The following is a 56,204-nucleotide window of genomic DNA, read 5'->3' as shown; positions in this document are numbered from 1 at the left end:
CCGGGTGCACTGATGGATTTTTACGGGATGACCGAAGGCGGCGGCACCTGCATCCTTTCTGCACATGAATATCCGCACAAACTGCACACCGTCGGCAAGCCGGCCGAAGGGCACGACATTCGCGTGATCGACGATGAGGGCAACGAGCTGCCCCCTGGCGCTATCGGCGAGGTAGTCGGGCACTCGCCAGCGATGATGATCGGCTACCTGAACAAGCCTGAGAAAACCGCCGAAGCTGAGTGGTTCGACGCCAGCGGCAAGCGCTTCATCCGCACGGGGGACATCGGGCGCTTCGACGATGACGGCTTCCTGACCCTGCTCGATCGCAAGAAGGACATGATCATCTCCGGCGGCTTCAATTTGTATCCGAGCGATCTCGAAGCGATCCTGCGCGAACACCCTGCGATAGCGGACGCAACCGTGGTCGGGATGCCATCCACCCGCTGGGGCGAAACGCCGGTGGCCTTCGTGGTGCTGAAGCCCGGCGCGACGGAAACGCCGCAAGCGCTACTGGACGGGTTCAACAGCCGTGTTGGCAAAACCCAGCGGCTGGCCCGCCTGGAACTGACTGACGAGCTGCCACGCAGCGCCATTGGCAAGGTGCTCAAGCGCGAGCTACGTGATCGCTACCTAGCCGAGCATGGCATAGCGGACTGAGCGGACCGGCAACGCCGGCCGTACGGCCGGTGGATGACAAAACCCCGCTAATCCGGCGCGAAGCTCGGAGTGTGCTTTTGTTGGAGGCCCGCCCTCAGGGCGAAGCTCTTTAGCCGGCAGACAATCCGCTTTCGCCACGGGCCGCGCCTCCCACCGGAGCGAGCCCGTGCCAGGCTCCTCAATAGCCGCGCTGGATATCGATAACGCCGCTTATGGATTGCCCCCTCTCCAGCGCCGCGATCTTGCCGGCGATCTGCTCGATGGTCGCTTCGCGAAGGGTGCGCGCCGAGACATGCGGCGTGATGGTCACTTGCGGCATATTCCAGAATGGATGCGTTGTGGGTAGCGGTTCCTCACGGAACACGTCGAGCACGGCGCGGGCCACGCGGCCTTCTTCGATGGCGCTGCAGAGATCCTGATCCACTAGGTGCTCACCGCGACCGACGTTGATCACCACCGCATCGGGTCTGAGCCGGGCCAGTAGCGAATAGTCGATCAGATCGCGAGTGCTGTCGGTCAATGGCAGCGTGTTGACCAGCACTCGGGTCTCGGCCAGAAATCCGTCAAGCTCCGACTCACCAGCGAAACTACGCACGCCGTCTATGGCGTAGGTGGAGCGCGCCCAGCCACAAACCGGATAGTCCAGTCCCGCCAGTGTGCGGGCGACACGTTGGCCGATGTGCCCCAGCCCGAGCACGCCCACTGGCCACCCGCTGCGTTCGATTGGCCGGCGCAACTTCCATTGCCCTGCAGTCTGTTGCTCGCGGTAGGCATCCATGTCGCGGCTGATGCCGATCACGTGATAGGCAACATACTCGGCCATCTGCACGGCCATGCCGGCGTCTTCCAGGCGCACCACCGGAACATCACGCGGCAGGTTCGGCACCTGGACCAGGGCGTCTACGCCTGCGCCGAGATTGAAGATGGCCTTGAGCTGCGGCTCCTTTTCAAACAACGCGGCCGGCGGATGCCAGACGATGGCGTAGTCGGCGCCGCAGCTCGGCATGTCCGGATGCCAGACCTGAATCTTTGCATTCGGCAGATGCTGCTGGATCAAGTTGGTCCAGCGTTCGGGCTTGGGATCGGCGGCAACAAACAGGATTTTCATAGGCACTCAGCTTCCACTCTTCTGAAAGGATTTGGTCTGCACGACGGCAGACAGGTCATAGCGCCAATCGAAGCTATATCGCGTAAACGTGGCCTTTAGCCTCAAGCAGACGCAAGAGCGCCGGCCAGGTCAGCTTGGCGGCGCTGCCCAGTCCAGCCGATTGCTGGCGAGTGGTCTCGATGGCAGCGGCAGAAGGCATGTGGGTCGGCCCGCAGGACTGGGCGCGCACCTGGATCTCGCACGCCTTCATCAGGAAGTAGAGGTAAGTGAAGGCTTCGGCTACGGTTGCCCCGGCGGTAAGCACCCCATGGTTGCGCAAGATCATCATCTGCTTGCTTCCAAGATCGGCGATCAGCCGCTCACGCTCGCTGAGGTCCAGCGCTACACCCTCATATTCATGATAGGTAATGTGATCCAGACAGAGCATGGCCGTCTGGCTCAGCGGCAGCAGGCCGTCACGATGCGCCGAGACCGCCGTGCCATCGGCCGCATGCAGGTGCATGACCGCTCCGGCGTCTTCGCGTCCCATGTGAATGGCGCTGTGAATGGTGAAACCGGCTGGATTGACCCGGTGCAGGCTGCCGCTCTGGACGATTTGGCCTTCACGGTCGACCTTCACCAGCGATGAGGCGGTGATTTCCTGGAACAGCAGGCCGTACGGGTTGATCAGGAAGTGATGTTCCGGCCCCGGCACACGGGCCGACAGATGAGTGAACACCAAGTCGTCCCAGCCAAAGTGCGCCACCAGCCGATAGGCCGCGGCGAGGTCCTTGCGCACTTGCCATTCCGCGTCCCGATTGTTCCGATTCGTCGAAGTTGAATCTTGCATAGCATCCTCTCCATTGGTCTCGAAGGCGCTCAGTGGCGCATGGCCTGCAATCGGTACGCAGTCGTCAGGCCTCTTGCGCGCTGGCGGCATGCTTGCGGTTTTCCTCTTCCTGCAAGGCGCGCCACATCAGCTTGCCGGTGGATGAACGCGGCAGTGACGGGACGAACTCCACATAGACAGGCGCCTTGTAGGCGGCCATCTCCGCCTTGCACCAGTCGATGATGTCTTGCTCGGTAACCTGTCCAACCTGACCGTCACGCAGCACCACGCAGGCCTTCACCGTCTCGCCGCGCTTGGGGTCGGGACGCGAAATGACGCAGCACTCCTGGATTGCCGGGTGGCGGTACATCAGGCTCTCCACCTCAGACGGCCAGACCTTGAAACCCGAGGCGTTGATCATGCGCTTGACCCGATCGACCAGGAAGAAATAGCCCTCCTCGTCGTAGTAGCCCATGTCGCCCGTGCGGAAAAAGCGCTTGCCGTCCAGTTCGATGAAGGCGCGCTCGGTCTCCTCTGGCCGGTTCCAGTATCCGGCAAAGAGCTGTGGTCCATAGCTGATGATCTCTCCCACTTCGTTGGGGCCGAGTTCGGCCTGAGTGTTCAGGTCGATGACGCGGCTGTCGACATCGAACACCGGAATGCCGAGGCACTGCGCCTTGGGCCGCGGCACCGGATTGATATGGGTGGCCGCGATGGTTTCCGACAACCCGTAGCCCTCGATGTAGCGCAGGCCGGTGAGCCGGTGCAGCTTCTCCTCCACCGCCTTGGGCATCGCCGCGCCACCGCCGCCGACACTGACCAGACTGGACAGGTTGTAGCGCTCCAGATCCGGATCGGAGAGAAAGTCGATGGCCATCGTGGCGATGTTGACCCAGCCGGTCACCTTGTGCCGCTCGATCAGCTCTGCCGCCACCTTGCGGTCCCAGCGGGTCATGATCACTGCGGTGCCGCCGTTATAGATCGGCCCGCTCATGGCGCCCTGCATGCCGGTCACATGGAAGTACGGCAGCGTCGCGAGAATCACCGATTCACTGGTGCTGTTGGTCCAGACCACGCGGTGGATGATCGTCGCCATGGCCGAGCGATGGGTGTGCATGCAACCCTTCGGCGCGCCGGTAGTGCCGGAACTGTAGGGAAACACGCAGAGATCGTTGGGGCCGGCCGTGTGGGGGCCCGGTGTATGGCCAGCACGGATGGCCTCATTCCAGCCGATGCCGCCAGTGAAGCTCGGTGTGACCGCTGCTGCCTGGACTTCAGCCGGCAGGGCCAGGTCGGTGGATTGCCGCACGTATTCGGAATAGGCCGCGACGACCACATGGCGCAGCTGCGCCGTGCCGACCAGCGGCGCGATGAAGCCGGTCAGCTCCTGCCCGCAGAGACTCACCGTAGCGCCGGTGTCGTGCAGGTAATGCTCCAGCTCGGCGCTGTGGTTCATCGGGTTGACCGGCACCACCACCGCGTCTGCGCGAAGAATCGCGTAGTAGGCGATGGTGAACTGCGGTGAGTTCTGCATGTACAACAGCACCCGATCACCCTTGGCGACCCCCAGGTCCTGCAGATAGCCGGCCAGCGCTTCCACTTCACGCAGCAGCTCGGTGTAGGTGATCAGGGTGTCGTAATAGATGATCGCCGTCTTGTCCGGAAAACGCCGCGCGGATATTTCCAGATTGGCGAACAGACTGGTTTCCGGCACCGTCAGATGTTTCGGCAAATCATCGGGCCAGACCGCGTGATGACGAGTGAACATTAAAGAACTCCTGAATCGCTATGGACGGCCAGTTCGGCCATGGCCCGTTCTTCGCCCCACTCGAGCCAGCCCCGGGTGTCGCGCAAGGGAGTGATGGCGATGCGCTTCTCGCGCAGCGCGGTGACATCGAGTTCGGGATCGACGAGGTGCGCCGAAGAGTGCTCGAAACCGAGCCACCAGTAAGGTAAGCCTCGACCGTCCCGGCCCGCCTGCAGCCGTGGGCGGGCGATCGAGCCGCGTGATTGCTTGGTCATCCGCAAGTGGCTGACCGCATCAGCCGGGCAGGCCGGAAAGTTGAGGTTCCAGCAGCAACCGCCCTCCTCCCGACGCGCCCAGAGCGCACGGATCGTGGTTTCAGCATAAGTTTCGACACAGGACCAGTCGATACTGGTGCGGTCGAGAAAGGCCTGGCTCAGCCCGATGGCGGGTAGCCCCAGCAGGTCGGCACTGAGCACCGCACCCAAGGTCCCGGAATACGGCACCGAGTCGCCGATATTCGCCCCGCTGTTGATGCCGGACAGGACCAGCTCCGGCGGTGAATTCTGCAGCCATTCAGCCATCGCGAACATGACGCAGTCAGACGGTGTACCGGAGACGGCGAAGCGCCTTTCCCCATGGTGATACACCCGCAACGGCGAATGCACTGAGATGCCCTGGCCAGTGCCGCTCTGGTCGTGCTCGGGCGCCACAACCCAGACTTCTTCGGCCAGTTGCGCAGCGATCCGCTCGAGCAGTGCGAGCCCCGGTGCGGCGATGCCGTCATCGTTGGTCAGCAGCACGCGCCGCAGCAATGGACCGGTCATGACAGTGCTCCCTTGTCACCGCTCTGGGCGATGCGCCAGCCGGCTTCTGCAAGCAAACCGGCGCGCTGGCCGACCTGCAGCGCATCGGCATTGCTGGCATTGCCCTGCAACGCACGGGCGTAAACGCCTTGCAGAATCGCCGCGAGCCGGAATAGCGAAAAGGCCACGAAGACATGCCACTGCGCAACATCAGCGCGCCCGCTCTGCCGACAGTAGCGCTCAAGAACCTCCTGCTCAGATGGGATGCCCTGCGCGTGCAAGTCGGTGCCAACCAATCCACGCAGGCCATCGACACCGGCTGGCAGGTGATAAGGCAGGCAGAAATAAGCGAGATCGGCCAGCGGATGGCCCACGGTGGACAGCTCCCAGTCGAGAATTGCCGCTACCTTCGCCTGCCCCGGCTCGAAGATCAGATTACCGAGGCGGTAATCGCCATGAGCGATAGCGCACTCATCGTGCTGCGGCACTTGCTCAGGCAACCACTGCATCAGCCGTTCCATTTCAGGCATGTCGCCTGTGCGGGACGCCTGATACTGGCCGGACCACCGCTTTACCTGCCGGGCGAAATAACCCTGCGCCTTGCCGAAATCGGCAAGCCCGACCGCTTCTACATCCACCTGATGCAGCTCGGCCAGCGTATCGACAGCGGCGAGATGGATCGGCTGTCGTTCCTCGACGCTCATGCCCTCCAACGCCGGGTGGCTGAAAATCCGGCCTGTCACATGATCCATCAGGTAGAAAGCGGTGCCGATGATGCTGTCGTCCTCGCACAGCAGATGCACGCGCGGCACCGGCACGCGGGTGTGCTCGGACAGCGCGCGGATCACCTTGTATTCGCGCTCGACCATGTGCGCGGAAGGCAGCACCTTGCCTGGCGGCTTTTTGCGCAGCACATAACGGCGCCCGGCGCTCTCTAATAGATAGGTAGGGTTGGACTGACCACCCTGGAACTGAAGAATGCTCAGTTCTTCACCCATCTCCGGCACGTGCAAGCGCAGATACCGAGCCAGCGCGACCTCATCGAAGCGATGTGCCGGCAGGACCTCAATCAGTTCCGGTTCGCTCATTACCGGCCCCTCAGCATGCGGTTTCGCCGCCATCGGCGACGATTACCTGGCCGGTGATATAGGCACTGGCCGGCGCTGCAAGGAACACCGCCAAACCGGCGATATCCACCGGCTCGCCGATACGTCGTAGTGGCGTCTTTTCGGCGGCGCGGCGTACCCGCTCCGGATCATCGAGCAGTGCCTTTGCAAAATCGGTACGCACCAGCCCCGGCGCGATGGCGTTGACGCGAATGCCCTTGGGGCCCCACTCGGCAGCCAGATTGCGTGCCAGCGCCGCTTCGGCTGCCTTGGACACACCGTAGGTGCCGATCACGGTATTGCCTCGCAGGCCGGCAATACTGGAAAGCATGATCACCGCACCCTCACCGCGCTCGGCCATCTGCGGCAGGACCATGTTGGACAGCCAGAAGGTGCCCTTGACGTTGGTGTCCATGATCTTGTCCCAGGCGTCGTCGGTCAGCTCGCTGGTTGGACCATAGACAGGGTTGGTGGCCGCGTTGCAGACCAGTACGTCGATGCGCCCCCAAGTTTGCAGGGTGGTGTCGACCAACCGCTGCAGGTCTTCCTTGCGGCCTACGTGGCAAGGTACCGAGATGGCCTCGTAGCCGGCAGCGTTGAGTTCGCCCGCCACCGCCTCGCAGGCATCGGCCTTGCGGCTGGAAATGACGACGCGGGCGCCGCACCGGGCCATCTCTTCGGCGATGGAGCGGCCAATACCGCGAGTGGAACCGGTGATCAGCGCCACCTTTCCGGTCAGATCAAATAGCGGATTATTCATGACTGCATCCTTCTTATAGGTTTTGTCGGAGGCTCAGCGCTTTTTGGAGTAGTTCTGCAGCTCCAGCTTGGCGATGGTGTCCAGATGCACCTCATCCGGGCCGTCCGCCAACCGCAGGGTCCGCTGATGAGCCCAGGCCGCCGCCAGGAAGCTGTCCTGGCAGACGCCCTTGGCGCCGTGAACCTGAATGGCGCGATCAAGCACCCGCAACGCCATGCTCGGTGCGGCGGCCTTGATCATGGCAATTTCCTGCCGCGCCACTTTGTTGCCGACCGTGTCCATCATGCGCGCCGCTTTGAGCGTTAATAGGCGGGTCTGCTCGATTTCGATACGCGAACGGGCGATGTCCTTGCGGATCGAATCGAAATCCGCCAGCGGCTTGCCGAACGCCACGCGGGAATGAACGCGCTCGCACATGGCTTGCAGCGCGCGCTCGGCCACACCGATGGTGCGCATGCAGTGGTGGATGCGGCCTGGGCCGAGACGACCCTGAGCAATCTCGAAACCACGGCCCTCGCCCAGCAACATATTGCTCGCCGGGACGCGGACATTGTTGTAGTGAATCTCGGCATGACCGTGAGGCGCGTGGTCGTAACCAAATACGTGGAGCGCGCGGGTGATTTCCACGCCGGGCGTATCCAGCGGCACGAGGATCATCGACTGCTGCCGATGGCGCTCGGCCGTGGGATCGGTCTTACCCATGACAATGGCGATCTTGCAGGAGGTTGCCATCGCGCCGGACGACCACCACTTGTGCCCGTTGATCACATACTCGTCACCTTCGCGGCGGATCTCGCAGGCGATATTGGTGGCGTCGGACGAGGCCACGTCAGGTTCCGTCATGGAAAAGCAGGAGCGGATCTCGCCATCGAGCAAAGGCTTGAGCCACTGCTCCTGCTGTTCCGGCGTGCCATAGCGCGTCAACACCTCCATGTTGCCGGTGTCCGGCGCCGAGCAGTTGAAGACCTCAGCAGCGCCGTGGGAGCGCCCCATGATTTCGCAAAGATGGGCGTATTCGAAATTGGTCAGCCCGGCGCCAAACTCACTCTCTGGCAGGAACAGGTTCCATAGCCCCTGCGCCTTGGCTTTGTGCTTGAGCTCTTCGAGGATCGGCGGCGGCGCCCAGCGATCCGCTGCGGTGGCGACCTGTTCATGAAAGAGATGTTCGTTGGGATAGACATGCTCTTCCATGAAAGCCGTCAGCTGTTCATGAATCTGGAGCGCTTTACCAGTCAATTCATACATCGCCGTTCTCCTTCTTGTTGTTTTGCGAGGGCAACGAAAATGGCACCCCTTGCGGATGCTCGCTGCCGGAGCGCAGGCGGAAAGTCGCTTCGCCGATCGCCAGCAGACGATCATCCTGGTCGCGTACTTCGCCGGAACTGTTGAAAATTCGGTTGCCACCGGCACGCCGCTTACCGATGGCGCGGATGACGCCGCCTGAACACTGGCCGGTAAAAGTCGTGTTGAGTACCAACGTCATGGCCTTGCGCACGCGCCCTGGGTAAGGACAGTAGGTGCCTGCCTCGGCCAGTACCACATCAAGTAGCGATGTCAGCACCCCGCCATGGAGCACACCTGCCATGTTCAGATGGCAAGCCTGCACATCCAACTCAATAACCGCCTCGTTTTCAGACCAAGACACCTGACGATAGCCAAGCACCTGATGAAAGCCCGGCAAATCCTTGCCTCCGCTAATCGGCTGGTGATCGCTCGGGGCCTCGCTCGTCAGCTGATCCACGTCCACTCCGTTCATCGGGCAGGTTTCGGGCGTAAGGTCGTGGTGGGCGTCCAGGCATGCCTCAATTCCTTCCCGATAGTTCTGATGTCGAGCCGCATAGCGTGTCCTCTGGATTGTTTTTATGACGAATCCGCTTCCTTTTGAAGCTGGCATGCCTGAAACGATGCGTCAATTCGAAATCCAGTTCCATCAGGCAGAATTATGACGACCCACAAACAGAACCGTCTAAGCTCAATGTCGAAGTGCCATAGCGCCATTCAGCCAAGCGGTTGGACATATTGGGAAAGATATGAAAGATGACGATAGCGCTCTGCTGGTGGTTGAAAAAGCTGCACGCTATGTTAGCTTTCGGATAACTATGCAGAAATTAGTTTTGCTGTGCGAAACAGAGAGCGATGCAAGTGCAAGAAAGTGGCCGTCAGCCAGACAATTACAACAAGAGGACGCGTTATGAAATCCATGCTCAAGAAGTTACTCGTACCCGCTAGCCTGGTCGCGCTGGCGATCGGTGCGGTTGCACCGCAGATGGCCGCCGCGCAGGACGTCGCCAAATGGCGTGTCCAGTCCCATTGGCCGAGCGCCAGCAGCTCCTATAAAGACAGTCTGGTTCGCCTGAAGACTGAGCTCGAACGACGTACCGAAGGCCGCCTGCAATTGCAGCTGTTCGAGGCCGGCGCTCTGTTCAAAGATACGGAAACCTTCAACGCGGTCAGCCGCGGTATCTTGCAGATGGGCACGATCTCCCCCGGTTACGCCCAGGACAAAATAATCTTGGCCGGTATCGCCTCCGGTCTGCCCTTCGCCTTCCGCAACGTCTGGGAAGCCGCGTATTTCCACAAGCACATGGGCTTCGAAGACATGCTTCGCGAGGAAGCGGCCAAGCACAACGTGTACTGGTCGACTGACAAGGTTTACCCCACCGAGATGGTTGTGAAGAAGCCAATCAACAGCTGGGAAGACTTCACCAAGCTGAAGATCCGCTCCTCGGGCGCGCTGCAGAAATTCCTCAGTGAAGCCGGTGCTTCAACCACCTTCCTGCCGGGTAGCGAACTCTATCCTGCGCTGGACACCGGCGTGGTCGACGCTGCGCATTGGGGCGCCGCCCAGGGTGCGGCGAGCATGAGCTTCTATGAAGTGACCAAGTACCACGTCAAACCGGCACTAAACATTGCCGGTACCGATGTGATCATTGTCAGCCAGAAGGCGCTCGACGCGCTGTCCGAGGAAGATCAGAAAGTCGTCAAGCAGGTCCTGGACGAGCAGTTCTGGTTCCGTACCAACGAGTACCTGTATCAGGAGCAGATTGCCCTCTCCAACGCCATCAAGGAACACGGTGTTGAGGTCAACACGCTACCCGATGACGTTCAGAAGCGCCTGACCGAAGTCGCGCAGAAGACTTGGGACGCCGAAGGCAAGCGCAGCGAAAACGCGGCCAAGGCGCTACAGATGCTCAAGACCATGCTTGGCGATCTCGGCTACCTCTGACCTGACAAGCTCACCAGCGCACCCGGCATTCGTGATGGCGCCACTCAATCCTGCCATCACGGGCGCCCGGTGCGGGTTCGCTCCCGATTCTCCGTGCTGTCCTGGAGTTAGCGATGCGCTTAATTCATGCGTACATAAACGGCATTACGCGGCTGAACAATGTGATCGGTCGCTGGGCGGCGTATCTGATCTTCGTCATTTTTCTATTGCTGATTGGCGAAGTGTTCATGCGATACCTATTTGCCTCGCCGACCTCATGGACTAACGAGCTCGGGCAAATGCTGTTCGGCCTCTACATCGTCCTGTCCGGTGGTTACGTCCTGGCCCATCGCGGCCATGTCAGTGTCGATCTGCTCTATAGCGCACTGTCGCGGCGCACCCAGGCCTGGCTGGATATCTTCACCTCTGTAATGTTTTTCCTCTTCGTGGCGGCCCTGCTGTATTTCGGTAGTTCTATGGCCTGGGAGTCGATTCAAAGCATGGAAACCTCCTACTCGGCTTGGAATCCTCCGATCTGGCCGATAAAAGCGGCCATCCCAATCGCAGTCGGACTGCTACTTCTGCAAGGTGTGGCAAAGCTGCTTGAAGACATACTCGTCGCGCTGAATCTCGAGCCTGGTCTTGATCTGCCTGAATCATCCAAGGAGGGGCAAGAATGAGCATCGAGATCACCACCCTGCTGTTCTTCTTATCGCTTATTTTTTTCCTGATTCTTGGTTTGCCGCTGGCCTTCGTACTCGGCGGAGTTTCGGTCCTGTTTCTGTATTTCACCTGGGGCGTCGACGCCTTCTACATGGTGGCCTCGCAAATGTGGGGCACCATGGGCAGCTTCACGCTGGTGGCCATCCCGCTGTTTGTCTTCATGGCGATGCTGCTCGAACGCACCGGCGTCGCCCGCGACCTCTATCGCATGATGCATCTGTGGTGCGGCGGCATGCGTGGCGGCCTGGCGGTTGGCACGCTCGGCATCTGTGCGGTCTTCGGCGCGATGGTCGGCATCAGCGGTGCAGCGGTAGTGGCCATGGGCACCATCGCGTTGCCGGCCATGCTCGAGCGCGGCTATGACAAGCGCATGGTGCTTGGCTGCATCAACACTGGCGGTGGTTGGGGCATTCTGATTCCGCCGAGCATCATGATGATCCTCTACGCGATGATCAGTGGTGTCTCGGTAGGCAAGATGTTCGCCGCGGGTGTGCTACCAGGCATCCTGCTGGTGGCTCTGACCGTTATCTATGTACTGGGTCGCTGCTTTTTCCAGCCGCATCTGGCACCAGCGCTACCGAAAGAGGAACGCGGAAGCTGGAGCGACAAGCTACATGCCGTCCGCGCGGTAATCCTGCCCATCGGCATCGTGGTGATGGTGCTTGGCTCGATCATCGGCGGCATGACCACACCTACCGAGGCCGCCGCCATGGGCGTGCTCGGCGCACTGATCTCCGCTGCGGTTTACCGCAAGCTCAACTGGGAAATCGTTCAGGAAGCTGCCATCCGCACCTTCAAGCTGACCGGGATGATCGCCTGGATTCTGTTCGCAGCCCATGCGTTCAGCTCGGCTTATCAGGGAATGGGCGCGCAGTCGCTGATCGAAGGCTTGATGATGGATCTGCCAGGCGGACGCTGGGGCATCATCATCACCATGATGGCCGTGGTGTTCCTGATGGGGATGCTGCTCGACCCGGTGGGCATCATGCTGATCACCCTCCCGGTGTTCTTGCCGATCGTGGCATCGCTGGGCTTCGACCCGATCTGGTTCGGCATCCTCTTTGTGATCAACATGGAGATCGGCTATATGACGCCGCCGTTCGGGTTCAACTTGTTCTACCTGAAGGGCATCGTGCCGCCGGGCATTACCATGCGCGACATCTACTGGTCGGTAATACCTTTCGTGATCGTCAACATCATTGGGCTAGGCATCATCATGGTCTTCCCAGAGATTGCCACGTATCTGCCAAACCTGCTGTTCTGATTGCCTGCACTGAGAACGAAAAAGCCGGGGCAGATGCTCCGGCTTTTTCTTGCGTATCGATTAGATGATGTTGGCGTAGTCAGCCTCGATGCGGTCCAGGCTGAGATGATTGAGGAAGTTGGAGAAACACATCCAGGCTGAAAGCGCGTTCAGGTCTTGGAATTGCTGTGGCAGGTATTTGGGCGGAACCACCATTCCCTCCTCCACCAGTTGGCGCAGCGTGCGCATGTCTTCCAAAGTGGTCTTGCCGCAGAACAGCAGCGGGATTTGCTCCAGCTTGCCCTTGCGCACCGCTAGCTGGATGTAGTTGTAGATCATGATGAAACCCTTCAGGTAGGACAGGTCCTTGGTGAAGGGCAAACCATTCGGGAGCGAGCCGCGAAATACCCGGCTGGCGTTGCTGTAGCACTCGTCCTCGGCGTAGCCCTGGTCGCGGAAGAAGGCGAACACATCGAGGAAATCCGCGCCCTCTTCGGCCATGTGGATGGCGCGGGTGCGGTTGGTGAGCTTGCGCAGCCGCGTCGGATAGGACGCGAAGGCGATCACTTCCATCAGGATCGCCAGGCCTTCCTGAGTCACGGTGGACGACGGCGGTCCCTTGGCGAGGAAAGTACAGATCGGCTGGTTCTGTCCATTGAGCGTGGTGCCGACGTGCACCAGCCCTTCGTGAACTTCCAGCGCACGTACGTCGCGCTCGTTGAACATCGCATCGCTGCGAATCTTGATGTAATCGGCGCCGGCTGCGGCGTCGGCCAGAATGCCATCGGACTCGAACACGCGGATCACGCCCTCGCCTTCGCCGAACACCAGGTCCAAGCGCCGCTGCAACATCTCCACCGCCTGCGGGGCGGTCAGTACCTTGGCTTCGTCCTTGAGATCACCCCGGTCGGCGATGTTGTTCAAGTAGTCCGACAGCATCAGGCCGAGGTCGGACAAGGTCGGGTCGCCGGCATGGAAGGCATCCGAAGCGGCGCCGTAAAGCTCCTGAGAAATCAGACCGAAGTCAGCGGTTCCACGCGCTTCGAGCATGCGGATCACCATGCGATATTCCTTGCACATCCGACGCATGATCTGCCCGACCGGGTTGAACTGCCCCAGCTGACGGGTAATGTCACGCTCGATGTTTTGGAACTCTTCCTTCTTAGCGCTGGAGTCGAAGGCCAGCGGACGACCTTCGTAATAAGCGCGGTCGACCTTGGGCAGCTCGCGCCCGTTTGCTGCGAAAAAGCCTTGGCGGACATGCTCGTCCCACTTCACAGCATCGAGCACCCGCACTGGAGTTTGCGCTTCCACGATGCGGTCGGACAGCGCACGAACGGTGCTTTGGTACTCATCGAGATTGTTACGGGTATTCATCCGTACCTCGTCAGTGATCCGTAGCCTTCAACTTATACATCAGCGGACCCTCGCGATCCGTGTCCGGTTCGCGAACAGCCGCGCCGGCGGTATAAAGTTGTCGGCAGCCGGTGACCGATCTGAAGCCATCGAGCCGGTGGTGATAGGTGCAGGCACCATGCGGCAACTGCAGTGATGCGGAGGTTGGCGTTCGGTGCGGTGCAGCTCCGGTTCCAGCGCGACTGCCAGATGCACGCAGCGGGAACGGCTACCCGCTCGGCAAGTCTCGCCGAGCGGGAACAGCCGAGGTCAGACCTCGGGACGCATATGCGGGAACAGAATCACGTCGCGGATTGACGGCGAGTTGGTCAGCAGCATCACCAGGCGGTCGATGCCAATGCCCTCGCCCGCTGTCGGTGGCATGCCGTACTCAAGTGCGCGTACGAAGTCGGCATCGAAATGCATGGCTTCGTCGTCACCGGCATCCTTGTCACGCACCTGCGCGTGGAAGCGCTCAGCCTGGTCTTCAGCGTCGTTAAGCTCGGAATAGGCATTGGCGATCTCGCGACCACCGATGAACAGCTCGAAGCGGTCTGTAACGCTTGGGTCGTCGTTGCTGCGACGGGCCAGCGGGGACACTTCGAACGGATAACGGGTGATGAACGTCGGCTGCTCCAGTTTGTGCTCGACCAGTTCCTCGAAAATCATCACCTGCAGCTTGCCCAGGCCTTCGAAGCCGAGCACCTTGGCTCCCGCTTTCTTGGCGATAGCTCGAGCGGTATCGACGTCCTGCAGGTCAGCGGCGCTGATCTCGGGGTTGAATTTCAGGATCGCATCGAATACTGACAGACGCGCAAACGGCTCGCCGAAATGGAACACTTTGTCGCCGTACGGCACGTCAGTACTGCCCAGAACGAGCTGCGCCAACTCGCGGAACAGCTCCTCGGTCAGGTCCATGTTGTCTTCGTAATCGGCGTAGGCCTGGTAGAACTCGAGCATGGTGAACTCGGGATTGTGCCGGGTCGAAACGCCTTCGTTACGGAAGTTGCGATTGATCTCGAAGACGCGCTCGAAGCCACCGACTACCAACCGCTTGAGGTACAGCTCCGGCGCGATGCGCAGGAACATCGGCAGATCCAACGCGTTGTGATGCGTTTCGAACGGCTTCGCAGCTGCGCCGCCCGGAATGGTCTGCAGCATCGGCGTTTCGACTTCGAGGAAGTCGCGCTCGTTGAGAAACTTACGGATGTGGCCGATTACTTGGGAACGCACACGGAAGGTGTGGCGGGTTTCCTCGTTGACGATCAGGTCGACGTAGCGCTGGCGGTAGCGCTGCTCGGTATCTGTCAGGCCGTGATGCTTGTCCGGCAGCGGACGCAGCGACTTGGTCAGCAACCGCACATCGGTCATCTCGACGTAGAGGTCGCCCTTGCCCGAACGCGCCAATGTGCCCTCGGCGGCAATGATGTCGCCCAGATCCCAGGTCTTCACCGCGTCAAGAGTTTCGGCCGGCAAGGTCTTGCGGTTGACGTAGACCTGGATGCGCCCGGTCATGTCCTGGATCACCATGAAGGCGCCGCGGTTGAGCATGATGCGCCCGGCCACCTTCACAGGGATCGCCGCTTCTGCCAGCTCTTCCTTGGTCTTGTCCGCGTATTTCTGCTGCAAGTCATTGCAGTAGTTATCGCGACGGAAGTCGTTGGGGAAAACATCGCCCTTGGCGCGCTCGGCGGCCAGTTTTTCCTTGCGCTGAAGGATCAGGCTGTTTTCTTCCTCTTGGATGGCGTGCTGGTTCAGCGGTTGTTCGCTCATGGTTTCAAGTGCCTAGCGGGTGGTGCGGTGTGTTGTTTGTAGGAGCGAGCTTGCTCGCGAATCAGGCTGCCTGCGCCGGACGACTCGGGCAGTGCCTATCGAGCGCCCATTCGCGAGCAAGCTCGCTCCTACACGTTAAGTGGCGACGTCAAAACAACGGGCCGGGTCAAAGGCCTTGTTTCAAGCTCGCTTCGAGATACTCGTCGATATCCCCATCAAGCACTTTGTCGCAATCGCTGCGCTCGACACCGGTGCGCAAATCCTTGATGCGTGACTGGTCGAGCACGTAAGAACGGATCTGGTGGCCCCAGCCGATATCCGACTTGGTGTCTTCCAGCGCTTGGGACGCCGCGTTGCGCTTCTGCATCTCCTGCTCGTACAACTTGGCCCGCAACATTTTCATGGCGGTGTCCTTGTTGGCGTGCTGGGAACGTTCGTTCTGGCAGCTGACCACAGTGTTGGTCGGTACGTGGGTAATCCGCACGGCCGAGTCAGTGGTGTTTACGTGCTGACCACCGGCACCGGAAGAACGGTAGGTGTCGATGCGCAGGTCGGCCGGGTTGATCTCGATCTCGATGTTGTCGTCGATTTCCGGCGAGACGAATACTGCGGTAAACGAGGTGTGGCGACGATTGCCGGAGTCGAACGGGCTCTTGCGCACCAGGCGATGCACACCAATCTCGGTGCGCAGCCAGCCGAAGGCGTATTCGCCCTTGATGTGCAAAGTGGCGCCCTTGATGCCGGCGACTTCGCCCTCGGACAGCTCCATGATGGTCGCGTCGAAGCCGTGTTTGTCGGCCCAGCGCAGGTACATGCGCAGCAGCATGTTGGCCCAATCCTGAGCCTCGGTGCCGCCGGAGCCGGCTTGGATATCAAGGTAGGCGTTATTGGGGTCCATGTCGCCGCTGAACATGCGGCGGAATTCAAGCCCTTCGAGAATACCGCGCAGTCGCTCAAGCTCGGCGGCTACGTCGTCCACGGCACTCTGGTCGTCTTCTTCGACGGCCATGTCGAGCAGGTCGCGCGAGTCGGCCAGGCCGCCCTCAAGGTCATCGATGGTCTCGACGATCTGGGCCAGCGTGGCGCGCTCACGGCCCAGATTCTGGGCATATTCGGGGTTGTTCCAGACGCTGGGGTCTTCGAGTTCGCGGTTTACTTCGACGAGGCGATCATGCTTTTGATCGTAGTCAAAGATACCCCCGAATTGACTGGGTGCGGTCGGACAGGTCCTTGATGCTGTTAAGGATCGGGTTGATTTCCATAGATAGGCAGCTCTCAAGCGGACGTTTTGAAAAGCCGACGATTATAGCGCAGCAGACTGCGGCTGACAGCCCGTGCGGGATCGCTGGCGCGATGAATGTCAAGCTCGGTTAAAAAGCCAGAATGGCGGGGGCTATGATCAAGCCCCCTGACCGGCATCAGGCCGAGACGCCGCGCACCTGGCTTTCCAGTTCGGCTTTCAACCCTGCGTCGAGCTTGAGCTGACGGGCCAGCTCGTCCAGGTAGGCACGTTCCATGAAATGCTCTTCGTCGACCATCAGCACACTGGCCAGATACATTTCCGAGGCCATTTCCGGCGTGGTGGCGGCAGCGGCGACCTCGACCGGATCCAGCGGTTTGTTCAGCTCCGTTTCCAGCCAGCGTTGCAGCTCGGGGTCGCCGGTCATCTGTGCGAACTCGGCCTCGATCATCTTGCGTTCCTGATCGTCAACATGACCATCAGCCTTGGCCGCGGCGACCAGCGCCCGGAGAATGCCGCGGCTGTGCTCTTCCACCTGTTCTGGCGGCAGCCGATCGACCGTCTTCGGCTCGGCCTGCGCGGTGCTCGTTCGCGCCGCGCCAGCCTGCTGCGCCTGCCAGTTGCCATAGGCCTTGTAGGCCAGCATGCCGAGCGCGGCCAAGCCGCCGTAAGTGACTGCCTTACCGCCCAGGCGGCGCCCGCTCTTGCTTCCCAGCAACATCCCAAGTGCTCCGGCCGCCATCGCGCCACGCCCGCCACTGCCGCCACTGCCGCCACTGCCGCCACTGCCGCCACTGCGGCCACCTAGAATGCCACCGAGGGAACCACCCGCTCCCGAGAGAATGCCACCGAGCGAACCGCTGCCCCCGGGATTCGATTGCCGCGAAATCGATCCCTGCTGCTTCTGCAGCAGGTCCTGACCGGACTTAAGCAACTGATCGAGCAAACCGCTGGTTTTCATGAGTGTCTCCTGCAAAAAAGAATGAACCGGATTCAATCGAGCGAATCGGGAACCTGCCGAATCGGCGTATTTCGATGGGCGGCGCGCACGTATTGCGCAGGCCACGGCACTGAGTTGTCACGCAGATCTTCGGCGGCATGCAGCGGCCAGTAGGGATCGCGCAACAACTCGCGGGCCAGCAGGATCAAATCGGCCTGCCCGGTGCGCAGAATGTGCTCGGCCTGGACCGCTTCGGTGATCATGCCGACCGTTCCGGTGGCGATACCCGCCTCGCGTCGGACCTGTTCGGCGAACTGCGTCTGGTAACCGGGTCCAACTGGAATCTCGGCATTGACGGCGGTGCCGCCAGAAGACACGTCGATCAGATCCACGCCTACGGCTTTCAGGCGGCGGGCCAGTTCGACGGTTTCTTCGGGATTCCAGCCGTCCTGAACCCAGTCGGTGGCGGACAGGCGAACGAACAACGGCAACTCTTCCGGCCACACGCTTCTCACCGCCTGAGTCACTTCCAGCAGCAGTCGAATGCGGTTGTCGAACGAGCCGCCGTAGCCATCCTGGCGCTGGTTGGACAAAGGCGACAGGAACTGATGCAGCAGATAGCCGTGGGCGGCGTGCACTTCGGCGACCTTGAAACCCGCCGCCAGTGCGCGTTCAGCGGCGCGCACGAAGGCCTGAATGACGCCTTTGATTCCCACCTCGTCCAGCGCAGTAGGCACAGCATGCTCCGGATCGAAGGCGATGGTGGACGGGCCGACCGGCGTCCAGCCGCCAGCAGCGATCGGAACGCTGCCGTGCCGCCCAAGCCAAGGCTGCCAGGTGCTCGCCTTGCGTCCGGCATGGGCCAGCTGAATCCCGGCAACCGAGCCTTGAGCATGGATGAAGCGCGTGATTCGGCGCAGCGGCTCGATATGGTCGTCAGACCAGATGCCAAGATCTTCCGGCGAAATACGCCCGTCGGCGATAACGGCGGTCGCCTCGATGATGACCAGGCCCGCACCGCCTACCGCGCGGCTACCCAGATGCACCAGGTGCCAGTCGTTGGCCATACCGGCCTTGGCCGAATATTGGCACATGGGCGAAACAGCAATGCGGTTGGGCAACGTCAACTGGCGCAGAGTAAGTGGTTGGAAAAGCTGTGTCATGGAAACCTCGACTGCGTTGGATGCGGGTTGGACATCCCTCAGTACAGACTGTTTCGACGATCTTGCCTGGTCACGGCTGCGCTTGGTGTATGAATGGGTGACGGCGTGTTGCGAGGTTGATGGTGGGCTGGACGTAGCTGTGGGCTAGTAGCACACGCGTGTTAGTGCGAGCTCCGTGTAGTGGTTTGCCGCGCCCCCACACCCCAGCCCTCTCCACGGAGGGCGGGAGCTAGATTGATGCTGTTTCGAGCGGCTGCGTGTTTAGCCTGACTATGCTGGAGCCGTCGTTTCGCGTGAGAACAATTTGTGCGGCTGCTTACTGTCTCGGTTCGGTCCATCGCTATAGGCCATGCGAACTCGGTCCAGTCCCCTCTCCCTGAGGAAGAGGGCCAGGGTGAGAGGAAAAGGTCGTCACGACACCCAGGCGGCGGATGCCCCACGCATCAAAAAAGCAACACTCAACGCGCCGCGATATGCGCGACCAACAACTGAACGCTTTCGCGACCGCGAAATTCGTTGACGTCCAGCTTGTAGGCCAGATCGGCCCAACGCACATTTGGGTTGGGCCAGACGTCCCGGTCGATATTAAAGGCGATGCCATCTAGGGTCAGAGAGCCGCATTCGCTCTTGAGCACCAACTTCAGGTGCTTTTCGCCGACCAGGCGCTGTTGCACCAACTGAAACACGCCATGGAATACCGGCTCGGGGAAATGCTGCCCCCAGGGCCCCGCATTACGTAGCGCCTTGGCCAGCTCCAGATGAAATTCTTCGATGCTGAGCTGACCATCGGTCAGCAATCGACCAGTGAGATCGTCCGCGCACAACTGGCGCCGGACCTCGGCATCGAACGCCGCCGCAAAGGTATCGAAATTGGCTTGCGGCAACGACAGACCGGCCGCCATCGCATGGCCGCCAAACTTGCTGATCAGACCGGGGTGGCGCGCTGCGACTGCATCCAGCGCATCGCGAATATGGAAGCCCGGCACCGAGCGCGCCGAGCCTTTCAGAATCCCTTCTCCTGCATCGGCGAAGGCGATGGTGGGCCGGTGATAGCGTTCTTTCAGCCGCGAAGCGAGGATGCCGATGACACCCTGGTGCCAATCTGGCTCGAACAGGCAAAGGCCGAACGGCATATCGTCGTGCGGCAAATCCTTGAGCTGCGCCAGCGCCTCGCGCTGCATGCCCTGCTCGATGCCCTTGCGGTCCTGATTGAGCTGGTCGAGCTGCACGGCCATGTCGCGCGCCAGTGCTTCGTCTTCACAAAGCAGACATTCGATGCCCAGCGCCATGTCGTCCAGGCGCCCCGCCGCGTTCAACCGTGGGCCGAGGATGAAACCAAGATCGGTTGAAGTGATGCGCTTGTGGTCACGTCCGGCGACTTCAAGAATCGCACGCAAGCCGGGGCGCGCCCGCCCCGCGCGGATCCGCGCCAAACCTTGATGTACCAGGATGCGGTTGTTGGCATCCAGCGGCACGACGTCAGCGACACTGCCCAGCGCTACCAAATCAAGCAGCTCGGCCAGGTTCGGCTCGGCCCAACCATTGCGGTTGAACCAACCCTTTTCCCGCAGCGCCGCGCGTAGAGCCAACAGCACGTAGAAGATCACCCCGACGCCCGCGATGCACTTGCTGGGGAACGCGCACTCCGGCTGGTTGGGATTGACGATGGCATCGGCCGTCGGTAGCTCGTGCCCCGGCAGGTGATGGTCGGTCACTAGCACCTTGAGCCCTGCCGCCTTGGCGGCAGCCACGCCGTCCACGCTGGAAATGCCGTTATCCACCGTCACCAGCAGATCGGGCTGACGCTTGAGCGCCACGGCAACGATTTCAGGCGTCAGGCCGTAGCCATATTCGAAGCGATTGGGGACGAGATAATCCACGTGGGCGGCGCCGAGCTGACGCAAGCCGAGCACGCCAACCGTGCTGGCGGTGGCACCGTCGGCATCGAAATCGCCGACGAACAGAATACGCTGACGCTGCTCAAGCGCCTCGACCAATAGCGACACGGCCCCATCGATGCCCTTCAATTGGCTGTAGGGAATCAGCTGCGCCAGACCCTTGTCCAGTTCGGCCACCGACTGTACGCCGCGCGCCGCATACAGGCGCGTCAGCAGAGGCGGCAGGTCGCCCAGGTCAGGCAGGGTCGCAGGCAAAGATCGGTGTTCTATACGCATTTTCGGTCAACAACTCGAAGGGACAGAAAAACTCAACGCTCGCCGAGCAGCCATTGCAGGGAAACTTCGAACTGGCCGCGCTCGTCGGTGATGAACAGGGTGCCGTCACTGATCATCACGCCCCACTGGAGGCTGCGCGGCAGGTCCTTGACCAGCTCGGCGAGACTGTCCGACTCGATGGCAGCGATGGACAGGTTCTTCAACCCCTTCACCGCATCGACCACCTTGCCCTGCCAGACCCGCAGGTTGCCGTAGGCCACCAGGCTGACACGCTCGGCACGCCGGGAGCACCAGGTCAGGCGTTCGGCATCCGGTTGGCCGACTTCAATCCAGTGCAACACGCGGCCATCCAGGCTCTTCTCCCACAGCGCCGGCTCGTCCACATCGGAAAGCCCTCGGCCGAACGCCAGCTGCTCGCTGTACCACAGCGCATAGGCGATCAACCGGATACCCAGGCGCTCCTCGGTTTCGGACGGATGACGCGCCACGGTGAAGCGCAGGTTTTCGTAAACGCCGCGATCAAGATCGGTCAGGTTGAGTTCGACCTTATAGGGAGTCGCTTGCAGGGCCATGGGAGCGTCACCTGGAAAAAGGGGCGCAGTCTAGCAAACCGCGGCGGCAGGCTGCTGGCTTAACAGGCTGTTGGAAAACGTAGGCGAGGCAGGCAAGACAAGCGCAACGACCAACGGAGTAACAGCCGCAGTGGCCCGAAGGGTGAGCGTAGCGAATCACGCGGAGTTTAGTGGTCTAAATGAGCAGTACTCACTTCGTTCGCCCTCCGGGCCGCGCTGAAGCGCGTTAGCCGCGAGCGGCTTGCCGAGTATGTTTTTAACGCAGTATTGCCAACGCAGGTAGTTTTCCAGCGGCCTGTTAAATGGCCACCCGGACACAATTACGCCCCGCCGCCTTGGCCTCATAAAGGGCCCGATCTGCCTCGCCCATCAGGCGGTCGAGGCTGTAGCCGGCACGCGTCGTATCACTCACACCAATGCTGACACTGAGGATGCCGGACTGACTGAATGGCAAGTTGGCGAACTCGCTGCGGATACGCTCGGCCACGTCGCGGGCGACCCGGGCATTGGCATCCGCCAACAGGCAGGCAAACTCTTCACCGCCTATTCGTCCGAAGACATCCTGCCGGCGCATGCGCGACTTCATTACCTGACAAAAGCTGATCAGCGCATGGTCGCCGACCTTGTGGCCAAAGGTGTCATTGAGGCGCTTGAACTGGTCCAGGTCGCAGAGCAGCAGCGTCACCTGCTGTCCGGCGTCGCGACAACGCAGCAACAGCCGCTCGCCATGCTCGACGAAGGCCCGCCGATTGCCGATTCCAGTCAACGGATCGCTGAGCGACGCCTGGCGATGCTCCAACTCGGCCCGCTCGCGCACCATCGCCAGCGTCACGAAGGCGATGCCCACTGCGTAGAGCATGGTTTCGAAGATCACCAGAGCGAAGAAATTGAACTGCCCGGACGCCTCGAAGGGACGGCCATGATCGAATGGGATACGCAAGGTATAGACCGCAATATGTACCGCCATCAGCACCAGGGCCGGATGCAGGGACACCTGAATCACCTTCCGGCTACGCCACAGTTCCGCCATGGCCAGGCCTATATAAATGATGGTGAACAGCGACAGCGTAGCGATCCGCAACCGCAGCGCATCCGCTTCGAAGAAGGCCGGAAAAAGACAGAGACCCGCCCAGATCAGCGGAGCAGCAACGATCCCTTGCCAGTGTGGCTGGCGACCGGCGAACACGCGCATCGCCGTCCAATTGAAGGCCAGCGCCAGCACCAGCAGCGAGTTACCCAAGACGATGGGCACCCAGTCGATGCCCATATTGCGCAGCGCACCCAGCGCCGTGGAGACGACGCCGAGAAAAAGCGTCAGGCAGAGATAACCGAGCGTCGGCTCGCGACGGCCGCTACGCCAGGCCAGGAACATCAGGAGCGCCACCAGTAGCATCACATAGATGTCGGCGACGATGAGGGTTGGGACGCTTAACTGCATGGTGGCACCGGCCTAGCGCCCACCCGGTCGATCGACCCAGATTCTAAAGCGCGAAGAACTTCGCAATTTTAGCGACTCGCCATGGCAATGTCCTGCAATCGGGAAGGCAAAAGCTAACCGTCTGGGAAAAACCGCTCGGCCGAGATGCTTTGACAATCATTCTCATTCTGTTTAGCATCGCCGACATCAAACAGGCTCAACGGGTAGCTCTTATGTACGTCTGTCTTTGCCAGGGTGTAACCGACGGTCAGATCCGTGACGCCATTTACGATGGCTGCTGCAGCTATCGTGAAGTGCGTGAAGCCACGGGCGTAGCGACTCAATGCGGAAAATGCGCCTGCGTCGCCAAGCAGGTTGTTCGCGAGACCTTGAGCGATATCCAGAGCGCCAACGCCTCCCTCGCCTATCCGGCCGGCTTCGCACCCGCCTGATACAAATTAATTTCCCCGAGCCGGGCACATGCCCGGCTTTTTTATGCCTGCAAATCAAGATGTTGCTATCGAGTCGCGGAACAGACTTATTCTTATTCCGCTTTACCCTTTAACATTCAATGACTTAGGTTTGACAGGACCTATGTTCGTGGCCAGACTGCGCGCAATACGCACATGATTCGACGCAGGACACCGACATGAAAGGCGACAAGCTAGTCATCCAGCACCTGAACAAAATTCTCGGCAACGAACTGGTCGCTATCAACCAGTACTTTTTGCATGCCCGCATGTACGAAGACTGGGGGCTGGGCAAGCTCGGCAAGCACGAGTACGAAGAGTCCATCGACGAGATGAAGCATGCGGACAAGCTGATCAAGCGCATCCTCTTTCTCGAAGGCCTGCCCAACCTGCAGGACCTGGGCAAGCTGCTGATCGGCGAAAACACCCGTGAAATGCTCGATTGCGACCTCAAGCTGGAACAGGGCGGCGTGCAGGATCTCAAGGTCGCCATCGCCTACTGCGAAAGCGTCGGCGACTACGGTAGCCGCGAATTGCTTGAAGACATTCTTGAGTCAGAGGAAGAGCACATCGACTGGCTAGAAACCCAGCTGAGTCTGATCGACAAGGTCGGTATGGAGAATTACCTGCAGTCCCAGATGGACGAGTAACCCATCCTTATGCTGTAAAAAACGGGAGCCATCGGCTCTCGTTTTCGTTTTGGCGCAGGCCCCCAAGACTTGTCCGGTGGCGATACCGAAGCTTCCAGCGCCTCGAAATACAGAGTTGCAGCCACAAAAAACCCGCCGTTTGGCGGGTTTGACAACGCATCGCGATCAGGCGCCGGCTTTTTCCACAGCCTGCTTGATCAGCGGCTGCAGCTCGCCCTTCTCGAACATCTCGAGGATGATGTCGCTACCCCCGACCAGCTCGCCATCGACCCACAGCTGGGGGAAGGTCGGCCAGTTGGCGTACTTCGGCAAGTTGGCGCGAATCTCTGGATTCTGCAGGATGTCGACGTAAGCGAACTTCTCGCCGCAGCCCATAACGGCCTGTGTCGCGCGGGCGGAAAAGCCGCACTGCGGCGCGTTGGGCGAGCCTTTCATGTACAGCAGCACCGGGTTCTTTTCGATCTGCTCTTTGATGGTTTCGATGATATCCATGGGGCACCTCGGCTAGTCACGGTTGGCGCGCATTGTACAGAACAGCGCCATAAAAGCCGAGTCGCGGGCTCGGCTTTTATCCCCAATCGCTTGCGAACGTTCGCTTGTAGCCCGTATTTCTGGCGCGCCCAGGCCGATTTGCGCCCGCGAAGGCTTTCTGGATAAGATCGCGCCTTTCCCGTTTCGTCGCTTCCCGTGCGACCCCTGTCGTAGGCCTTCTCTTTTCCGTAGAAAACTCTCCGGCCTCGACTGCGGCAATAAAGGTAGTTGATATGAGCGCAAGACACTTTCTCTCACTGATGGATTGCACGTCCCAGGAGCTACTCGGCCTGGTCCGTCGCGGCATCGAGCTGAAGGATCTGCGCCAGCGCGGCATTCTGTTCGAGCCGCTGAAAAACCGCGTCTTGGGGATGATCTTCGAGAAGGCCTCGACACGGACCCGTTTGTCCTTCGAGGCCGGCATGATTCAACTCGGCGGCCAGGCGATCTTTCTTTCGCCCCGCGATACCCAACTGGGCCGCGGCGAGCCGGTCAGTGATTCGGCCATCGTCATGTCCAGCATGCTCGATGCGGTCATGATCCGCACCTTTGCCCATGCCACGCTCACTGAGTTCGCCGCTCATTCAACGGTACCAGTCATCAACGGGCTGTCCGACGATTTGCATCCTTGTCAGTTGCTGGCCGACATGCAGACTTTCCACGAACACCGCGGCAGCATCGCCGGCAAGACGGTAGCCTGGATCGGCGATGGCAATAATATGTGCAATTCCTATATGGAAGCGGCCATTCAGTTCGACTTTCAGCTGCGTATCGCCTGCCCGGAGGGCTACGAGCCCGAAGCCGAATTGCTGACGCAGGCCGGTGATCGCGTCCAGCTCGTCCGCGATCCGCGCGAAGCCGCCGCTGGCGCTCATCTAATCAGCACCGATGTCTGGGCGTCGATGGGACAGGAGGATGAAGTGGCCGCACGTATCGCCACCTTCCGCCCTTATCAGGTCGACCGTGCCTTGCTCGACGTCGCCGCCGAAGACGTACTGTTCATGCACTGCCTGCCCGCCCATCGCGGTGAAGAGATCAGTCATGACCTGCTCGACGATCCTCGCTCGGTAGCCTGGAACCAAGCCGAGAACCGCTTGCACGCCCAGAAGGCATTGCTTGAATTCCTTGTCGAGCCGGCCTATCACCACGCATGAGTTCTCCACCGCTTCTGCACCTTCGCAATCTGGACTGCGGCTATGGCGGCCAAAGCGTCGTGCAGAACCTCAACCTGCACCTCAAGCGCGGTGATATTGGCTGCCTGCTAGGGCCATCCGGCTGCGGCAAAACCACCACGCTACGAGCTATCGCCGGCTTCGAACATGTCAACGAAGGCGAGATCCAACTGGGCGACGCCGTCATTTCGCGACAAGGCTTCACGCTCGCGCCGGAGAAGCGCCGGATCGGCATGGTTTTCCAGGACTACGCCCTGTTCCCGCACCTGACCGTTGCCGAGAACATCGCGTTCGGCATCCGCAAGCATCCGCACCACGCCCGTATCGTTCGTGAAATGCTCGACCTTGTGCATCTGGCACCGCTCGGCAAGCGCTATCCGCATGAACTATCCGGTGGCCAGCAGCAGCGTGTCGCCCTCGCCCGCGCACTCGCACCCGAGCCGGAGCTTTTGCTACTCGACGAACCCTTCTCCAACCTCGACGGCGACCTGCGGCGTCGCCTGAGTCATGAGGTGCGAGAGATCCTCAAAGCTCGCGGCACCAGTGCCATCCTCGTCACGCACGACCAGGAAGAAGCCTTCGCGGTCAGCGATCAGGTCGGGGTATTCAAAGATGGTCGCCTGGAACAGTGGGACACGCCGTACAACCTTTATCACGAGCCGCTGACGCCCTTCGTCGCGAGCTTCATTGGTCAGGGTTATTTCATCCGCGGTCAGTTGATCGACCCCGAAACGGTACAGACCGAACTCGGCGTCATTCGCGGCAACCGTGCCTACACCATGCCGGCCGGCAGCTCCGTGGATGTCCTGCTGCGCCCGGATGACATCGTTTACTCGCCGCAAAGTGCGCTCAAGGGACTCATCGTCGGTAAGACCTTCCTCGGCGCCTCGACCCTGTATCGCCTGCAATTGCCGACCGGCAATCAACTCGAAGGCATTTTTCCCAGCCATGCCGATTACCCGACCGGGCAGGAAGTCGGTATCGGCATCGCTGCCGATCACTTGGTGGTGTTTCCCGCGCAGGGCAGTATCGCTGCTCATGAAAAGCTGCCGGAAGCAGGCGTGCGCCGTTACAGCAGCGGCATTTGACCTTCAGGCGCGCCGATTAGCCGTCCAGCGACTTCACAGCCTCGCCACCACGCGTCTTGCGGCGCATCCGGAAGAAGTCGCTCAGCGTCTCACTGCACTGCTCCGCCATCACGCCACCTTCGACCAGCACCCGATGGTTGAGAAAATCCTGAGAAAAGAACTGGCCGCGACTGATCGCGACGCCCGCCTTGGGCTCCGTAGCGCCGTACACTACGCGCTGAATGCGCGAGTGCACGATCAGTCCCGCGCACATGCTGCAGGGCTCCAGCGTCACGTATAGCGTACTGCCTGGCAGACGGTAATTCTGCACGCGTGATGACGCGTCGCGGATCGCCACCATTTCAGCGTGAGCACTAGGGTCGTGCCGGGATATCGGACAGTTGAAGCCCCGCCCAATGATCTGACCGTCCTGCACCAGCACTGCGCCCACCGGCACCTCGCCCAGAGCAACGCCCTGTGCTGCCAGTGCAAGCGCCTCGCGCATGAAATACTCGTCGCGCGAGCGGTCGATGATTTGTGGTTTTTTCATGATTCGGTTTTAAGAGCTGAGAGCTGGCTAGAGTCTACAGCCTGCTTAGACTTCAAACTGCAAGAACGTCTATACCACCTCGATCGCCGCCATCAGCCCGGTCTCCATGTGGTCGATCACATGGCAGTGAAACATCCAAACGCCCGGGTTATCGGCCACCAGCGCGACGCGGGCGGTTTCGTTCTTGCCCAGCAGATAGGTGTCGGTGAACCAGGGTTCGATCTTCTTACGATTGGATGAGATGACCTTGAAAGTCATACCGTGTAGATGAACCGGGTGCTGATACTGGCTGAGATTACGTAATTCGAGGATGTAATGGCCGTTGCGTTTCAAGGTCGCGATGGGCCGATCGGCGCACGTCTTGTCGTTGATGTCCCAAGCCTGACCGTTGACCTGCCAGAAGGTGAACGAATCGCCCTGTCCTGCATCGCTGGATAGCGTACCGGCCCACTCGAAATTGAAGCGCAGGGTTTCTGCCTGCTGCAGGTCCGGCTCGGCAATCGGGTTGGGCGGAAGCGGAGCGGGCCACTCTCCTTCGGCCTCTCCAGTGCTGACCGAAGCAAGAGTCGCCAGCCGCAGAGGCCCGTTGCGCAGCGACAGCTGCTCCCCTACAGGCGGCACCTTCAACGCCAGGTCCACGCGCATACCTGGCCCCAGCCAGTAATCCTTACCGAACGGACGCGGCTTGATCGGATTGCCATCGAGCGCATAGATACGTGCTTCGCCAGCGGAGAGATTCAGTCGATAGGTCAGGGTGTTATCGAGGTTGAGAATGCGCAAGCGCACCACCTGACCGGCGGGTAATTCAAGCGTCGGCGCATGCTCGCCATTGACGCTCGAGAGGACGCCCGGTGTGCCGCCGCGGGCGGCCTCGCGCGGTACGCTGAAATCAGTGAAGGCGCCTTGCTTGTCCACATGCCAGCTCTTCAGGCTCAGGGTGCGCTCATGGCGGAAACCACTCGGTTCGCGCTCCTCGACGATCAGCGGCCCAACCAGCCCGCGTCCCAGCTGCTCGGCGCTGGTGGTGTGCGGGTGGTACCAAAAGCTGCCTGCATCATGCACCTGAAATAGATAGTCGAACGACTCACCCGGCAGAACGGGCAACTGCGACACATAGGGGACCCCGTCCATGTTCAACGGCAGACGGATGCCGTGCCAATGGATGGTGGTCGGCTCCGGCAGTTGGTTGATGAAGCGCACTCGCAACCAATCACCCTGTCGGGCGCGCAACTCAAGGCCAGGTGCTTGCCCACCATAGCACCAGGCGGGCGTCCGATACCCGGAAACCAGCTCCACATCCAGTGGAGCGGCAATCAGTTCGTAGTCGTGGGTGGCCGGATCGGCCGGGCGCCCAAGCCAATAGCGTGCACCGCCACCGACGACACCCAGCGCACCCAAACCAGCTAGGCCCACCAGTATCTTTCTTCGGGTATAGGTCATCGTGAATCCCATAAAAACAGCTACGAGCTAACCTAGCTTTACAGCAAAAAATAGATAACTCGCATTTGCGTCATGCTACAGCTTCCCGGCACCTCGAACATCTGACGCCATCGCAACCAGCCGTCCGTACGTCGAAGCGAACCCTATCGCTCGGGCCTCGTCTACTTATCTAACAATCATCAGAAGTTGACAGGAGGCTCCATGCAGAGCACCGCAGCCCATGCCAAAGACGAAGTCAGCACAGGCATCGTCTGGCTCGCCCGCAGCGGTTACGCCGCACGAGGTGTCGTCTACACCATTATCGGCGCCTTTGCCTTCATGGCCGGCCTCGGCAGCGGTGATACCGTGGGAACCAAGGGCGCGGTCCAGCAATTGTTGGGGCAACCCTTTGGCGAGGTCTTGCTCTGGATCATGGTTGTAGGGCTCCTGGCCTATGCCGCATGGCGTTTGACTCAGGCAATCACTGATCCGGAGGGCCACGGCACCGATGCCAAAGGGCTGTTGATTCGAGCAGGGCTGATCGGTAGCGCCGTGGCTTATACCCTCCTGACGCTGTTCACTCTTGGCCTGCTCGGCAGCTCCATTGGCGAATCCGCCAATGGCGGTGGAGGAAGCTCCGGTAGTGACTTTCTCTCTAGCCTGCTCGGCTGGAAACATTCCAACTATCTGGTCTATGCCGTTGCATTGGTTCCGCTTGGCGTGGGTATCGCGCACATCATCAAAGGCTGGAAAGCCAAGTTCGAAAAGTATTTCTATGCCTCCGAAGAGATCATGCGCTGGGTTCGCCCGATCTCACGCGCGGGGCTGATCGCCCGTGGTGTCGCTTTCCTGATCACTGCCGGCATGCTTTTCAGCGGCGGAGCACGCTACGAACCAACTGACCCACCTGGCCTGGACGATGCGCTGAACGCGCTGCAGAGCCTGCCATTCGGCACCTTCTGGTTATCCCTGATCGGACTCGGGCTGGTGGCCTTCGCCGTATACAGCTTCTCAGAAGCGATCTGGCGACGTATCGACATGCCAGCAGTCATCCATTAACCGCCCCCAGCAAGACGAAGCCCCGGTATGGTTGGGGCTTCGTCTTTGATCAATCGGCTAGCCGATCACTCCCACTCAATCGTCGCCGGCGGCTTGCTCGACACGTCGTAGGTGACGCGGGAGATGCCTTCGATTTCGTTGATGATGCGGTTGGAGACCTTCTCGAGCAGCTCGTAGGGCAGGTGTGCCCAGCGCGCTGTCATGAAGTCGATGGTTTCCACCGCGCGCAGCGCGACGACCCAGGCGTAGCGACGGCCATCGCCGACCACACCTACCGATTTCACCGGCTGGAACACCACGAAGGCCTGGCTGGTCTTGTGGTACCAGTCGAAGTTGCGCAGCTCTTCGATGAAGATATGGTCGGCGCGGCGCAGCAGGTCGGCGTATTCCTTCTTCACCTCGCCGAGGATGCGCACTCCCAGGCCCGGGCCCGGGAATGGGTGGCGATAGACCATGTCATAGGGCAGGCCAAGCTCGAGGCCGATCTTGCGGACTTCATCCTTGAACAGTTCACGCAACGGCTCGACCAGCTTGAGGTTCATCTCCTCCGGCAGGCCACCGACGTTGTGGTGCGACTTGATCACGTGGGCCTTGCCGCTCTTGGCGCCGGCCGACTCGATCACGTCCGGGTAGATGGTGCCCTGGGCGAGGAACTGGATGTTTTCGAGCTTGCTGGCCTGGGCATCGAAGACATCGATGAAGGTGCGGCCGATGATTTTGCGCTTCTTTTCCGGGTCGGCTTCGCCGGCAAGATTCTCCAGGAACTGCGCTTCGGCATCGGCACGGATCACCTTGACGCCCATGTTCTGGGCGAACATGGCCATCACTTGGTCGCCTTCATGCAGGCGCAGCAGGCCGTTGTCGACGAAGACACAGGTCAGCTGTTCGCCGATGGCCTTGTGCAGCAGTGCGGCGACTACCGAGGAATCGACGCCGCCGGACAGGCCCAGCAGTACGTTGGCGCTGCCCACTTGGGCGCGGACCTGCTCAACCAAATCTTCGACAATGTTCGAAGGTGTCCACAGGGCTTCACAGCCGCAGATTTCCAACAAGAAGCGCGACAGGATGCGCCCGCCCTGCTTGGTATGGGTCACTTCCGGGTGGAACTGCACACCGTAATAGCGGCGGGCCTCGTCACCGATCGCCGCGATAGGGCAGCTCGGCGTGCTGGCGATGATGTGGAAGCCTTCCGGGATATCGGTGACCTTGTCGCCGTGGCTCATCCAGACGTCGAGGCCGAATACGCCGTCGTCGTCCATGTGGTCCTCGATGCCGTCGAACAGCTTCGACTTGCCGACCAGGTCGACCCTCGCATAGCCGAACTCACGCACATCCGAACCCTGCACCTTGCCGCCCAGCTGCTCGGATATGGTCTGCATGCCATAGCAGATGCCAAACAGCGGCACGCCCAGATCGAACACCGCCTGCCGCGCACGAGGACTGCCCTCCTCATGCACCGACTCGGGACCACCGGCAAGAATGATCCCGCGCGGGGCGAAGGCACGGATGTCCTCGTCGCTCATGTCCCAGGGATGCAGTTCGCAATAGACCCCGAGCTCGCGCACACGGCGGGCGATCAATTGGGTGTACTGCGAACCGAAGTCGAGGATCAGGATGCGGTGGGCGTGAATGTCGGGATGGGACATGGGGCTTTCCTTCGGAAAAAGCTTGAAGCTGAAAGCCAGAAGCTGGAAGCAGAGGCCCGAAGTCGTGACTTCCAGCTTCCAGCTTCCAGCTCCCAGCGCCTGTTAATCGAGGCTGGATCAACCGACCCGGTAGTTGGGCGCCTCTTTCGTGATCTGCACGTCATGCACATGGGACTCGGCCATGCCGGCGCCGGTGATGCGCACAAACTGCGGCCGCGAACGCATCTCGTCGACGGTGGCGCTGCCGGTGTAGCCCATGGAGGCACGCAGGCCGCCCATCAGTTGATGAATGATTGCCGACAGCGAGCCTTTGTACGGCACGCGGCCTTCGATGCCTTCGGGCACCAGCTTCTCGGCACCGGCAGAGGAATCCTGGAAGTAGCGGTCAGAGGAGCCCTGGGCCTGGGACATGGCGCCCAGCGAGCCCATGCCGCGGTAGGCCTTGTAGGATCGGCCCTGGAACAGTTCGATCTCGCCCGGCGCCTCTTCGGTACCGGCGAACATCGAGCCCATCATCACCGCGTTGGCGCCGGCGACGATGGCCTTGGACAGGTCCCCTGAGAAGCGGATGCCACCGTCGGCGATCATCGGCACGCCAGTGCCTTCCAGCGCAGCGGAAACATTAGCGATGGCGGAAATCTGCGGCACGCCGACACCGGCGACGATGCGCGTGGTGCAGATCGAGCCCGGGCCGATGCCGACCTTGACTGCATCGGCGCCGGCCTTGACCAGATCCAGCGCGGCTTCGGCAGTGGCGATATTGCCGCCGATCACCTGCACCTGTGGGAAGTTGTCCTTGACCCAGCGCACGCGGTCGAGCACACCGCGCGAATGGCCGTGAGCGGTATCCACGACGATGACATCGACACCGGCTGCAGCTAGCGCTTCGACACGTTCGGCAGTGTCGGCGCCGGTACCAACCGCGGCACCTACACGCAGGCGGCCCTGGTCATCCTTGGAGGCCAGCGGGTAGGTCTTGGCCTTCTCGATATCGCGGAAGGTGACCAGGCCGCGCAAATGGAAATTGCCGTCCACCACCAGCATTTTTTCGATGCGGTGTTCGTAGAGTTTGGTTTTGATTTCTTCCAGGCCGGTGCCTTCCTGAACGGTGACCAGCTCCGCCTTGGGCGTCATGATCGCGGCGACCGAGTCACCTGCGTTCGGCGTAAAGCGCAGGTCACGACCGGTAACGATGCCAACCAGTTCCTTGCCCGACACCACGGGGAAGCCGGAGAAGCCCAACTCGCGGGCCTTGCGTAACAGCTCGCTGATCTTGGTCTCAGGCGTGACGGTAACCGGATCGTGAACGATCGCCGTTTCGTGACGCTTGACCTTGCGCACTTCGGCAGCCTGCTGCTCGACGTTCATGTTCTTGTGGATGATGCCGATGCCGCCTTCCTGGGCCATGGCGATGGCCAGGCGCGCTTCGGTGACGGTGTCCATGGCTGCGGAAACCAGTGGAATATTCAGCTCGATTTCGCGGGTCAGGCGGGTCTTCAGGCTGACATCCTTCGGCAGAACCTCGGAATAACCCGGGATCAGGAGAACATCATCGAATGTCAGGGCTTCTTGGCTGATACGCAGCATGGCGGGGGCTCCCAGGCGGGAAAAAGGAAGCGCGGCATTATACCCATCCCCTCCGCCCGGCTCAATGAGGACGCCGCACGGACGGTGTCAGTCGTCCACCTCAACCAGCGCACAGGGGAAGCCCAGGCGCTCGGCGAACGCATCGAGGAAATCTTCGCGCAGTCCGGCAGCGCCCCAACCATTGAAGATGAAGCCCAGGTTGGAAAAGGCGCAGGCAGGGATGAAAAGAAAACCGTTGATGTCGTCCTCGAAGCCGCACTGAGGGCAGGTGAAGTTGTCGGTCTGGCCGGGCATCCAGTCTTCCAGGCTCTCGAACAATGCCTCGCCGATTTCCTGGCGACATTCCGGACAGCCGGCCTCCTCGGCAAAATCGCGTGTCGGCGTATAGATGCAGCGCTTGGTCACGATTTCCAGCCCATTGATCGGCTGACCGAACGGCAACCGCTCCGGATGCCGGACCACGGCGCGTGCGCCCGACGCAATCGCATAGGCCATGCCGCCGACGCCTCGACCGCAGGTGGTCGGCAGCGCCTCGACGATGCGCCGCTCAACAAGCCAGCGCAGGATCTTTCGCGCCCTGGCTTCATGCCCAGGAAAGGTGGAAATGCGTGGCACGACGATGGCTTGGCTGTGGTTCATGACATGGACGAAGGCGCAGATAAGGAAGCCGCGCAGCTTAATGCGCTGGCCGCTCAGGTCAATCGCGCCCGGTCGGAGCCGGAGCCACGCCCTCCGCCCAACCTTTTGGCCTTCAGCACTCTTTGCGGCCTTTTCCCGTATCATCGCCGCCATGCTCAAAGATCCCTTCCAGCGTCTGAATCTCGACCGCGAGGTCCTCACCGTCAGCCAGCTCAACGGCCGTGCCCGGCTGTTGCTGGAAGACGTGTTCGCCCAGGTCTGGGTCGAAGGTGAGATTTCCAATCTTGCCCGGCCCGCCTCCGGCCACATCTATTTCACCCTCAAGGACAAGAACGCCCAGGTGCGCTGCGCGCTGTTCCGCCAGAACGCCCTGCGGGTGCGCCAGGCGCTGCGCGACGGCCTAGCGGTCAAGGTGCGCGGCAAGGTGTCGCTGTTCGAAGGCCGTGGCGATTATCAGCTGATTCTCGACTCGCTGGAGCCGGCCGGCGATGGCGCCCTGCGCCTGGCCTTCGAGGCGCTGAAGGAGAAACTGGCCGCCGAAGGGCTGTTCGACGCTGGCAGCAAACGCGCCCTCCCCGCCCATCCGCAGCGCATCGGCATCGTCAGCTCGCCGACTGGCGCGGTGATTCGCGACATCATTTCGGTGTTTCGCCGCCGCGCACCTCATGTGGCGCTGACGCTGGTGCCGACTGCCGTTCAGGGTCGCGAGGCGACGCCGCAAATCGTGCGCGCCCTAGAGCTGGCCGATCGCGGCGGTTTCGATGCGCTGATTCTGGCCCGCGGTGGCGGCTCGCTGGAAGATCTCTGGTGCTTCAACGAAGAAGTCATCGCCCGCGCCGTGGCCGCCTGTCAGACGCCGATCGTCAGCGCCGTCGGCCACGAGACCGACGTCTCCATCGCCGACTTCGTCGCCGATGTGCGCGCACCGACGCCTTCTGCCGCGGCCGAATTGCTGGCGCCCAGCAGCACGGATATTTCCCAGCGCCTGACAAGCCTGCGCCAGCGCCTGTTGCTGCGCATGCAGGACCGGCTTCACCGCGACAGTTCACGGCTCGAGAACCTGACCAAGCGTTTGCGCCATCCCGGCGAACGCCTGCAACAGCAAGCCCAGCGCATCGACGACCTCGAACAGCGCTTGCTGCGCGGCATCGACCGTCGTCTCTGCGCGGGTCAGGAGCGTCTGGCTCGGCTCGACACGCGCCTGGCCGCACAGCATCCGGGACGCACGTTAGAGCTGTTGCGCCAGCGTCTGGCGCATCTGTCCGAGCGCATGCCCCGCGCCATGCAGGAATCGCTAAGAAACCAACGCCAGCAGCTGAAAAGTCTGGCGCAGACACTCAATATCGTCAGCCCGCTGGCAACCCTGTCGCGCGGCTACAGCATTCTGCTGGACGAACACGGCCATGCCGTCCGCCGCGCTGACCAGACACAGCCCGGTCAGCGCCTCAAGGCCCGACTGGGTGAAGGCGAGCTGGATGTACGAGTGGAAGACAACCACCTCGAACCGGTTACGCTGCCCCTGCTTTGAACGAGCGTCTAGCAGCTGAGCCATGAGCAGCCACTGGGCTTTCCCTCGTCAGGTGTTTACGCGAGGATGAGCCATTCTTTTCAAGCGGAACCGCTCATGCCTCGCGTCGTTGCCCTACTGCTTTCACTCGCCCTGACACTTCCCGCCCACGCCGAGGGCTTCATCACCCGCCTGTTGAACAAGCCCGTGCCAGGCGGTGTGGCTGTAATCGCACTGGGCGACACCCCCACTGTGCCGCAGGTGCGCTACCAGGACAAACCGGCATTGGTGATCAGGGAGGACGGCCAGCGTTGGATTGCCATTCTCGGCATCCCGCTCACGATCAAACCCGGAACGCAGCAAGTGGAAGTCAATGGCAGCCCGAGCAGCTTTAAGGTCGAGCACCGCGAATACCGCGCCCAGCACATCACTCTAAAGAACCAGCGCCAGGTCAATCCGAACCCCGAGGACCTCAAGCGCATCGAGCGGGAACTGGCCGAGCAGACCGAGGCTTACCGCCAGTTCAGCCCCAACCAGCCCAGCAACCTATTGTTCGACAAGCCCGTCGATGGCCCGTTGTCGTCGCCGTTCGGCCTGCGCCGCTTCTTCAATGGCGAGGAGCGCAACCCGCATTCCGGGCTGGATTTCGCAGCCAGAACCGGTACGCCGATCAAGGCACCGGCGGCCGGCAAAGTGATCCTCACTGGTGACTATTTTTTCAATGGCAAGACGGTCTTCGTCGATCATGGCCAGGGGCTGATCAGCATGTTCTGCCACCTGTCCGAGATCGGGGTGAAGGTCGGCGACCCGCTCGGTCGCGGCGAAATACTGGGCAAGGTCGGCGCCACCGGCCGGGCCACCGGGCCGCATTTGCACTGGAACGTCAGCCTAAACGACACACGTGTCGATCCGTCGATTTTCATCGGCGCATTCAAACCCTGAACCACAATAAAAGGATCTACCGACATGCGTATCAAAGCCACGGAATCCACCCTGCTGATCATCGACATCCAGGAGCGCCTGCTGCCGGCCATCCTCGACAGCGCCGCCATGATCGAGAACACCGCCTGGCTGCAGCAGATCGCGCGGCGGGTCGGCGTGCCCGCTCTGATCACCGAGCAGTACAGCAAGGGGCTGGGGCCGACCGCAGCCGTACTTCGCGAAGGCGTGGACGCCGACTCCATTCTGGAAAAGATGGAATTCTCCTCGGCTGCCGACGGCGAACTGTTCAAGCGTCCCGGCGGGGATCGCAAGCAGTTCGTGATCTGCGGCTGCGAAACCCATGTCTGCGTCATGCAGACCGTGCTCGACCTGTTGGAACACGGCTGCCAGGTGTTCGTGGTCGAGGAAGCGGTCAGCTCGCGCCGCGCCTCCGACAAGGAGCTGGCGTTGCAGCGCATGCGCCAGGCCGGTGCGCAGATTGTCTCGCGTGAGATGGTTGCCTTCGAATGGATGGAGCGCGCCGGCACCGACCTGTTCAAGTCCATCAGCCGTGAATTCATTCGCTGAGCCGAACGGCAGTTCGTACCCATCCACTGCCGGGACTGCACTGGCGGATTTTGTTAAGGTCCGCCTCCTTGCAGCACGTCCCGCTGTATCAAGTACCGATGGAGTATTGAATGACTGACGAGTTTGCCGGCTGGCTGGACTGGCGCAGAGCCCACCCCGAACTGCAAACGCTGGTCGCCTGTGCCGCGCTGATCTTTGCCGCCTGGCTGTCCAACTGGATCGTCAAGCGCATCCTGGTGCGTGGGCTCTATGGTCTGCTGCGCCATGCGCGCGATGCCGAATTGCAGGATTTCGGCATCATCAAACGGCTGTCCAATATCGTCCCGGCACTGGTGCTGTCGGTCGGTATCAATGCCGTGCCGGGGCTTCCGGAAGCCGCAGTGACCGTGGTGCGCAACGTCTGTGGCGGTTTTATCGTGCTGACCATCGCCCTCGCTCTGGGCGCGGTGATGGACATCATCAACCTGCTCTACCAGCGCCGCTCCGACGCCCATCTGCACCCGATCAAGGGCTACTTGCAAGTGGTCAAGATCGTGCTCTACGCCATCGCCACCATCCTGATCATCGCCACCCTGATCGATCGCTCGCCGCTGATCCTGCTGTCCGGTCTCGGTGCCATGGCGGCGGTGCTGATGTTGATCTTCCAGGACACCCTGCTGTCTCTGGTGGCCAGCGTGCAGATCACCTCCAACGACCTGATCCGCGTCGGCGACTGGATCGAAATGCCGCAGCTGAACGCCGATGGCGACGTGATCGACATTGCCCTGCACACGGTCAAGGTGCAGAACTGGGACAAGACCATCACGAGCATCCCGACCAAGCGCTTCATTTCCGATTCATTCAAGAACTGGCGCGGCATGCAGGAAAGTGGCGGCCGCCGGATCAAACGCAGCCTCTTCCTTGACCAGCAAAGCGTGCACTTTCTCAGCGAAAAGGAATGCAAACACCTGCATCGTTTCAGCTTGCTGGAAGATTATCTGGCCGAGAAGCAGCGCGATATCGATGCCTGGAATACCAAACTGGCCGAGCGTGGGCAGGAGCCGGTGAATACCCGGCGCATCACTAACATCGGCACCTTCCGCGCCTACGTCGAACGTTATGTACGCAGCCACCCCGGCATTCATCAGAACATGACATTCATCGTGCGTCAGATGTCACCCACGGCCGATGGGTTACCGCTAGAGATCTACTGCTTCACCAACACCGTGAGCTGGGTGCCTTACGAGGCGATTCAGTCGGACATTTTCGACCACTTGCTATCGATCCTGCCGGAATTCGGCCTGCGGGTGTTCCAGCATCCGAGCGGAGCGGACATGCGGGGATGGAGCGAGTCGTTGACGCAGCGTGGCGCACCGGCGCTGCAGCAGCCGGAAGAGCCTCCGGCCGAAGTGACAAGTTAATTGTAGGTTAGCGCTGAGTCACGAAGCACATGGGTGGCCTTTGGCATGGTCCATTGCTTCACCCTGATGCCAGCGCCGCGGGCTGCCCTGTATCGCGCACCTCAGTGCGAACCTACGTCCGGAGCGAGGTACCCCTCGCCCCTGCTACCGCAGTTTTTTATTAGAAGCTCATATCGACCCGCGCCCAATAAGTGCGGCCGGGCTCGTTGATGCGCTCGTCGGCAGGGAAACCAAAACCGGCATCGCCGGCCAAGTTGAGATGCTCGGTGTAGTTCTTGTCGAACAGATTGTCGACACCGGAACTGAGCTTGACCTGTTTGGTTACCTGATAGGCACCGTTGAGCGAGAACACGCCAAACCCGGCACTATCGTTCAGATCCTGCCCCACCACATTGCCGCGGCCTTCGGCGATGCGGCTCTGGTCATCGACCAGGCGCCATAACGCACCCATACTCCAGTCGTCACGTTGATAGGACAGGCCCAGTCTGGCTTCCAGCGGCGGCATCTGTGGCAGAGCTTCACCATCGGAGCTGTTCTTGCCCCACGCATAGGCCAGGCTGGCATCCGTCTTCCAATTACCGGTGAGAGCATAGGTCATGCCCAACTCCCCGCCCATGATGCGTGCATCAATGTTATCGGCACGAGTGCCCATGCCACGGTAGTCGAACAGCATGTAATCGCGGATCTGGCCGGCATAGGCTGAAGCCCATGCCTGCAGGGCTTCGCCCTGGTATTGGATACCGATATCGAGCTGCGTGGTCTTCTCCGGCTTGATGCCGTCGAATGCGTTTTCCGAACCCGCAGGACCGTTGAGGCCGGCAGAGAACAGTTCCCAGTAGTCGGGGAAACGCTGGACATGGCCGATACCGGCATAAAAGGTGGTCGGCGAGCCATCGAGATCATGCTCGTATCGCACGAAGCCGCTGGGCAACGTATCGGCGCGGGTCTCGCCGGCGGTCGGATTGGGGATCGGCATGCCCATGCCCATCATGCTGCTGAAGCTTGGCCGGAAATCCTTGGCCGAGGAGCGATCGAGACGTGCGCCGGAGATGAGCCGATCACGTTCGGCCAGGCCCCAGGTGGCTTCGGCAAATACACCGTAATTGTGCATCACCGCATCCTTATCCCACGGATACTGATCGGCGTCGGTGTAATCCCCCATCATGCTCAGCGTGGAGCTGCGCTGGCGGTGTTCGCTGCGCTGGGCATCGATACCCGTGATCAGCTCGACGCTGTCCCACTTCCAAGTGGCGGCCACTCGAGTGCCGAGGGTACGGCGGTCGACCTGTGCAGCCATCGGGCCACTCATCATGCTGGTTGGGTCTGGTACGCGTAGGCGGAAGTTGTCCATGATGTGGTCGGCGTAGTTGTAGTAGACCTTGGCCTCAATCTTGTCGAGCACCTCGCCGAGATTGCTGCGTTCGACGCGCAGCCCCAGGCTTTCACGCTTGAACTGCGAACCATCCATACCGCGGCCGCCATAACGAGCCTCACCATCACCCCGACCGGCAGTTAGTTCGATCAAGGTGTCAGCATCCGGCGTCCAGCCCAGCGCCACATCACTGTTCCATTTGTCCCAGCGCGAGGGAATGGTCAGGCCGTTACCGTTTTCGTAATCGTCCGAACGCGAGCTATTGCCGGTTACCCGCAGGTAGCCCTGCTCACCGCCGACGGCACCGTCGAGCAGCCGGTCAAAACGACCATTCGAACCAACCAGTACGCTGGCCTGCAGACGCGCCCCAAGCTCACCGAAACTCTCGGGCTCGCGATCGAAGCGCACCACCCCGGCCGACGCACCCGGCCCCCAGATTACCGTTTGCGGGCCTTTGGTCACGGTCAGCAGATCATAAGTTTCCGGAGAAATGTAAGAGCTTGGGGCGTCCATCCGCGCAGGGCAGGCTCCGATCATCTGACCACCGTCGGTTAGCAGCAGCAGGCGAGAACCAAATAGCCCCCTTAGCACCGGATCGCCGTTACTGCCCCCGCTGCGAATGGCAGAGAACCCCGGGATGGTCTTGAGGTAATCGGCCGCATCGCTGGCCGGCACCGGCTGGCGCGGTATCTTCGGATCGGTGACCACCGTCAGCGGCGACTGCTGGGCGACGCCAGTGATGACCATCGGCGTAAGTTCGACGGAACCATGGTGATGAGCATGATCACCCTGCTCGGCCGCGAGCGCGCCGCTGGCCAGCACGCCCAGCAGAGCGGCATGGGCAGCCTGCCAACGCAGGCGAGATGATCGGATAGAAAAGCTATAGGACAGGCAGGCGCGGGCCTGACGGCCATGAGTATTACGGGTCATGTGAATTTCCACTTCATGTTTGGATACAGCCGTGCAACACGGCTCCAGGCATCAGCTGTGGAAATACGGAGGAGCGCGAGCGTAGCCGCTGCTGCGACGCAGCGCCGGGATCAGCGGCGCGTCGGGAAGGGAGAGAAAATGCTCAGGCTCATGCCGAGGCAAGGCCAGATCGAGGGCAAGCGTCAGCGGCGGGTTGAGCGTCAGCAGTTCGCAATAACCGCAGAGCTCCAGCGCCGCCAACCAGGCGGGTTCAGTGCCCGATGCCTGCCGGTGATGACCGTGTGCCGGCGTGGACTCATGGCCGGCATGCTGATGGTGCTCGCCGATCGGCGCAGCGGTGGTTTGCGCCGCCTGTACTGCCGAGTACAACGGGCCGACATGGATCATCAGCATGGCGAACAGGCCAAGCCAGATACTCGATGTCGAAAGCCGTTTGCGTGTCACCGGCAAATCCTTGTTAACAGTGCCCTGGCTCTGCTGAACCGGTGCCTGATGATCGCACGCTCGGTTTGCCAAAGCGGCTGCGACATGAAGCCGCAAAAGTTTCGAGCAAGCAAGCGCAAGCAAGAACGAAATTACCAGCAGTAAATCTCGACAAACTTATTCATCAAAGCAGTTCATACCAATTTTTTTTCAACTGTTGCACGACTCCACCAGAAAGGACTAAGTTTTCACCATAACCAGCCGGCAAAACCGGTCCCGACTGCTGTCGCCACGAGCGAGCCCCAAGGAAACGCCATGACCATGCTCAAAGATCCGTCGAAAAAATATCGCGCCTTTACCCCCATTGATATCCCTGACCGCACCTGGCCATCGAAGACCATCACCCAGGCGCCGATCTGGCTCAGCTCCGACCTGCGTGACGGTAATCAGTCGCTGATCGAGCCGATGGACGCGGCGAAGAAGATGCGGTTCTTCAAGACGCTGGTCGCGGTGGGCGTAAAGGAAATCGAAGTGGGCTTCCCCTCGGCCTCGCAGACCGATTTTGACTTCGTCCGCGAGCTGATCGAGGGCGGGCACATTCCCGATGACGTCACCATCCAGGTGCTGACCCAGGCGCGCGAGGATCTGATCACCCGTACCTTCGAATCGCTCAAAGGTGCCAAGCAGGCCATTGTCCACTACTACAACGCCACAGCGCCGAGCTTCCGCCGCATTGTCTTCAATCAGGACAAGGCCGGTGTGGTCAACATCGCGGTCAGTGCGGCGCAAGTCATCAAGCGTTTAGCCGCTGCGGCGCCGGAAACGAACTGGCGCTTCGAATACTCGCCCGAAGTGTTCAGCTCCACCGAGACCGATTTCGCCGTCGAGGTGTGTAACGCAGTTATCGAGGTGTTCCAGCCGACGCCGGCGCAGAAGCTGATCCTCAACCTGCCGGCCACCATCGAGGCGGCCACTCCGAATATCTATGCCGATCAGATCGAATATTTCGGTCGCCGCATTGCCAAGCGCGACAGCGTGCTGATCAGCCTGCACACCCACAACGACCGTGGCACCGGCGTGGCCGCCACCGAGCTGGGCCTGATGGCCGGCGCCGATCGCGTCGAAGGCTGCCTGTTCGGCAATGGCGAGCGCACCGGCAACGTCGATCTGGTGACAGTGGCGCTGAACATGTACACCCAGGGTGTCGATCCGCAGCTGGATTTCTCCGACATCGACGCCGTGCGCAAGGTGGTCGAGGAATGCAACCAGTTGCCGGTGCACCCGCGCCATCCCTACGTCGGCGATCTGGTACACACCGCCTTCTCCGGCTCGCATCAGGATGCGATCCGCAAGGGCTTCGCCGTGCAGAAGGCCGACGAGCTGTGGGAAGTGCCCTACCTGCCGATCGACCCGGCCGATATCGGCCGCAGCTACGAAGCGGTGATCCGCGTCAACAGCCAGTCCGGTAAGGGCGGCATCACTTATCTGCTCGAGCAGGAATACGGCATCAGCCTGCCGCGGCGCATGCAGATCGAGTTCAGCCAGGTGGTACAGAAGGAAACCGACCGCCTCGGCCTGGAGATGAGCGCCGCGCAGATCTATGCACTGCTGGAAGCCGAATACCTGCAAGCCGTCACGCCCTACGCGCTCAAGGGCCATCGTTTGCAAGAGGAGAACGGCACCAGCGCGCTGGAAGTGGAGGTCATCAACGAAGGCACAACCCTGAACCTGCGCGGCATCGGCAAGGGCCCGCTGGAGGCACTGGTCGCGGCACTGCCGGTCAAGCTGGAGATCATGGACTACCACGAGCACGCCATCGGTGCCGGCAGCCATGCTAGGGCCGCGGCCTATATTGAGGTGCGCCTGGACGGCGAGCGCCCGCTGCACGGCATTGGTATCGACGAAAACATCACCACGGCCAGCATCCGTGCCCTGTTCAGCGCATTGAACCGTGCGGTGCGAGAGGCCGAGGCGAAGGCAGCCTGATCCTGCCCGGCGAGCCCCGACGGGCTCGCCGCTTTCCACTCCGGAGGATGTGCACTCCCGAGCTATGGATGTGCATCGACACACCCAGAGTGGCTCCGCTTCAGCCCACCAAAGTCCGCTCCAGCCGGTGGGCTAAAGCCCACCCTACTTTCGACCACGGACCGTACCTGTGAAGCAACCCGCTTCCGGTATTCGGCCCACCTACGAATGGGCGATTATGGAGTGTCAAGCGTCGCCTCATGGTCTAGCACCGTAGGGTGGGCTTCAGCCCACCAAAACCTGCCCCTGCCGGCGGGTTAAAGCCCACCCTACTTTCGAAACTGTAAAGCACCCCTTCCGGCATCCAGCCCTCTTGCGCAAAGCGTCGCGTCAATAGTCTTAGCGGTGGCAACCAAGTGAACCAACCCCCGGCCAATGCCTCCCAATAGCGCCGAGCATCCGAGACACCCCATCTCAGCATTACTTTCCAAATCCTTTCGACAGTAATCTGTCATTCATCGCGAGAATCGTGCAAACGACGTCGCCGCCATCGGTATAAGCTTGGCCTCCAGCCCGGACATGCAAACACAGGAGCCGCCATGAGCAACGCCATCGGTTACGCCGCCCTCGACCCGAGCACACCGCTCGCCCCTCATTCGTTTTCGCGCCGCGCAGTCGGGCCGAACGACGTACAGATCGACATCCTTTACTGCGGTGTCTGCCACTCCGACCTGCACACCGCACGCAACGAATGGAACAACACCCTTTATCCATCCGTACCAGGCCACGAGATCGTTGGCCGCGTTACCGCGGTCGGCTCGGCCGTATCGCGCTTCAAAGCCGGTGATCTGGCCGGCGTCGGCTGCCTGGTCGACAGCTGCCGCAGCTGTTCGTCGTGCGGCGAAGGCCTTGAGCAGTACTGCGAGAACGGTTTCATCGGCACCTACAACGGCTCGGCGTTCGGCGGCAGCGAGAACACACTCGGCGGCTACTCGGACAGCATCGTGGTGGACGAGAAGTACATGCTGCGCATTAGCCACACCGCCAACTTGGCCGCCGTCGCGCCCCTGCTCTGTGCCGGCATCACCACTTATTCACCGCTGCGCCAGTGGAAAGTCGGCCCCGGCCAGAAAGTGGGTGTGGTCGGCCTCGGCGGCCTTGGCCACATGGCGGTGAAAATCGCCAACGCGATGGGCGCGAAGGTCGTGCTATTCACCACATCGCCGGACAAGCGGAAAGACGCCCTGCGCCTGGGTGCGTCGGAAGTCGTGGTATCGAAGAACAAAGACGAGATGGCTGCACATCTGAACAGCTTCGACTTCATCCTCAACACCGTGGCCGCACCGCACAACCTCGATGCCTTCATGGCGTTGCTCAAGCGCGATGCCACCATGACCCTGGTGGGCGCACCGGCATCGCCCCACCCGTCGCCAAACGTCTTCGGGCTGATCTTCAAGCGCCGCCGGCTGGCCGGCTCGTTGATCGGCGGTATCGCCGAGACTCAGGAGATGCTGGATTTCTGCGCAGAGCACAGCATCGTTTCGGACATCGAGATGATCCGCATGCAAGACATCAACGAAGCCTACGAGCGCATGCTCAAGAGCGATGTGAAATACCGCTTCGTCATCGACATGGCCTCGCTCAAGTCCGCCTGAGCCTACGCTGGCGCGCCGGGCCCGAGCGCGCCAGCCACCGAACGCACGCTGGGTCTTCCCTCTTTGCAGCCGAGCCGCTAAGGTCGCCGGCCTTCTGCTGAGGAGCCGGCATGCTTTACCTGATCTTCGTAACCCTGCTCTGGGCGTTTTCTTTCAACCTGATCGGCGCTTACCTGGCCGGCCAAGTGGACAGTTATTTCGCGGTGCTTACCCGCGTGGTTATCGCCGGACTCGTGTTTCTCCCGCTCACCCGTTGGCGCGGCGTTGCGCCGGGCTTCATCGCAGGCGTAACGCTGGTCGGTGCGCTGCAGTTCGGCGTGACCTACCTGTGCCTGTATCTGAGCTTCAACGTCCTGACGGTGGCCGAGGTTTTGCTGTTCACGGTCCTCACACCGCTGCATGTCACGCTGATCGATGACGCGCTCAATCGACGCTTCAATCCTTGGGCGCTGCTGGCCGCGGCGGTCGCGGTACTCGGTGCGGGCCTGATCCGCTATGACGGGATTTCCAGCGATTTTCTCGGCGGTTTCCTATTGATGCAATTGGCCAATTTCACCTTTGCCGCCGGGCAGGTTGGCTATAAGCACCTGGCGCAACGCTATCCATCTGATGTCCCGCTCTATCGGCGCTTTGGCTATTTCTTCCTCGGTGCATTGGTAATCGTGCTGCCGGCCTGGCTGCTGTTCGGCGATGCCGAAAAAATGCCTGGAACGGCAAGCCAATGGGGAGTACTGGTATGGATGGGTGTACTGGCCACGGCGTTAGGTCAATTCTGCTGGAACAAGGGCGCTACGCTGGTGGACGCCGGCACATTGGCAGTGATGAACAATCTGGCGGTACCGGTGGGGCTGGTTCTGAATCTGTTGATCTGGGGTACGGAGACAAATCTGCTGCTACTTGCCGTCGGCGGGCTGATCATCCTCGCCTCTCTCTGGATCAATCGGCTGGGTCGACGCAGGCTTAGTGTCACTATGTAACTTATTGTTCTATATGGATTTTTTATGAATTTCAGGTAACATAACGCGCCCCGCATGGATGCGACTCTCAGCCAGTCGTCGAGATTCCCATGCGTCGTTACACCCTGCTTCTGCTTGCCCTTCTTTTATCCACTGTCGTTCATGCCGAAGCGCCGCGAACCTTCTACGCGGCGAAGAAGATCGCCTGGACCATCTATGCTGAGCGACCGGTGGATTTCTATTGCCGCTGCGCCTTCAAAGGCAAGCAGATCGACCTGGCGAGCTGTGGCTACATTCCACGCAAGCAGCCCAAGCGCGCCGCACGCGTCGAATGGGAACACATCGTTCCCGCTTGGGTGATCGGCCATCAACGTCAATGCTGGCAGCAAGGCGGACGCAAGCGCTGCACATCGACCGATCCGACTTTCAGCAAGGCCGAGGCCGATTTGCACAATCTGGTTCCGGTGGTCGGCGAGGTCAACGGAGACCGCAGCAACTACGGCTTCGGCATGCTCAGCGAGAAGCCGAGCCAGTACGGCGCTTGCCGGTTCGTAGTTAATTTCAAGCAACGCACCGCGATGCCGCCGGACTATAGCCGTGGCACCATCGCCAGAACCTATCTCTATATGAGTGAGCGCTACGGTCTGCGCCTGTCGAAACAGGACCGGCGCCTCTTCGACATATGGAATCGCCAGTACCCGGTGAGCGAGTGGGAGCGATGGCGTAACAACAGCGTCGCGTGTGTACAGGGCAATGCTAATCGCTATGTCGGTTCCGTCGACCTACGTCGCTGCGCGAAGTCGATTTCTCGCTCGGCAACGGTAGGCGGCAAACGAGGCTAGATCAGCGCGGCGTGCGTTAGCCGGAAGCTCGGTTAGCTCGGTTAGCTCGGTAGCAAGCGTTATGCTTCGCTGGAGCAAACAGCACGCATATTGCGCGCCGCCACGCGGGCACCGCATTCTCTAGCCTTGTTCGATCGGCTCGGCTCGGTGCGCTGCTGCCGGTTCCGTGCACGGCGGCTCTACAACACAATCAGACTGCGTGCCTCAAAATTCCGGAAAACGGCTGGATAAACGTCATGCTTTATCGACTCGGCGCCGATGCAGTGTTGCTTCTGCACCTGGGTTTCATCATCTTCGTGTTGTTGGGAGGCCTACTGGTCGCCTGGAAGCGCGGCTTCCTGGTGCTGCATTTTCCGGCCGTAGCGTGGGGCATTTTCGTAGAGCTGACGGGCGGCCACTGCCCTTTGACCCATTGGGAGAATCTGCTGCGGCGGCTAGCGGGCAGTGCCGGGTATGAGGCGAGCTTCGTAGAGCATTATTTGCTGCCGTTGATCTACCCGGATTGGTTGAGCGTACCCGTGCAATACCTACTGGCTTCCGTGGTGGTGCTGGCCAATGTGCTGATCTATGGCTGGTTGATGGCGCGCTGGCGGCGCAGCACCACGAAGACGCCGGGCCCGCGCTGCTAGAACTTCAATTCGAACACGTCGCCGTCGTGATACGCAGGGAATTTCTCTCGGAACACCGCCAGATCTCGTGCGCGCAATGTCGTACGGAATACGCCTTCGGAGTCACCCGCCTCCAGCACCGGATCGCCTAGATAATCCAACACCTGGCTGTCGCCGCTGTACGGATAGCCATTGCCGTCTTTTCCAACACGATTCACCGCCGCGACGTAGCAAAGATTTTCGATGGCACGAGCCGGAAGCAGCCGATTCCAGGCATTGCGGCGCGCAGCGGGCCAGTTGGCCGTATACAGCAGCAAATCGGTGTCGTGAGGATCACGGCTCCACACGGGGAAGCGCAGGTCGTAGCAGATCAACGGTCGCACACGCCAACCATTGAGCTCGAATAGCGCCTGCTGGTCGCCAGCGGTGTAGTGCTTGTGCTCGCCAGCCATGCGGAACAGATGGCGTTTGTCGTAATGCGATATCTCGCCGTTCGGTCGCGCCCAGAGTAGGCGATTGCGGTGACTGCCGTCCGCGGCCTCGATGATGACACTGCCGGTGATCACCGCGTCCATACGTGCCGCCTGCTCTCGCAGCCAGGTGTATGTCGGCCCTTCCTCCGGCTCGGCCAGCTCCGATGAATTCATCGAAAAGGCCGTGGTGAACATTTCCGGCAATACGATCAGATCGGCACCGCGCGCCTGCTCCAGCAACTCATCGAAACGCGCCCGATTGGCGCTGGCGTCCTGCCAGACGAGTGTGGTCTGGATCAGCGCCAGTTCGAGATTGGGCAAGTCGTTCAGATCGCGCATAGTCGTTCGGCTGCCTGGCGCAGCGTCTCCTCTCGTTTGGCGAAGCAGAAGCGGACCAGCCGCGATTGGGCTGGAGGCGTCTGATAAAAAACCGAAATCGGGATGCTCGCCACGCCGTGTTCACGCGTGAGCCACTCGGCCATGGCGACGTCGTCTAGATCCGGACGAATCGCCGAATAGTCGACCAGCTGGAAATAAGTGCCCGCCGCGCGAGTGAAGCTGAACCGCGACCCAGCCAGCAGATCGCAGAACAGATCCCGCTTTGCCTGGTAGAAGGCTGGCAGCTCACTCAGGTGATCAGGATGCGCGGCCATGAAGTCGGCCAGCGCCCATTGCAGCGGCGTGACGCCGGTAAAGCTGACGTATTGATGCACCTTGCGTAGTTCGGCGCTCAACGCGGCTGGCGCCACTACATAGCCAGTCTTCCAGCCAGTGACGTGGTAGGTCTTGCCGAAGGAACTGACGACGAACGCGCGCTGATACAGCTCTTCGTGACGCAACACACTGGCGTGTTCGCGGCCATCGAATACCAGATGCTCATAGACCTCATCGCTGAGCAGATAGATATCCCTGTCGCGCATCAACTCGGCCAGACGGTCCAGATCTGCGGCTTCGATCAGCGCGCCGCTCGGATTGTGCGGCGTATTCAGCACGATCATGCGGGTGCGTGGCGTGATCGTTTCGGCCAACTTCTGCCAATCGATGGTGAACTTCGGCAGGCTCAGCGGCTGATGAATGCAGATGCCACCGGCCAGTTCCACTGCCGGCTCGTAGCTGTCGTAGCAGGGATCGAAAACGATGACTTCGTCCCCCGGGCGCACCACCGCGTGAATAGCGCAGAAGATCGCCTGGGTCGCGCCCGGCGTAATGGTGACTTCGCTATCGGCGCTCACCTGCCGTCCATACAGACGTGCGACTTTCAACGCCACCTGCTCGCGTAATGCCGGCAAACCGGTCATCGGTGCGTACTGGTTATGTCCGGCCATGACGTGACGAGCCACCGCTTCGCGCAGTGCATCGGGCCCATCGAAATCCGGGAAACCTTGAGACAGATTCAGCGCACCGGTCTGAGCCGCAAGCTGCGACATGGTGGTGAAGATGGTGGTGCCGACGTTGGGCAATTTACTGATGAGCATGACGGGCTTCCAACAGGCCTGCCGTACGGGGCTTCGACAGGGGGAAACAGCATAGCCGATCAAGGCCGCTCGAGACGAGGGTGTCCAGAACGACAACCTCGGCTGTACAGTTGGTGCGACCGCGCGCAACGCCAGTCCCACAGCGCCCGTTGCCTGCTGATACTCACCAAGGAGTCCGCTATGCCTATCCAACCTGCCAGCCATTCCTGGAACGACCTGCGCGACCAGGCCGAACAGGCGCTTAGGAAGGAGCCGATCCTGGAAAGCATTGTTCAGCAGGTCGTGCTCGATCATCCGGATTTCGGCTGCGCACTCGCCTATCGCGTCAGCCGCACACTGGCAGATACGTCGGAACAAGCGAATGCGCTGTTCGACCGCTTCGCCAGCGAGCATCGAATGGCTCCGCTGCTGGGCGAAATGGCCTGGCGCGACCTGCAGGCGATCGTCAGTCGTGATCCTGCTTTCGACACCGCGCTGGAAGTGCTCCTGTTTTCCAAGGGATTCCTTTCCCTACAGGCATACCGTATCGGGCATCGGCTGCATCAACAGGATGAGCGAATGCTGGCGATGCTCATCCAGGCACGCTGCAATGAACGTCTGGGCATCGACATCAATCCGGCCAGCCGGCTGGGCAGCGGAATCATGCTCGACCACGGTACGGGAATCGTCATCGGCGAAACGGCCGAGGTGGGCGACGACGTTTCAATCCTGCAAGGCGTGACGCTGGGCGGAACCGGCAAGGAAAGCGGCGACCGTCATCCGAAGGTGCGCAGCGGAGTGCTGATCGGCGCGGGCGCGAAAGTCCTGGGCAATATTGAAATTGGCGAAGGCGCCAAAATCGGCGCGGGCAGCATCGTACTGCATCCCGTTGCGCCCCACACAACCGTGGTGGGCAACCCGGCTCGCCAGGTTGGCAAGCCGAGGCACGCACGACCAGCCCTGAATATGGACCAGTCATTCGACGAGGGCTAGGTCTGTTGCCAGTTCGTGGGCGGCCGCGCCGGAGCCTGTTTTTGTGCGAGGCAAGGCCGCGCCCGCTCCCGGCGGGCTTGCGGCATTCACTCCATCATGGAGATCGCACGAGAAGCGACGTTTAGTCGTTCCTAATGAGCGTCAAGAAACGCCGCATCGCGCAAAAACAGGCCCGGCCCGAAGGGTCGCGCGGCAAATCTCGCCAGGCGGCGTTGCGGGACTTGGCTCGGCCGCCGGCCCAGCGCATTACCTGCGTCCCACGCCTTGCGTAGCGCCGCCCGGCCTGGCGAGATTTGGCGCAGCAACGCGGCTCGCGACGAAACGGCAACCGACCCTATGGACTCAGCGCTTTTTGTCCCGGCGCTTCTTCTCGGCCTTCTTGTGGTGCGACATGAGACGGCGCTTCTTGTTTACCTGACGATCGGTAAGAGTGTTTTTCTTGCCCTCGAACGGGTTTTCACCGCCCTTGTACTCGATGCGGATCGGTGTGCCGACCAGCTTCAGAACACGCCGATAGGTATTTTCCAGATAGCGCGTATAGGACTTGGGAATCGCGTCGACCTGGTTGCCGTGAATCACGATCAGCGGCGGGTTGGCGCCCCCGAGGTGGGCATAGCGCAGCTTGATTCGACGGCCAGCGACCATCGGCGGCGCATGCTCGCGCACGGCATCTTCAAGGATCTGGGTCAGGTGGCTGGTGGGCCAACGCGTAACGGCAGAAGTGAACGAGGCCTGCACCGACTTGTACAGATTGCCAACGCCGGTACCGTGCTTGGCGGAAATGAAATGGATGTCGGCGAACTCGACGAAGAACAGCCGGCGCTCCAGTTCCTTCTTCACGTAATCCTTCTCGCCGGGCTCCATGCCGTCCCACTTGTTCAGCGCGATGACCAGCGCCCGACCGCTGTCCAGCACGAAGCCGAGCAGGTTGAGGTCATGCTCGACCACGCCTTCGCGCGCATCCATGACGAAGATCACCACGTTGGCGTCCTGGATCGCCTGCAGTGTCTTGACCACGGAGAATTTCTCCACCGCCTCGAAGATCTTGCCGCGACGCCGCACGCCTGCGGTGTCGATCAGGGTGTACTTCTCCTCGCCACGCTCGAAGGGAATATAGATGCTGTCGCGGGTGGTGCCGGCCTGGTCATACACGATGACTCGCTCTTCACCAAGCATGCGGTTGACCAGCGTCGATTTGCCGACATTGGGGCGACCGATGATGGCGATCTTGATGCCATCCTTTTCGCTCGGCCCGGGTATACGCTTGAGCTCCTCACCCTCGGCAACCGTCTCGCCCTCACCCTCGTCGCCTTCGGTTTCTTCTGCGTTGTCCTTCGGAAACGCGCCGAGCGCCTGTTCCAGCATATGGCTGATACCGCGGCCATGGGCGGCTGCGATCGGCAGCGCATCGCCGAGGCCCAACGGGCTGAATTCGGCCCGTGCGATGTCCGGATCGATGCTGTCGACCTTGTTCACCACCAGGAAGTGGCGCTTATTCATCCTGCGCAGATGCTCGGCGATCATCTGATCACCCGGTGTCATGCCGGCGCGCGCGTCGACCATGAACATCACCGCATCGGCTTCCTCCATGGCTTGCAGCGACTGTTCGGCCATCTTGGCATCGATACCTTCTTCATCCCCGGTCAGACCACCGGTATCGATAACGATATAGGTGCGGCCCTGCCATTTGGCCTCACCGTACTGGCGATCTCGGGTCAGACCGGCGTACTCCGCGACGATGGCGTCACGGCTTTTGGTCAGGCGATTGAAAAGGGTGGATTTACCGACGTTCGGGCGGCCCACCAGGGCGATTACGGGAACCATACGGCTCTCCACTGCGATATTTCAGAAAACACGAAGGCCGCTGCAAGGCAGCGGCCGGATATTAAGCGTTCCGCCCAAGCGGAACAGCAGACGAATGACCCGGGCGGTCAATCCGCCTGGCGAATAGTCAACGCGACCAGCTTCCCGCCATTGCCGTAGGCATACAGCCAGTCACCCTCGACCACAGGCCGCGCACGCACGCCATTGCTATCGATGCGAGTGCGTGCCACGAAGCGACCATCGACCTGACTCAGGAAATGCAGATAACCTTCCTTGTCGCCGACCACCACATAGCTGGAAAACACGGTTGGCGCCGATAGCTGGCGGCGAGCGAGCTCGTCGTTCGTCCAAAGCACCGTAGTCGAACGTTCATCGATTCCGATAACCGAGCCATCAGCCTGACTGAGATAGACGCTACCGTAGCCCATCGCCACACCGGACGAGGTGGAGGCATCGCGCTGCCAGAGAATACGGCCGCTTTGTAGATCCAGCGCAGCGACGCGTCCCTGGAAGGAGGCGACATACAAGGTTTCGCCGGAAAGCAGCAGACCGCCATCGATATCGACGACGCGCTCGAGTTCGGAGCGGCCTTGCGGAATAGCGACACGCTGCTCCCAGACAGGCAGACCACGACGAGTGTCCAGCGCCACGACTTTGCCGCTGGAAAGCCCGGCAATGGCCAGTTCATTGGTCAGTAGCGGAGCGCCGGTACCACGAAGAGTAAGCACCGCCGGGGAGCTTTCGTAACTCCAACGCTGCTCACCGGTGTCGATATCCAACGCGATGACACGGTCATCCTGAGTCTGAACGACCACCACGTCACCATTGACGGCGGGTGCGGCGAGAATCTCGCTGCTAACCCGACTGCGCCAACGCTCTTCTCCGGTCGAGACATCGAGCGCCAGGACTTCGCCACGCAGGGTGCCAACCAGCACCAAGCCGTAACCGGCACCCACCGCGCCGGATATCGGCATCTCCAGATCACTTTTCCAGTTGACCTTGCCGGTCATGCGATCCATCGCTACGACGAGCCCTTCGACGTCAGCGGCGAATATCTCATCACCGTAGACGACAGGTGTTAGCAGATTGTAGGTCTCACCCTGGCCTTCACCGATCGAACGATTCCATTGCTTGCTCAGCTCGATCTCGGCATCGAACTTGACCAACTCGGCGGGTTCGGGTTCTTTCTTGTCATTGCTGCTGCAACCGGCAGTCAGGACGGCCAGGGTCAGCAGTGCGGCAGTCTTCCAACGCATCAATTCATGCCTCTCCACGAGCCAGGTCGTCCAGTTTCAGCTGCAGACCGCCGATTGCGGCGTCTTGTGACAGCACTTCTTTGGCCTTGGTATAGGCAGCGTGGGCTTCGTCATACCGCCCCAGCCTGACCAGCAGATCGCCTCGCAACTCTTCACGACTGGCAGCGAATGCTTCGAGAGCCTCACCTTGCAGCAATGCGAGTCCCTCTTCAGCCTTATCCTGCGCGGCCAGAATGCGAGCGAGGCGCTGGCGGGCCAGTTCTTCGAGCGTCTTGTCAGCGGGCTTGTCCAGCACGCTCCGCAACTCTGTTGCGGCTTCATCGAGACGGCCGGACTCCACCGCCACTTTGGCTACGAAGAGGCTGCCGTACTGCGCGTACTGCGTGCCGGCAAATTCTTTCTGCAGCAGATTGCCCAGGCGCGACACTTCGGCGTTATCCACCGCACCCTCATTCAGCGCGGCATTGAGCAACTGTTGATAGACGGCCGAGGCGTTATGTGCCTGATTGAGTTGATGCTTTTGCCAGAACTGCCAACCAAACACCAGCACCAGCGCGAGTATGCCCCCCAACAGCAAAGGCTTGCCGTTACGCTGCCACCAGTCCTTGATCTGCGCCAGCTGTTCTTCTTCGGTACCCGAGGTCACACCGTCACTCCTTTCAATCGCTGAATTCAGACCTGTCCGATCAATCGAGACAGGCAGCCAGACGCTCGGGTAGAGCATCCCAGGCAATGCTTTGTTGTTCGCTGTCGTCGCGCAGCGGCTTGCAACCTACCACGCGCGCGGCCAGTTCGTCGTCACCCAGAATCAGCGCGAAACGTGCCCCGCTCTTGTCAGCCTTCTTGAACTGACTTTTGAAGCTGCCGCCGCCGGCGTTGACCAGCAGACGAAGACCAGGCAAAGCGTCACGAAGGCGTTCGGCCAGGGCCAGTGCCGCAAGCTCCGCCGGCCCGCCGAACGCACAGATGAATGCGTGCGCCGGCTGGTTGAGCTCTTCCGGGACCAGCTCAAGCGTTTCCAGCAGCAGCACCAGGCGCTCGATACCCATTGCAAAGCCCACGCCCGGCGTTGGCTTACCGCCAAACTGGCTGACCAGGCCGTCGTAGCGGCCACCCGCACACACCGTGCCTTGCGACCCCAGTTTATCGGTCACCCACTCGAATACGGTGCGGCCGTAGTAATCCAGGCCACGGACAAGCTTCGGATTGATCTCATAGGCGATTCCTGCCGCTTCGAGGCGGGCCTTGAGCCCTTCGAAATGAATACGCGACTCGTCGTCCAGGTAGTCATGCAATGTCGGCGCATCAGCCAGCAAAGCCTGAGTCTGAGCGTTCTTGCTATCCAGAATGCGCAAGGGATTACTGGTCAAACGGCGCTGGCTGTCTTCGTCTAGCTGTTCGAAATGCTGCTGCAGATAAGCGACAAGGGCATCTCGATAGGTTGCGCGCGCCTCGCTGGAGCCCAGGCTGTTCAGCTGCAGCGTGACCGCATCGGACATGCCGAGCTTCTTCCACAGTCGGGCCGTGAGTACGATCAATTCGGCATCGACGTCGGGGCCGGGCTGATTGAACACCTCCACGCCAATCTGGTGGAACTGACGATAGCGGCCCTTCTGCGGCTTCTCATAACGGAACATCGGACCGGCATACCAGAGTTTCTGTACCTGACCGCCACCGGTCATGCCATGTTCGAGCACGGCGCGGACGCAGCCGGCCGTGCCCTCGGGGCGCAGGGTCAGCGACTCTTCGTTACGATCGAGGAAGGTGTACATCTCCTTATCGACCACATCGGTTCCCTCGCCGATGCCGCGGGCGAACAGGTCGGTGAACTCGAGGATGGGCAGGCGGATCTCGCTGTAACCATAGCTGTCGAGCAGACGCGCAAAGGTCGATTCCAGATAGCGCCACACCGGCGTCTGCGCCGGCAGAATATCGTTCATGCCACGAATGGCTTGCAGGGACTTGCTCAATTCGGTTCCTTAATCAGCCACGCACAATCAGAGCGGCGTCGGCCTCGGCCTTCTCGCTGGCCTTGCGACGAATCAGCTGTTCCAACTCGTCGACCAGATTTTCGTTGTTCAGCTTCTGCGCCGGCTTGCCGTCGATATAGATGAGGTTGTTGGGCGTGCCGCCGGTCAGACCGATATGCGCTTCCTTGGCTTCTCCGGGACCGTTCACGACGCAACCAATCACCGCCACGTCCATCGGCACCAGCAAATCGTCCAACCGCCCTTCGAGTTCGTTCATGGTCTTGACCACATCGAAGTTCTGCCGCGAGCAGCTCGGGCAGGCGATGAAGTTGATGCCACGCGAACGCAGACGCAGCGATTTGAGGATATCGAAACCGACCTTGATTTCTTCCACCGGGTCGGCCGCAAGCGAAATACGGATGGTGTCGCCGATGCCTTCGGCCAGCAGCATGCCCAGCCCTACCGCAGACTTCACCGTCCCGGAGCGCAAGCCACCTGCTTCAGTGATGCCCAGGTGCAACGGCTGCTCGATCTTGTCTGCCAGCAGCCGGTACGCGGCAACGGCCATGAACACATCGGAAGCCTTTACGCTGACCTTGAAGTCTGGGAAGTTCAGCCGGTCGAGATGCTCGACATGGCGCAAAGCCGATTCCACCAATGCCTCGGGTGTCGGCTCGCCGTATTTTTTCTGCAGGTCTTTTTCCAGCGACCCGGCATTAACGCCAATGCGGATCGGGATTCCGCGGTCGCGTGCGGCTTCGACCACGGCCCGCACACGATCTTCCCGACCGATGTTGCCGGGGTTGATGCGCAGGCAGTCGACGCCAAGCTCAGCGACCCGCAGGGCAATCTGATAGTCGAAATGGATGTCTGCCACCAGCGGCAAACCGACGCGCTGCTTGATCTTGCCGAACGCCTCAGCCGCATCCATCGAGGGCACGGAGACCCGAACGATGTCCGCACCCGCATCCTGCAGCCGCTGGATCTGTGCGACAGTCGCGTCGACGTCGCAGGTTTCGGTATTGGTCATACTCTGCACGGCGATAGGCGCGTCGCCACCGACCGGTACGCCGCCAACCCAAATCTTTCGGGTGTGGCGGCGCTTGATGGGGGATTCACTGTGCATAATTACGGTCCGAGCTTGAGGCGCGCGGTCTCGCCACGCGTTTTGCCAGAAAGATTGACGGCTTCCCCGTTGAAGCTGACTTGCACACCGGAGGCAAAGCCCAGGTGCAGGTCCAGCGGGGTCTCGCCAACCAAAGTGCGACTGCTGCCAGCCTTTTCCAACCCGCTGTAAAGTACCTTGCCGTTCGCATCGGTTACTCGGGTCCAGCAGTCAGCGGTGTACTCAAGCGTCAGGCGGCCTTCTCCCGGCACGATCGACTCCGCTTCGGCCACTGGAGCCACTGCAACATCGGCTGATTGGGCAGGCGCCGCGGATAC

51 protein-coding genes (1 of these 51 cut by a window edge) are annotated in these 56,204 nt (G+C 60.9%); 19 read left to right on the top strand and 32 right to left on the bottom strand.

The window, feature by feature from the left end:
- A partial coding sequence (locus NA647_RS10270; RefSeq protein ID WP_256057591.1) for a class I adenylate-forming enzyme family protein occupies positions 1 to 657 on the top strand: 657 nt, incomplete at its 5' end.
- 178 nt (positions 658 to 835) lie between these two features.
- Here NA647_RS10270 and NA647_RS10265 read toward each other — a convergent pair.
- The 8 genes from NA647_RS10265 to NA647_RS10230 all read right to left on the bottom strand — a co-directional run bounded on the left by NA647_RS10265 (position 836) and on the right by NA647_RS10230 (position 8,745).
- Positions 836 to 1,765 carry a 2-hydroxyacid dehydrogenase gene (locus tag NA647_RS10265; RefSeq protein ID WP_256057589.1) on the bottom strand — a complete coding sequence of 310 codons (930 nt, stop codon included), beginning with the start codon at positions 1,763 to 1,765 and terminating at the stop codon, positions 836 to 838.
- 73 nt (positions 1,766 to 1,838) lie between these two features.
- Positions 1,839 to 2,594 carry a class II aldolase/adducin family protein gene (locus tag NA647_RS10260; RefSeq protein WP_256057588.1) on the bottom strand — a complete coding sequence of 252 codons (756 nt, stop codon included), beginning with the start codon at positions 2,592 to 2,594 and terminating at the stop codon, positions 1,839 to 1,841.
- A 64-nt stretch (positions 2,595 to 2,658) separates the two neighbouring features.
- Positions 2,659 to 4,341, bottom strand: a complete 1,683-nt coding sequence (locus NA647_RS10255) for a long-chain fatty acid--CoA ligase (protein ID WP_256057587.1) — start codon at positions 4,339 to 4,341, stop codon at positions 2,659 to 2,661.
- Positions 4,341 to 5,144: a 5'/3'-nucleotidase SurE gene (gene surE / locus NA647_RS10250; RefSeq protein WP_256057586.1), complete on the bottom strand. Its 804-nt coding sequence runs from the start codon at positions 5,142 to 5,144 to the stop codon at positions 4,341 to 4,343. Before surE ends, NA647_RS10255 begins: the two co-directional genes overlap by 1 nt.
- Positions 5,141 to 6,211 carry a phosphotransferase gene (locus NA647_RS10245; protein WP_256057585.1) on the bottom strand — a complete coding sequence of 357 codons (1,071 nt, stop codon included), beginning with the start codon at positions 6,209 to 6,211 and terminating at the stop codon, positions 5,141 to 5,143. Before NA647_RS10245 ends, surE begins: the two co-directional genes overlap by 4 nt.
- A gap of 10 nt (positions 6,212 to 6,221) precedes the next feature.
- Positions 6,222 to 6,989 carry an SDR family NAD(P)-dependent oxidoreductase gene (locus NA647_RS10240; protein WP_256057584.1) on the bottom strand — a complete coding sequence of 256 codons (768 nt, stop codon included), beginning with the start codon at positions 6,987 to 6,989 and terminating at the stop codon, positions 6,222 to 6,224.
- A gap of 33 nt (positions 6,990 to 7,022) precedes the next feature.
- Positions 7,023 to 8,234, bottom strand: coding sequence for an acyl-CoA dehydrogenase family protein (locus NA647_RS10235; protein WP_256057583.1), 1,212 nt, complete (start codon positions 8,232 to 8,234; stop codon positions 7,023 to 7,025).
- Positions 8,227 to 8,745: a PaaI family thioesterase gene (locus NA647_RS10230; RefSeq protein ID WP_256057599.1), complete on the bottom strand. Its 519-nt coding sequence runs from the start codon at positions 8,743 to 8,745 to the stop codon at positions 8,227 to 8,229. The genes NA647_RS10235 and NA647_RS10230 overlap by 8 nt, the downstream gene beginning before the upstream one ends.
- 435 nt (positions 8,746 to 9,180) lie before the next feature.
- On the opposite strand from NA647_RS10230, the gene dctP reads away from it, so the two are divergent.
- From dctP to NA647_RS10215, 3 genes are all read left to right on the top strand, one after another.
- The gene (gene dctP, locus NA647_RS10225) at positions 9,181 to 10,215 is read left to right on the top strand and encodes a TRAP transporter substrate-binding protein DctP (RefSeq protein ID WP_256057582.1); all 1,035 of its coding nucleotides are present in this window, start codon (positions 9,181 to 9,183) and stop codon (positions 10,213 to 10,215) included.
- A gap of 113 nt (positions 10,216 to 10,328) precedes the next feature.
- The gene (locus tag NA647_RS10220) at positions 10,329 to 10,874 is read left to right on the top strand and encodes a TRAP transporter small permease subunit (protein ID WP_256057581.1); all 546 of its coding nucleotides are present in this window, start codon (positions 10,329 to 10,331) and stop codon (positions 10,872 to 10,874) included.
- Positions 10,871 to 12,181, top strand: a complete 1,311-nt coding sequence (locus NA647_RS10215) for a TRAP transporter large permease (RefSeq protein ID WP_256057579.1) — start codon at positions 10,871 to 10,873, stop codon at positions 12,179 to 12,181. Before NA647_RS10220 ends, NA647_RS10215 begins: the two co-directional genes overlap by 4 nt.
- A 60-nt stretch (positions 12,182 to 12,241) precedes the next feature.
- Here NA647_RS10215 and NA647_RS10210 read toward each other — a convergent pair whose 3' ends face one another.
- The 8 genes from NA647_RS10210 to NA647_RS10175 all read right to left on the bottom strand — a co-directional run bounded on the left by NA647_RS10210 (position 12,242) and on the right by NA647_RS10175 (position 22,855).
- Positions 12,242 to 13,537, bottom strand: coding sequence for a flavohemoglobin expression-modulating QEGLA motif protein (locus tag NA647_RS10210; RefSeq protein WP_256057578.1), 1,296 nt, complete (start codon positions 13,535 to 13,537; stop codon positions 12,242 to 12,244).
- Between the two features lie 288 nt (positions 13,538 to 13,825).
- Positions 13,826 to 15,328: a lysine--tRNA ligase gene (gene lysS, locus NA647_RS10205; protein ID WP_256057577.1), complete on the bottom strand. Its 1,503-nt coding sequence runs from the start codon at positions 15,326 to 15,328 to the stop codon at positions 13,826 to 13,828.
- A gap of 166 nt (positions 15,329 to 15,494) precedes the next feature.
- A protein-coding gene (gene prfB, locus NA647_RS10200; RefSeq protein ID WP_256057576.1) for a peptide chain release factor 2 occupies positions 15,495 to 16,590 on the bottom strand; the annotation gives its coding sequence in 2 pieces (ribosomal slippage) (positions 15,495 to 16,517 and positions 16,519 to 16,590; 1,095 coding nt in all).
- 156 nt (positions 16,591 to 16,746) lie between these two features.
- The gene (locus tag NA647_RS10195) at positions 16,747 to 17,529 is read right to left on the bottom strand and encodes a tellurite resistance TerB family protein (RefSeq protein ID WP_256057575.1); all 783 of its coding nucleotides are present in this window, start codon (positions 17,527 to 17,529) and stop codon (positions 16,747 to 16,749) included.
- Positions 17,530 to 17,561: 32 nt separating this feature from the next.
- Positions 17,562 to 18,671 carry an NADH:flavin oxidoreductase/NADH oxidase gene (locus tag NA647_RS10190; protein WP_256057574.1) on the bottom strand — a complete coding sequence of 370 codons (1,110 nt, stop codon included), beginning with the start codon at positions 18,669 to 18,671 and terminating at the stop codon, positions 17,562 to 17,564.
- Positions 18,672 to 19,129: 458 nt separating this feature from the next.
- On the bottom strand, positions 19,130 to 20,845 hold the full coding sequence (gene recJ, locus NA647_RS10185) for a single-stranded-DNA-specific exonuclease RecJ (protein WP_256057573.1): 1,716 nt from the start codon (positions 20,843 to 20,845) through the stop codon (positions 19,130 to 19,132).
- Between the two features lie 32 nt (positions 20,846 to 20,877).
- A complete protein-coding gene (locus NA647_RS10180) occupies positions 20,878 to 21,417 on the bottom strand; it encodes a YaeQ family protein (RefSeq protein ID WP_256048025.1) in 540 nt (179 codons plus the stop codon).
- Between the two features lie 298 nt (positions 21,418 to 21,715).
- Complete coding sequence (locus tag NA647_RS10175) at positions 21,716 to 22,855, bottom strand: GGDEF domain-containing protein (RefSeq protein ID WP_256057572.1); 1,140 nt, start codon at positions 22,853 to 22,855, stop codon at positions 21,716 to 21,718.
- Between the two features lie 212 nt (positions 22,856 to 23,067).
- Between NA647_RS10175 and NA647_RS10170 the strand changes: the two genes are divergently transcribed.
- On the top strand, positions 23,068 to 23,286 hold the full coding sequence (locus tag NA647_RS10170) for a bacterioferritin-associated ferredoxin (protein ID WP_256057598.1): 219 nt from the start codon (positions 23,068 to 23,070) through the stop codon (positions 23,284 to 23,286).
- A gap of 197 nt (positions 23,287 to 23,483) precedes the next feature.
- Complete coding sequence (bfr, locus tag NA647_RS10165; RefSeq protein ID WP_131648065.1) at positions 23,484 to 23,954, top strand: bacterioferritin; 471 nt, start codon at positions 23,484 to 23,486, stop codon at positions 23,952 to 23,954.
- 165 nt (positions 23,955 to 24,119) lie between these two features.
- Here the strand turns inward: bfr and grxD are convergent, their stop codons facing one another.
- Positions 24,120 to 24,446: a Grx4 family monothiol glutaredoxin gene (gene grxD, locus NA647_RS10160; protein ID WP_131648064.1), complete on the bottom strand. Its 327-nt coding sequence runs from the start codon at positions 24,444 to 24,446 to the stop codon at positions 24,120 to 24,122.
- A gap of 272 nt (positions 24,447 to 24,718) precedes the next feature.
- On the opposite strand from grxD, the gene argF reads away from it, so the two are divergent.
- Positions 24,719 to 25,639, top strand: a complete 921-nt coding sequence (argF, locus tag NA647_RS10155; protein ID WP_256057571.1) for an ornithine carbamoyltransferase — start codon at positions 24,719 to 24,721, stop codon at positions 25,637 to 25,639.
- Positions 25,636 to 26,745 carry an ABC transporter ATP-binding protein gene (locus tag NA647_RS10150; RefSeq protein ID WP_256057570.1) on the top strand — a complete coding sequence of 370 codons (1,110 nt, stop codon included), beginning with the start codon at positions 25,636 to 25,638 and terminating at the stop codon, positions 26,743 to 26,745. Before argF ends, NA647_RS10150 begins: the two co-directional genes overlap by 4 nt.
- Before the next feature lie 16 nt (positions 26,746 to 26,761).
- On the opposite strand, the gene tadA is transcribed toward NA647_RS10150, so the two are convergent.
- Entirely contained in the window at positions 26,762 to 27,274 is a 513-nt protein-coding gene (gene tadA, locus NA647_RS10145; RefSeq protein WP_256057569.1) for a tRNA adenosine(34) deaminase TadA, read from the bottom strand.
- Positions 27,275 to 27,343: 69 nt separating this feature from the next.
- Positions 27,344 to 28,714 (bottom strand): multicopper oxidase family protein, encoded by a 1,371-nt coding sequence (locus NA647_RS10140; protein WP_256057568.1) that lies wholly within the window; start codon positions 28,712 to 28,714, stop codon positions 27,344 to 27,346.
- 201 nt (positions 28,715 to 28,915) lie between these two features.
- Between NA647_RS10140 and NA647_RS10135 the strand changes: the two genes are divergently transcribed.
- Positions 28,916 to 29,752 (top strand): DUF1206 domain-containing protein, encoded by an 837-nt coding sequence (locus NA647_RS10135; RefSeq protein ID WP_256057567.1) that lies wholly within the window; start codon positions 28,916 to 28,918, stop codon positions 29,750 to 29,752.
- Positions 29,753 to 29,817: 65 nt separating this feature from the next.
- Here the strand turns inward: NA647_RS10135 and guaA are convergent, their stop codons facing one another.
- The 3 genes from guaA to NA647_RS10120 form a co-directional block, all read right to left on the bottom strand.
- Entirely contained in the window at positions 29,818 to 31,398 is a 1,581-nt protein-coding gene (gene guaA, locus NA647_RS10130) for a glutamine-hydrolyzing GMP synthase (protein ID WP_256057566.1), read from the bottom strand.
- Between the two features lie 117 nt (positions 31,399 to 31,515).
- Entirely contained in the window at positions 31,516 to 32,985 is a 1,470-nt protein-coding gene (gene guaB, locus NA647_RS10125) for an IMP dehydrogenase (RefSeq protein WP_256057565.1), read from the bottom strand.
- Between the two features lie 87 nt (positions 32,986 to 33,072).
- Entirely contained in the window at positions 33,073 to 33,624 is a 552-nt protein-coding gene (locus NA647_RS10120) for a sugar ABC transporter ATPase (protein WP_256057564.1), read from the bottom strand.
- Positions 33,625 to 33,775: 151 nt separating this feature from the next.
- Between NA647_RS10120 and xseA the strand changes: the two genes are divergently transcribed.
- From xseA to NA647_RS10100, 4 genes are all read left to right on the top strand, one after another.
- Positions 33,776 to 35,152 carry an exodeoxyribonuclease VII large subunit gene (xseA, locus tag NA647_RS10115; protein WP_256057563.1) on the top strand — a complete coding sequence of 459 codons (1,377 nt, stop codon included), beginning with the start codon at positions 33,776 to 33,778 and terminating at the stop codon, positions 35,150 to 35,152.
- 96 nt (positions 35,153 to 35,248) lie between these two features.
- Positions 35,249 to 36,073: a peptidoglycan DD-metalloendopeptidase family protein gene (locus tag NA647_RS10110; RefSeq protein WP_256057562.1), complete on the top strand. Its 825-nt coding sequence runs from the start codon at positions 35,249 to 35,251 to the stop codon at positions 36,071 to 36,073.
- 24 nt (positions 36,074 to 36,097) lie between these two features.
- On the top strand, positions 36,098 to 36,640 hold the full coding sequence (locus tag NA647_RS10105; protein WP_256057561.1) for a hydrolase: 543 nt from the start codon (positions 36,098 to 36,100) through the stop codon (positions 36,638 to 36,640).
- 110 nt (positions 36,641 to 36,750) lie between these two features.
- Positions 36,751 to 38,040, top strand: a complete 1,290-nt coding sequence (locus tag NA647_RS10100; protein WP_256057560.1) for a mechanosensitive ion channel family protein — start codon at positions 36,751 to 36,753, stop codon at positions 38,038 to 38,040.
- Between the two features lie 160 nt (positions 38,041 to 38,200).
- On the opposite strand, the gene NA647_RS10095 is transcribed toward NA647_RS10100, so the two are convergent.
- Both NA647_RS10095 and NA647_RS10090 read right to left on the bottom strand, forming a co-directional pair.
- The gene (locus tag NA647_RS10095; protein WP_256057559.1) at positions 38,201 to 40,342 is read right to left on the bottom strand and encodes a TonB-dependent copper receptor; all 2,142 of its coding nucleotides are present in this window, start codon (positions 40,340 to 40,342) and stop codon (positions 38,201 to 38,203) included.
- 51 nt (positions 40,343 to 40,393) lie between these two features.
- Positions 40,394 to 40,786: a DUF2946 domain-containing protein gene (locus NA647_RS10090; protein WP_256057558.1), complete on the bottom strand. Its 393-nt coding sequence runs from the start codon at positions 40,784 to 40,786 to the stop codon at positions 40,394 to 40,396.
- Between the two features lie 294 nt (positions 40,787 to 41,080).
- Here NA647_RS10090 and leuA point away from each other — a divergent pair, with 294 nt between their 5' ends.
- The 5 genes from leuA (at position 41,081) to NA647_RS10065 (ending at position 46,812) form a co-directional block, all read left to right on the top strand.
- Positions 41,081 to 42,751, top strand: coding sequence for a 2-isopropylmalate synthase (gene leuA / locus NA647_RS10085; protein ID WP_256057557.1), 1,671 nt, complete (start codon positions 41,081 to 41,083; stop codon positions 42,749 to 42,751).
- 578 nt (positions 42,752 to 43,329) lie between these two features.
- On the top strand, positions 43,330 to 44,385 hold the full coding sequence (locus NA647_RS10080; protein ID WP_256057556.1) for an NAD(P)-dependent alcohol dehydrogenase: 1,056 nt from the start codon (positions 43,330 to 43,332) through the stop codon (positions 44,383 to 44,385).
- 110 nt (positions 44,386 to 44,495) lie between these two features.
- Positions 44,496 to 45,362, top strand: a complete 867-nt coding sequence (locus tag NA647_RS10075) for a carboxylate/amino acid/amine transporter (protein WP_256057555.1) — start codon at positions 44,496 to 44,498, stop codon at positions 45,360 to 45,362.
- 89 nt (positions 45,363 to 45,451) lie between these two features.
- Complete coding sequence (locus NA647_RS10070) at positions 45,452 to 46,183, top strand: endonuclease (RefSeq protein WP_256057554.1); 732 nt, start codon at positions 45,452 to 45,454, stop codon at positions 46,181 to 46,183.
- Positions 46,184 to 46,419: 236 nt separating this feature from the next.
- Positions 46,420 to 46,812, top strand: a complete 393-nt coding sequence (locus tag NA647_RS10065) for a DUF2784 domain-containing protein (protein WP_256057553.1) — start codon at positions 46,420 to 46,422, stop codon at positions 46,810 to 46,812.
- Here the strand turns inward: NA647_RS10065 and NA647_RS10060 are convergent.
- Entirely contained in the window at positions 46,809 to 47,603 is a 795-nt protein-coding gene (locus NA647_RS10060) for an amidohydrolase (protein ID WP_256057552.1), read from the bottom strand. The genes NA647_RS10065 and NA647_RS10060 overlap by 4 nt on opposite strands.
- Complete coding sequence (locus NA647_RS10055) at positions 47,591 to 48,739, bottom strand: pyridoxal phosphate-dependent aminotransferase (protein ID WP_256057551.1); 1,149 nt, start codon at positions 48,737 to 48,739, stop codon at positions 47,591 to 47,593. The genes NA647_RS10060 and NA647_RS10055 overlap by 13 nt, the downstream gene beginning before the upstream one ends.
- A gap of 180 nt (positions 48,740 to 48,919) precedes the next feature.
- Here NA647_RS10055 and cysE point away from each other — a divergent pair, with 180 nt between their 5' ends.
- A complete protein-coding gene (cysE, locus tag NA647_RS10050; protein ID WP_256057550.1) occupies positions 48,920 to 49,711 on the top strand; it encodes a serine O-acetyltransferase in 792 nt (263 codons plus the stop codon).
- Positions 49,712 to 50,053: 342 nt separating this feature from the next.
- Here the strand turns inward: cysE and der are convergent, their stop codons facing one another.
- From der to NA647_RS10020, 6 genes are all read right to left on the bottom strand, one after another.
- Positions 50,054 to 51,535, bottom strand: a complete 1,482-nt coding sequence (gene der, locus NA647_RS10045; protein WP_256057549.1) for a ribosome biogenesis GTPase Der — start codon at positions 51,533 to 51,535, stop codon at positions 50,054 to 50,056.
- A gap of 107 nt (positions 51,536 to 51,642) precedes the next feature.
- Entirely contained in the window at positions 51,643 to 52,791 is a 1,149-nt protein-coding gene (gene bamB / locus NA647_RS10040; protein WP_256057548.1) for an outer membrane protein assembly factor BamB, read from the bottom strand.
- A 4-nt stretch (positions 52,792 to 52,795) separates the two neighbouring features.
- Positions 52,796 to 53,437 carry a YfgM family protein gene (locus tag NA647_RS10035; RefSeq protein ID WP_256057547.1) on the bottom strand — a complete coding sequence of 214 codons (642 nt, stop codon included), beginning with the start codon at positions 53,435 to 53,437 and terminating at the stop codon, positions 52,796 to 52,798.
- 40 nt (positions 53,438 to 53,477) lie between these two features.
- A complete protein-coding gene (hisS, locus tag NA647_RS10030) occupies positions 53,478 to 54,761 on the bottom strand; it encodes a histidine--tRNA ligase (RefSeq protein WP_256057546.1) in 1,284 nt (427 codons plus the stop codon).
- 13 nt (positions 54,762 to 54,774) lie between these two features.
- On the bottom strand, positions 54,775 to 55,887 hold the full coding sequence (gene ispG / locus NA647_RS10025) for a flavodoxin-dependent (E)-4-hydroxy-3-methylbut-2-enyl-diphosphate synthase (protein ID WP_256057545.1): 1,113 nt from the start codon (positions 55,885 to 55,887) through the stop codon (positions 54,775 to 54,777).
- A gap of 2 nt (positions 55,888 to 55,889) precedes the next feature.
- On the bottom strand, positions 55,890 to 56,204 hold the end of the coding sequence (locus NA647_RS10020) for a RodZ domain-containing protein (protein WP_256057544.1). The gene runs 690 nt beyond the window's last position; 315 of the gene's 1,005 nt are visible here — the last part of the coding sequence; its start codon lies off the right edge, out of view — the gene reads right to left on this strand; the stop codon is at positions 55,890 to 55,892.

This window comes from Stutzerimonas stutzeri (assembly GCF_024448985.1).
Taxonomy (GTDB): Bacteria; Pseudomonadota; Gammaproteobacteria; order Pseudomonadales; family Pseudomonadaceae; genus Stutzerimonas; species Stutzerimonas stutzeri_AP.
Note: the sequence above shows the minus strand (reverse complement) of the source record. Positions and strands in the feature narration are given on the sequence as shown.

What these genes read in the sequence shown, in the direction of transcription:
- NA647_RS10265 (WP_256057589.1), bottom strand. Translation starts at nt 1,765, where the DNA reads ATGAAAATCCTGTTTGTTGCCGCCGATCCCAAGCCCGAACGCTGGACC.
- NA647_RS10260 (WP_256057588.1), bottom strand. Translation starts at nt 2,594, where the DNA reads ATGCAAGATTCAACTTCGACGAATCGGAACAATCGGGACGCGGAATGG.
- NA647_RS10255 (WP_256057587.1), bottom strand. Translation starts at nt 4,341, where the DNA reads ATGTTCACTCGTCATCACGCGGTCTGGCCCGATGATTTGCCGAAACAT.
- surE (WP_256057586.1), bottom strand. Translation starts at nt 5,144, where the DNA reads ATGACCGGTCCATTGCTGCGGCGCGTGCTGCTGACCAACGATGACGGC.
- NA647_RS10245 (WP_256057585.1), bottom strand. Translation starts at nt 6,211, where the DNA reads ATGAGCGAACCGGAACTGATTGAGGTCCTGCCGGCACATCGCTTCGAT.
- NA647_RS10240 (WP_256057584.1), bottom strand. Translation starts at nt 6,989, where the DNA reads ATGAATAATCCGCTATTTGATCTGACCGGAAAGGTGGCGCTGATCACC.
- NA647_RS10235 (WP_256057583.1), bottom strand. Translation starts at nt 8,234, where the DNA reads ATGTATGAATTGACTGGTAAAGCGCTCCAGATTCATGAACAGCTGACG.
- NA647_RS10230 (WP_256057599.1), bottom strand. Translation starts at nt 8,745, where the DNA reads ATGAACGGAGTGGACGTGGATCAGCTGACGAGCGAGGCCCCGAGCGAT.
- dctP (WP_256057582.1), top strand. Translation starts at nt 9,181, where the DNA reads ATGAAATCCATGCTCAAGAAGTTACTCGTACCCGCTAGCCTGGTCGCG.
- NA647_RS10220 (WP_256057581.1), top strand. Translation starts at nt 10,329, where the DNA reads ATGCGCTTAATTCATGCGTACATAAACGGCATTACGCGGCTGAACAAT.
- NA647_RS10215 (WP_256057579.1), top strand. Translation starts at nt 10,871, where the DNA reads ATGAGCATCGAGATCACCACCCTGCTGTTCTTCTTATCGCTTATTTTT.
- NA647_RS10210 (WP_256057578.1), bottom strand. Translation starts at nt 13,537, where the DNA reads ATGAATACCCGTAACAATCTCGATGAGTACCAAAGCACCGTTCGTGCG.
- lysS (WP_256057577.1), bottom strand. Translation starts at nt 15,328, where the DNA reads ATGAGCGAACAACCGCTGAACCAGCACGCCATCCAAGAGGAAGAAAAC.
- NA647_RS10195 (WP_256057575.1), bottom strand. Translation starts at nt 17,529, where the DNA reads ATGAAAACCAGCGGTTTGCTCGATCAGTTGCTTAAGTCCGGTCAGGAC.
- NA647_RS10190 (WP_256057574.1), bottom strand. Translation starts at nt 18,671, where the DNA reads ATGACACAGCTTTTCCAACCACTTACTCTGCGCCAGTTGACGTTGCCC.
- recJ (WP_256057573.1), bottom strand. Translation starts at nt 20,845, where the DNA reads ATGCGTATAGAACACCGATCTTTGCCTGCGACCCTGCCTGACCTGGGC.
- NA647_RS10180 (WP_256048025.1), bottom strand. Translation starts at nt 21,417, where the DNA reads ATGGCCCTGCAAGCGACTCCCTATAAGGTCGAACTCAACCTGACCGAT.
- NA647_RS10175 (WP_256057572.1), bottom strand. Translation starts at nt 22,855, where the DNA reads ATGCAGTTAAGCGTCCCAACCCTCATCGTCGCCGACATCTATGTGATG.
- NA647_RS10170 (WP_256057598.1), top strand. Translation starts at nt 23,068, where the DNA reads ATGTACGTCTGTCTTTGCCAGGGTGTAACCGACGGTCAGATCCGTGAC.
- bfr (WP_131648065.1), top strand. Translation starts at nt 23,484, where the DNA reads ATGAAAGGCGACAAGCTAGTCATCCAGCACCTGAACAAAATTCTCGGC.
- grxD (WP_131648064.1), bottom strand. Translation starts at nt 24,446, where the DNA reads ATGGATATCATCGAAACCATCAAAGAGCAGATCGAAAAGAACCCGGTG.
- argF (WP_256057571.1), top strand. Translation starts at nt 24,719, where the DNA reads ATGAGCGCAAGACACTTTCTCTCACTGATGGATTGCACGTCCCAGGAG.
- NA647_RS10150 (WP_256057570.1), top strand. Translation starts at nt 25,636, where the DNA reads ATGAGTTCTCCACCGCTTCTGCACCTTCGCAATCTGGACTGCGGCTAT.
- tadA (WP_256057569.1), bottom strand. Translation starts at nt 27,274, where the DNA reads ATGAAAAAACCACAAATCATCGACCGCTCGCGCGACGAGTATTTCATG.
- NA647_RS10140 (WP_256057568.1), bottom strand. Translation starts at nt 28,714, where the DNA reads ATGACCTATACCCGAAGAAAGATACTGGTGGGCCTAGCTGGTTTGGGT.
- NA647_RS10135 (WP_256057567.1), top strand. Translation starts at nt 28,916, where the DNA reads ATGCAGAGCACCGCAGCCCATGCCAAAGACGAAGTCAGCACAGGCATC.
- guaA (WP_256057566.1), bottom strand. Translation starts at nt 31,398, where the DNA reads ATGTCCCATCCCGACATTCACGCCCACCGCATCCTGATCCTCGACTTC.
- guaB (WP_256057565.1), bottom strand. Translation starts at nt 32,985, where the DNA reads ATGCTGCGTATCAGCCAAGAAGCCCTGACATTCGATGATGTTCTCCTG.
- NA647_RS10120 (WP_256057564.1), bottom strand. Translation starts at nt 33,624, where the DNA reads ATGAACCACAGCCAAGCCATCGTCGTGCCACGCATTTCCACCTTTCCT.
- xseA (WP_256057563.1), top strand. Translation starts at nt 33,776, where the DNA reads ATGCTCAAAGATCCCTTCCAGCGTCTGAATCTCGACCGCGAGGTCCTC.
- NA647_RS10110 (WP_256057562.1), top strand. Translation starts at nt 35,249, where the DNA reads ATGCCTCGCGTCGTTGCCCTACTGCTTTCACTCGCCCTGACACTTCCC.
- NA647_RS10105 (WP_256057561.1), top strand. Translation starts at nt 36,098, where the DNA reads ATGCGTATCAAAGCCACGGAATCCACCCTGCTGATCATCGACATCCAG.
- NA647_RS10100 (WP_256057560.1), top strand. Translation starts at nt 36,751, where the DNA reads ATGACTGACGAGTTTGCCGGCTGGCTGGACTGGCGCAGAGCCCACCCC.
- NA647_RS10095 (WP_256057559.1), bottom strand. Translation starts at nt 40,342, where the DNA reads ATGACCCGTAATACTCATGGCCGTCAGGCCCGCGCCTGCCTGTCCTAT.
- leuA (WP_256057557.1), top strand. Translation starts at nt 41,081, where the DNA reads ATGACCATGCTCAAAGATCCGTCGAAAAAATATCGCGCCTTTACCCCC.
- NA647_RS10080 (WP_256057556.1), top strand. Translation starts at nt 43,330, where the DNA reads ATGAGCAACGCCATCGGTTACGCCGCCCTCGACCCGAGCACACCGCTC.
- NA647_RS10075 (WP_256057555.1), top strand. Translation starts at nt 44,496, where the DNA reads ATGCTTTACCTGATCTTCGTAACCCTGCTCTGGGCGTTTTCTTTCAAC.
- NA647_RS10070 (WP_256057554.1), top strand. Translation starts at nt 45,452, where the DNA reads ATGCGTCGTTACACCCTGCTTCTGCTTGCCCTTCTTTTATCCACTGTC.
- NA647_RS10065 (WP_256057553.1), top strand. Translation starts at nt 46,420, where the DNA reads ATGCTTTATCGACTCGGCGCCGATGCAGTGTTGCTTCTGCACCTGGGT.
- NA647_RS10060 (WP_256057552.1), bottom strand. Translation starts at nt 47,603, where the DNA reads ATGCGCGATCTGAACGACTTGCCCAATCTCGAACTGGCGCTGATCCAG.
- NA647_RS10055 (WP_256057551.1), bottom strand. Translation starts at nt 48,739, where the DNA reads ATGCTCATCAGTAAATTGCCCAACGTCGGCACCACCATCTTCACCACC.
- cysE (WP_256057550.1), top strand. Translation starts at nt 48,920, where the DNA reads ATGCCTATCCAACCTGCCAGCCATTCCTGGAACGACCTGCGCGACCAG.
- der (WP_256057549.1), bottom strand. Translation starts at nt 51,535, where the DNA reads ATGGTTCCCGTAATCGCCCTGGTGGGCCGCCCGAACGTCGGTAAATCC.
- bamB (WP_256057548.1), bottom strand. Translation starts at nt 52,791, where the DNA reads ATGCGTTGGAAGACTGCCGCACTGCTGACCCTGGCCGTCCTGACTGCC.
- ispG (WP_256057545.1), bottom strand. Translation starts at nt 55,887, where the DNA reads ATGCACAGTGAATCCCCCATCAAGCGCCGCCACACCCGAAAGATTTGG.